Raw genomic sequence first — 57,671 nt, 5'->3', positions numbered from 1 at the left:
AGTTGCGCGTTTTCACCAAGTACAAAAAAAGCAGCTTTTATTTTATTCTCTTTTAATATATCTAAAATTTCTGGCGTATATTTCGGGTCTGGTCCATCATCAAATGTTAATACTACTTGTTTCCCCTTTGGTTTTCCATATCGTTGCACTTCGTATGCAGATGGTAAGGATTGATATACTTCATCTGTAAGATAACCATCTTTGCCTACTTTAAAATCTCTCAATCCATTTTGCTTTTCATTCTCAATCTGTAAAATTTCACCTTGGCCAGAATAATTCACTTCATCTAAACTAGTGATTTTATGTAATACATCAGGATTTTTTTGTGCCCCAATAGGATTTTTTAAAACTTTCCATATTGTAGGATCTTCTGCTCCTAATCTCCATAGCGCAAACCCCTTTGCATTGTTATCCATTGCGATTTTCACTTGATTATAGAGAGTAACACTGTCTAAGAACCAAGCTGTATGTTCTTTCTCTCCTGTTTTATATCTAAAATAAGGATTTCCACTAATCTTATCCCATTGAATTTTCATATTTGAATTATGAGCCATTGCCATAACTTCTGAAAAAGTTAAAGACTTCGCAGGTTCTTTACTGTTCACTTTCCAATCATATCCATAGTTACCGAAAGCAACTATAAGCTTATTAGACGGAATATTCAGTTCTTTCAATGTATGTTGGAACCATTTATTCGAAGCAATTGGCCCTGGTTCCCCCGCTCCATAGTGCTCATCGTACATCATTACAATCATTCGATCTATTACCTTCGCTAACGCACTATAATCAAAAGCCTTATCGTTAGCTGGAACATCTTGTGTAACGAGCAAATCATGTTTATGAAAGACCGTAGTAAGTTCTTTCATAAAATTTGTTAAGTTTTCTCTATCACTTTCAGGTATCGCCTCAAAGTCAATATTAATACCCGCAAATCGATTCTTTTCAACTTGCTTTACTAAATCATTTATAAACTTTGTCTTTACATCATTTGGCGAATTCAGTAACTTATGAATCAGCCCACTATCAGGACCAGAAGCTTCCTCTGTATAGTTAGTAAGTAACGGCATAATTTTCACTTGATTTTTTTCTGCTAACTTTACTATCTCAGGTTTTATCTCACTTCTAATCGTTAAATCTGCTTTTAAATGATACCACTCTGGTACTAGCGTGGTTAATGAATCGATATTTTCTTTTAAAGAAGCGGTACTATTTTCATCCCAGTTTACATAAAAACCATACACTTCTTTAGGTTGTTTACTATCGTTCGTCGAATTCACCAAATTTTTGTTATCCTTCATTTCGGTATTTGGTTTAAATCCTTCCTTCTTTAACTGCTGATCACTAAGTTTTTGATTAATTGGTACAAGTTTATTATCTTGTTGTACAGCGGTATTCATATTTGGAATTTCTGGTGTTGAAAAAATACTTTGAAAGAAAAAATAAAATACAATACTTACGCTAACTATTGAGATACATAGAAACCAAATAAAAGCTATGTTTCTCCTTCCTTTCGGATCATAAAAAATAGGTTTTGCTTTATCTTTCCCTTGTTGAATGTTTTTCTCCATTATATTTTTCACATACTCCTTCTTAATAGAACTATAGAATAATAAAGTGCAACTTTAAGCAGCCCAACTCCCACCTAACTTCTTTGCCCCAGCCAAATTTTGAGATGGGAGTTTTACTGCCCGCAATAGCGAGATAAATCCTTTTAGCTTTGAAATGAATCTCTCAATATTCTATTGATTATTCTTTTCATTCCCTTGCTGGTGACCTCTATTTTCTTGTTGAGACCCCCTACCATTGTTCCCTTGTTGATTTCCAACATTTTCTTTCTGGGATCCTCTTCCATTGTCCCCTTGCTGATTTCCATTATTCCCTTGTTGAGATCCTCTACCGTTGTTCCCTTGCTGATTCCCGTTATTTCCTTGTTGAGGATTTCTACCGTTGTTCCCTTGCTGATTCCCATTATTTCCTTGTTGAGGATCTCTACCATTGTTCCCTTGTTGATTTCCAACATTTTCTTTCTGGGATCCTCTTCCATTGTCCCCTTGCTGATTTCCATTATTCCCTTGTTGGGATCCCCTACCGTTGTTTTCTTGCTGATTTCCATTATTTCCTTGTTGAGATTCTCTACCGTTGTTCCCTTGCTGATTTCCATTACTCCCTTGTTGAGATTCTCTACCGTTATTCTCCTGCTGATTCCCTCTATTTTCTTGCTGAGATCCTCTACCATTATTTTCTTTTATTTGCCTAGATGGCTGTTCCTCTGGTTTCTTTTGTTCTTTATGCTCTGGTTTCTCATATTTTTTTTCTTTTACAGGAGACAAATCTGATGATGCATCAGAAGCTGACTCCTGCTGCGATTGCACCTCTTCTTCGTTTTCCACTGGATTAGACGGCGTGGCAGGTGGAGTAAGCGATTTGTTCTTCTCATTCTCTTGCTTTATATAGACTCCTGTGCCAATTCCAGCTTTTCTAGCATCCTCTCGTACTTGCATCGTGCTACTTTGATATTCGACTGTAATATGTTTTAGCTCATATTCTTTCTTTAATTCTTTCATTTCCTTTACCAACTGTGGTTCTAGCAACTTGTCCTTTGCAACAGCCGTTAGCATAACTTGCTTATCATTCGTTAAATACTTATCCTCTTGACTTTGTTTTATAATCGTACGTATTACGTCTTGCAATTGTTTATTTTCCCATTGCTTCAATTCTTTTAAAATACGCCTTCCATCATCATTACAAGCTTGCAAATCTATAACGCGAAGATCCTTCGTTACGCTCACCTCTAAACTTGGATTTATATCAACTGAGACGTAAGCAAATACTTTTTCTTCCGGTTGGTTGTAGAAAAATAACAGCGCACATAGAAAACAAGCAACAAGTAATGATGCCGGCTTTAAGAAATAAGGGATTGAAAAACGTGATGCTTTTTGTTCTTGTTCTTCAAACGAGATTTCCTCTCCAATCATGCAAGAATCCCCTTTTCTTTTACACGTAATAAATTCTCCATTTGGTGTTAAAACAACTACGCTATGTTTTTTTATATCCATCACAATTCCTTTATTCATCATGCTTCCCTCCCCTTATATAATCAAGAATGTATGTATAGTTGTTTGCGAAGATAATACACATTGCAATGATATATTTTCTATGCCGCTCCAACGTTTTACGACTTACCCTAACACGCGGTTCAATATGTTTAAGCGGTAACTTTTTCTTTCGGAACAGCTCCTCCATCATTTCCTCTTCTTTTATAATTATCTTTACAATTTCTATTAAGTGCTCACGCGTGTCACGATGCTTAGGAGATTCTTTAGCAAGCTCTGAAAATGTGATTTTAAACTCAGCTAACACACTTTGAAAATGAAGAATTTCTTCCTTACGATTACTATTGTCCATCTCTTTCATATACTCTGTAAGCGATACTTGCATTTCTAACATTTCCTCTTGCTCATCTTCTTTTAAAAAGACACGGTTATGCTTTGACTCCTTGCGTATATAGTCAATTACATCTCTTTTTATAAGAAGATCAGCAAACGCTAGAAAAGATTTTCCTTTTTTATACGAATACTGTTCAATTGCTTCGTTAAACGCAAACAATCCAATACTATATTCATCATCCTGTTCTGTAATATATCGGCGGCAGACAGACGATATTGATTTTCTAATAAAAGGCTGATACTGAACGATAAAGGCTTCCTTATCTTCTCCATTGTTTTGTATGTTACATACGATATCTTCTATTTTCGGTTTTCTTAAGATCTTCATTACTAAACTCAACACTGGTAATCTCTCAGCCTCCTTCTGCTTTAAATAGAAAAATGGTCACTAAACAAGTGACCATTTAACCACATTTTGTTAGTACTTTTCTTTGGTCTTGTCTTCTTGCTGTTACTTATATTTTTTCGAGACTAACTTTTTTCACTGTTTTCCTAATGATCTTGCTTTTCTCTCGGCACTATAGTTCAGCTTATATTTTAATGTACTTTCTTATTTTCTTCCCCTTGTTTTGCTTGCTCTGTTTCTATTTTATCTGCAATCCTTGAATAACTCTTCTCTATATCATTGGTAATTTCATCCTTTTATTTCGGATGCCCCACTTAATCTAGTAATTTTATTAACACTTCAATATTCTTTCAGAGTCAGTTTTCTTCTATTTATTTTCTTCACTATACATATTCGGAGCAATACAAAGTTTTATGGGGGTCAAAAAATATTTTTATAAAAAAATAGATTTTTATTTCAAAAATAAAAACCATTGATTTGAAAAAGGACTAATCAAATTGATGGTTTTCTTATCATATCTATTAAATTAAGTTGGGCTCTCATTATGTATAAGAAAATCTGCTGTTCTCACTATTTCCTGCCGATTTTCTCTATCGTTATCTTTCTTGATTATCATAATATGTCTTATCTGCATATTTTTGATCATTTCCTTTTATATAAGCTAATATTACTTTTGGATTTTTAAGTAAGTCCCAGTCTCCATATGTATCAAATCTTCTGCATGAAGTTATCATTCCATTTTTAATGGTACCGAATTTCTTATTATTTCGCTTTCCCCATTCTTTTAACCGTTTAGCAAAATCTGCATCTTCTGCCATAAGCATGTTTTCATTAAATCCGTTAATTGCCATAAAATCTTTTTTATAGCACCAAAAAATCCCTACAGATATAGCTCCATACTTAAAAAGTAAGGGGATTATTATTAACATTGCAGAAAAGAATATTCCTAAAGATATTCTTTCAAACTTCCCATTCACCCCACCACCAATGTATTTACCTGAAGATAAATATTTATCTACATTAGACAACACGGAATCTGTCATTATAGTATCAGCGTCTATAGTAACGATTATTTCTCCACTAGCTATTTCTGCCCCTGCATTTCGGATTTTAGATAAGTTTTTATCGTTATTTTTCAATGTAATACAATTATAAGATTTTGCTATTTCCTCTGTTTTATCTGTGCAACGATTTAAAACAACTATAACTTCCGTTTGCTCTTTATATGCCTCTGATGCCTTTGCAATTGAATCTAAACATTTTCTAATGTACTTTTCTTCATTATGTGCAGGGATTATAATAGAAAACTTCACATCTTTTTGTAAATCTCTTCCTGAAGATTCCTTTGTTTCAGTCATGATATTCCCCCCTTATTTTAGATAAATATCTGTTATACATAACATATATTTAAATTTATTAAGTTATATTATTAAAAAAGTAATTAAAACAATATGGACATATTATGTTAAGTGTAATAGGGCTACTATTAAGCTAACAAAATCAAAATTGACGTTGTAGGGGCTTAGCTTAATAGCGAGGTGTGGGGCCTCTATATAAAAAACCACAGTTTACACCCAAACTGTGGTTTTTTGAAGTACAAGGAATTACATGAATCATAAGTCACTGTCTAAATTGTACTCCTCATTTATCAATATCTGTATCTAGTTTTCAACTTCGTAACAGAGCTAAGTTTAATTTCTTACAGAATGAAACCAAGGCAATTGTTTAATATATGTATCGCCATGACATATGCAAGGGATCTTTTAGAAATAAGATAAGCCGCAGTAAGTATCACTGCACCAGGTAAATAAATAGCAATATCCGAAAGCTGGTTCGTATGAAGAAGTGTAAAAATTATAATCGAAATGATAGATGCAATAGCAGTACCAATATAATGTGAAAAACGATTTAATATTATATAACGAAATATAATTTCTTCAAGTATCGGACCGAGAATACCAAATACAAGCAATGTAAATATAAGAGGTATCTCCGCGCCCGTTTCAAGGAGCTGTTCTTGGTTCTCTGGCTGACCAGTTGCTAGAAAACGCATAACAGCCTGTTCTACAATTACCGTAAATAAAACCACCATAGGAATACTTACTATTTTCAAAATTGTCTTCTCTTTAAAATAAGTAAAACCTTCAATAATTTCTTTCCTAAAGAAAATTATTCCTACAATAGCAGGTACAGTCAAACCGATGGCACTAAGAGCAAATTCTGATTCAACTAAATTGCTGTTAGTTAAAAGTGATATGCCAAATAATATGAACAAGCCAATTTGAAGTAATGCAAACATTGTATAAACTATTAGCATAATAAGTTCTTTTGTATTCATTTTAATAAAGTTCACTTTATTACCTCCATAATGAAATTACCTAGAATCTTTGAATTTTCTTTCTGCATAACGTACTCCTTCTAAATATATTTATATAAGATTTCAAACCGGACGGTTCGGTCCGGAATCTAATGATACTATAAGTTTCTAGTTTTTTAAACACCCTTTTACAAATTATTAACACAATCAAAACGGGAAAAAACAAATAAATTTATACCTCAGTTTCTTATTTACAATCAAATTCCCGTACTCATTCATTATTAACGATTAATTTTTTATAGTATGAAATGATACGGCTTTTAACCACAAGATATCCTAATTAAACAAAGTGAAAGTGGGAGTAGTTCCAACATTTTAGCTAAACATATTAATTAAAATTATATATACTACTCATATGTCTATACGTTAAAATTAACTATATATTTTTACACATTATACGATTTCAAGTAACATTATTTGTATAAAGTGACTCAATTAAACAATTGGTCACGTTGATTTTGACAGAAAATTCACTCGAATAATACAGATAATACAATTTGATTAACCTCTTTTCAAACTGTATCGTTTGAGGTTTCCATAAGATAGGGATTGATAAGATATTTTTGCTCCAAACTTATTTATACTTACAAAAAAATCAAGAAAATAGAGGGTAAATATTACCTGAAATATTAAGCTCGTTTTTATTAGGAGGATTACAAAGCATGACTAAAGTTGATAAGGTAAAAGAAAAGATTATTGAAATATCTTTATATTTATTTAATACCAATGGAATAACACGCACATCCATCCAGGATATAATGACAGCTACCGAACTACCTAAAGGATCTATTTATCGTAGATTCAAAAATAAAGAAGAAATTGTCCTTGCTGCCTACGACAAAAGTGGTGAGATTATGTGGAGTCATTTTCATAAAGCAATGGAAAATAAAAAGACAGCAATTGATAAAATCCTTGCAATTTTCCTTGTATATCAAGATGCAGCTAATAATCCCCCTATTGCTGGAGGCTGTCCATTGCTTAATAGCGCAATTGAAAGTACTGGAGTATTTCCAGAATTACAAACAGCAGCAGCAAAAGGCTATGATGATACAGTAATGTTAATGGCTTCTCTCATAAAAGAAGGAATAGAGAAACAAGAACTTAAAGAAGATATAGACATTATATCGCTCGCTTCTTTTCTTGCATCTTCAATGGAGGGCGCTATTATGGCAAGTCGAGTATCTAACGATAATATACATCATCAATATTTTATTGAACAAATAAAACATCATCTTTCCTCTTATTCTAAATAAGTGAGAACTTATATTGCTTTCATTCAATTTTTATAGACTTAAATTGAATAAACCCCTCTCATAAAAAGTGGCTTCTGTTTATGAGAGGGGTGAATAGTTTTTAGCAAAGGTAGCTTTTTAGACGTTGTATATTATGCATACAACCAATCTGTTTTTTTACATACCTCTTCTCTTACTGTCGACGTTCAAAAGCAAGACGTACAGCAAGCCCCGTTAAAACACTTGCCATAAGCCAACGCTGCACTCGTAGCCACGTTGGGCGTGTGCCAAACCATTTCGCAATCCGACTTGCTGTCAACACAATTAGGAGGTTGACTATAAAACTAACAGTGATTTGCGTAAGACCCAAAACTGCACCTTGTAGAAGCAACGATCCCTTCTCAGGATCTTCAAATTGAGGTAGAAGTGATACATACAAAATAGCAATCTTTGGATTCAGAAGATTGGTCATGAGTCCCATCAAAAATAATTTCCGTGGCGGCTCATTAGAAATCGTACTAGGCTCCATGATAGATGTAGCACCAGGTTTAATCAAATTCCAAGCTAGCCAGAGCAAGTAAGCGGCACCTGCCCATTTGACTGCTTCATAGACAGCGGGAACGGCAAGGAAAAGAACTGTAAGTCCGAACATTGTTGCGATTATATAGATTACGAAACCAAGCATGATGCCCAATAAAGAAATAAATCCTGCCATACGTCCCTGCGTAATGGAACGGGAAATGAGATACATCATATTAGGCCCCGGTGAACAAACCATGCTAAGCGAAACAATTGCAAAAGCTATCAAAGTACTCATGCTGACCATAAACCTTCCCCCTTTATCTTACATAAAATTTCCTATTGTACATTTTATCATGATTGAGGAGAGAAAAGATTAATATAAGCCGATGTAGCTAAGGAATATTATCGGGTTAAATGTATTGTAATCACATACTTCTCATTCTCTTAAGTAAGGATTAAAAGTAATCGATCCATAGTGATACTCCAATAACAACTAACTAAGCAAAACAAATTATAATATTTCGAACCCACTTCTGTATATCATCAAAATACCGGTCTATAAATTTAGCATGGATATAAACCATAAGAAATAGCACAATGAAAGTAAAGGAACCCAATTTATCATTAAATTTTTCATTAGTAAATGTGCTTACATGAAGGAATAGAAAAACAAACGTTACTATGAATAACTCAAATAGTCTTTTTTTTATTCACTCCGCCACCACCTTACAACAATTCCCTTTTATTCCATTTTATCAGAACATAATATGTCGTAGTATATGAATATTATACTCATGTCAAAAAGGCCAACAATTCAAGATTGTTAGCCTTTACATTCCATAATGCGGCCTTTTAAAATTTAACAAGCGAATAGATTCTTACTCCCAGACCATATACTCCTTTTCAAATAACAAAAAGACCAATAAATAAGTGACCATTCCTAAATTGATTTTCATGTCTGGATACCTAACCATTTTCGTCATTAATTTTCCTCTTCAATTTAAGATGATTTTTTCCACTCTATTAAAAATTTCCCACCATGTTCTTCTGTTTTAATTTTCACTTTATATCTATCGTCCTTAGGCACTTTAAGGCTTTTATCATCTTTACCATTATTAAATTCTAATATTGTATTATCATTTGAATCCACAACATAAGCAACTACAGTTCCTTTCTTTGTTGTTTCATCAAAAGAAAACACCCAATTCTCTCCTTTTTTGACTTCCATATCACGACTTGCGGAACCAGTAAACTCTCTATAATCTCCTAATATTCTATTTGAAGAACTTTTTACTTTTCCACCAACAACTTTTCCTTCTCTAGAAGAACATCCACTGACAATTAATAAACAACAAGCTAATAACATTATACCTTTTAATATTTTCAATATTAACTCTTCCTTTACTAAAAAAATAAATCATACTAAAATGGCTATACTTGACTGGAAATATATCGAAATCAATAAACAATTATAGTTATAATTTATCTTTTTAAATCTTCACTCAGTTTGATTTCCTCATCATTAATATATCCAGTAAAAACAATCTCCGATACATGTTCATGATTAAAAAATAAATTATATTCAGTTGAAATATTACCAATTGGATAATAACAAGCTACATAATCCCACTCTTCTTTAGTTTTAGAATCTATTTGCTTTCTACCATATATCATTACAAGTTGTTCCCAACTTTTAAATCTTACAACTGAGCCAACAAGACTTGCTCCTGGCCCCCAAGGAAGACTAATCTTAAATCCACTTGATCCAGCTTTCACTGAACCACCAACTTCTGATAATTCCCTTTTATTCCATTTTATCAGAACATAATGTGTAGTAGTATATGAATATTATACTCACGTCAAAAAGGCCAACAATTCAAGATTGTTAGCCTCTACATTCCATAATCATATCTTTTATCACTTTACTTCCTAACAACCGGAATCCACATTTCACCAAATACTAAACCGTTTCTTTCCCCCATCTCAACCGTTGTATTTGGCCCACCAACATAAGCAAAATCTGTTGCTTCTCGTAAGGCCTGACCGAAGGCGATGCCAGTAAGCTTATTACTTAGCTCTTCAGCTGTTTTGTCTTCCCCTTTTACTACTAAGTATTCTCCCTTAGGAAACTGGATCCCTCTAGATTCTTCTTCTATTTGTGCTTCTGTCATAACACCCGCATAATACATCATCTTGTTATTCACCGCTTCGCTCACAGAAAAAATGTAATCATTTGTAGCTAGAGCTTTTAAAGTATCCAGCCTCCCATCTTCTTTAACAGCCGACCAAAAGTCTTCCTTTTCTTTATTGATTCCAACAAAATCTGTATATTCACTTTTAATTTCAGTTCCAATACCTAACACAATAAAGCTATCTTTTTCTTCAATCGTATAATTTTTCATATTCAAAACCTCCCTTTTTTTAAAATGAATCAAATGATTTCTCTTTTCATCTGATGAGTTTATAATATCTTTAAATCATGTCAAAAAATGATACTGTTTAGGAGACTAAAATGAAAAAAGTTGAACGGATTAATACAATTATGCGGTATATCAACAACCGCTCCCACTTTACAATTTCAGAAATCATACGAGAATTTAACATATCACGATCGACAGCTATTAGAGACATTAGAGAAATTGAAGCTATGGGCATGCCACTTGTCGCTGAAGTTGGGAGGACTGGTGGATATTTTGTCATGCATAACACTATCCTGCCCGTTGTTCGCTTTACTGATAACGAAGTGAAAGCTCTTTTTATTGCTTTTATGGCTACAAGAAATCAACAACTTCCCTATCTAAAAAGTCGTCAATCTTTAGCTGAAAAACTGTTAGGACTTATCTCTGAAACCCAGCAAGATGATATTGTTCTTTTAAATCAACTCTTGCTGTTTGAAGGGACTAACCCTCATAATCCTGATTTACTTGAGCTTTCTGATCTCCCCCACCCTATGTTAGAAAAACTCATTCAAATGCTTCTTTTGGATAGCCATTTATTGATTACCATCAAAGAAGAGAAAGAAATCAAGTCTTATTCCATTTATCTATTACACCTGTATCAAGAAAAAAGCCAATGGATCATTGAAGGGTTTGACTTAAAAGAAGAAAAGAAGAGGATGTTTCCTGTGGATCATCTCATCAATATCGAACCATACACGACGAAAAAAAAGCTAAATAAGAAAAAGATTTTAGAAAAACTAAGTAAGAAGGATGAAGCAATTAATCTTGTACTTGAACTTGGTCCAAAAGCAATTGCCCAGTTCAAAAAATACCACCCTTTCAAAATTTCAATATCTTATACAAATCCTTACCAATCCACAGCCATTTTAAAAACATTTATCAATGTTAACAATTCCGATGAAGTGACGGAAATAATAAATTGGGTGCTTTTCCTAGGGAAGGATATTACAATCAGGGAAATGCCTGAAGAAATATTAGCAGCTTTACAAGAGAGATTATGTTTATACTCCCCATAAGCATTGATTGGTGTAACCCCAAAATATTGAGTTTAATTCATTACCAGTTGTCTATATTTTTCTAATACCTAGGGAAAACATTATATTTGCTATCATCGCTGAACGAAGCTTCTAGGAATAATACAATAAAAAAGGTGTGAACTAGCTCTTAGTTCACACCTTTTTATATTAGAGTTTACTATAAACACATTAAATTGCTTGTTTAAGATTTGAATGTGGATTTGGTCCATACTTATTCTCACCTTCATCACTTTCAATGATACAAAACACAAGTAGAACCGCTCCTCCAAATGGCACCAAATTTAATAGCTGCCACCATCCCGTTTTTCCACTATCATGTAATCGACGAGCTCCCACTGCCAGAGTAGGAACAATAAAAATTGCAATAAATAGCAAAGTAATATTGGCTCTTAAGTAAAAGGCAGACGAAGAATAATAGGCCAAATATATTAATGACCAAAACGTAACCTTATTAACTAAAGTAAAAATCCAGTACTCTTTTCTCGTAGCTCTCCCACTAAATTTCGCATAGTTTTTGAGAGTATATAAATACCATTTCATTTGAACCTCTCCCTTTTCCATCCCCTAAACGATTGTTTTATACATTTTATACCTTATAAGTATAAATATAGCACATAACATCTTTAATCTCTATTTTCATATAGAATATTCTGTTTATTTCAGTTGAATGTTAACATACTATACTTCAAGGCATGTGTATTTGATTTATTATTCTCCTATTTACTTTAAAACTACTACAATTAAGCGAAGTATGAATGTAGTATTAAAGCACGGAAAACCTTCCCGTGCTTTTTCAAAGATATATATTATTTCGGAAGATTTAATTTACTTACCCTAACTGACGTTTAAATGCCTTACTAGCGAAAAAGTAAGAGATGATCATTATGCCTACACACCAAGCGAGTGCAATCCAAATATCGTTGCCAACAGTTCCTTCATATAAAAGAGCACGAATCGCATTCACGATTGAAGTTACAGGCTGATTCTCAGCAAACGCACGGACAATTTTGGGCATCGTTTCGGTAGGTACGAAGGCCGAACTAATAAATGGGAGGAAAATTAGTGGGTACGAGTAGGCTGTTGCCCCTTCCATAGACTTCGCTTTCAGCCCTGGAATGATAGCCAACCATGTTAGCGCTAACGTAAACATCCCTAGTATTCCAGCTACTGCAAGCCAATCTAAAATATTAGCACTGGAACGAAAGCCCATTAAGAGTGCAACAAGAATAACCACCACGATAGTAAGTACATTAGCAACGAGTGAGGTTAATACGTGAGCCCACAATATCGATGAGCGTTTGATAGGCATCGTAATGAAACGTGCCATAAGCCCGCTCTTTACATCTGAAAACAACCGTACGGATGTATAAGCGACACCAGATGCAATCGCCATTAGCAAAATTCCCGGCAATAAATAATTGACGTAGTTATCTGTTCCTGTCTGTATAGCACCACCAAATACATAAACAAACAATAGCATCATCATAATCGGTGTAATCGCTACCGTAATAATTGTATCCGGACTACGCATAATATTGCGCATTAAGCGCCCAAGTAATACACCTGTTTTGCTTTTCATTTACATCTCCTCCTTTTTGCCAATGATCGCAAGGAATATTTCTTCCAATGTCGGCTGCTTCTCGATATACTCTACTTTTGCTGGCGGGAACATCTCTTTCAATTCAGTAAGAGTGCCTGTCGTAATGATTTTTCCACCATGCAAAATCGCGATACGATCAGCTAGTTGTTCTGCTTCCTCCAAGTACTGGGTTGTTAGTAAAATGGTTGTTCCTCCACCAGCAAGTTCCTTGACTGTATCCCACACTTCGATTCGCGCTTCCGGATCAAGTCCAGTAGTTGGTTCGTCAAGAAAAATAACTGCTGGCGCCCCAATCAAACTCATCGCGATATCAAGCCGGCGCTTCATCCCGCCTGAATACTGATCTGCCCTTTGGTTTGCCGCATCAGTCAGACTAAATCTTGCAAGTAGATTGTCAGCGACTTGAGCGGGATTAGAAACACCACGTAACTTGGCGATCATTATCAAGTTTTCTCGGCCAGTAAGCATACCGTCTAAAGCTGCGAACTGTCCTGTCAAACTGATGCTTTGGCGAACATAATCTGGTTGACTCTGGACATCAAACCCGCAAATACTTACTTCACCGCCATCTTGCTTCATTAGCGTCGAGAGGATGTTGACCGTCGTCGTCTTGCCAGCACCATTTGAACCTAGTAGCGCGAAAATTTCGCCACGCTGCACCTCAAAATCCACTCCCTTTAAAACTTCTTTATCTTTAAAAGATTTTTTTAGCCCTTTTACAGAAACCGCTGCATTGCTCATACTTTTTCCCCCTTATAAAAATAAATTACCTTCACCCTCTATTTAGTATCACTGATAATCCGTATTACTTAGTAGTGGTTTAAAAATATAACTGAATAGCGATGGCGGTAGTTCACATTTGTAACCAGCTAATCAGTCGGTATTACTTATTGCATTTATTTTTTTCTCAATTTTTTCATGATACTTTCATTCAAATCTTCACGATATTTAGAGACATACGTTTTAGCATTTGCCACTAGTTCGTCAGCAAAGGATGCCACATCTTCCCCAGTAATATCAAGCACTTCTCTGCCTTCAGCTGCACCGGCTTCAAACAAATCAATTAATTCATACTGAATGTGCAGCATATCCATCCCGTTTCCGGTCGAAAAATTCCACATGTAGTTTTGAATTTTCTTAAACACAAACTGATAGTCCTCTGGCAGTGCTGCAACACGTGCCATCATCATTTTGTACTCTTTTTTATCACCAATTAATTTTTTGAACATTTCCAACATCTTATTTTCCTCCTTTTTTATAAAGCCGAACAAGAAACTCTCCAAATACGAGCCGGAACATTTAATATTATGAGGCTAGTTTGACTTCAAGACGTTAATTTTTGACGATACAAAATCCCATTTTTCCCAAAACAATTCAAGTTCCTGACGTCCATCCTCATTTAATGAATAAAACTTACGAGGCGGCCCCATATCTGATGGTTTCTTTTCAATATTTACAAGCTTTTTCTTCTCTAATCGTACGAGGATGGTATAGACCGTTCCTTCCACGACTTCGGTAAACCCTAGATCATTTAAGTGGCGGGTAATCTCATAACCATACGTTTCACGGCGGCTAATGATTTCCAGCACACACCCTTCCAGTGAACCTTTCAGCATTTCAGTTAAATTTTCCATGTTCTGATCCTCCTTTACCCCCTATTCTGTCTGACTTATATTCAGTATCACAGAGTACTAAGGCGAATTTTTACTGAATAGCTTTTGAGTAAAACCACACTATTCAGTATTACTTATTACAACTACATTGTATGACTGAGTAGAGAGAATGTCAACTTTATTTTCAAAAAAATTTAAAATCCGCTATATCCCAATCGGATACAGGCTACTATTTTTATGTTGAACTATCCATATAACTAGTAAGTTAAAGAATGCTCTACAACAAAAACATATACATTTTTTGTTGTAAGGGCCATCAAACTAGCAAAACAGAGCTGATTCAAAGGGTAATTTAAATCTGCTCTGTTTTATTGTTTTTATACCGATATATCTTGTTTTTTCACGATACAAATTGTTTCTCACTACGATTCCCCTTGTATATAAAGCATAAAGGCAAGTGTGATCAGAGAAAATTTCCAGAGATTAGCCGTACATGATACGAGCCCCTAAAATACAACTCTGCTAGAAATTTTTTCTCTATATTCTCTTTTATTTTATTTCTGATAGTTGATTCACAACACTATCTAAAAATTCTTCTACCTTTTCTTTTGATGTATCCGGCGCATGATAACCAATCGTAAATGTAAGTCTTCCATTATAAGAGCTTGCTCCCATTGAAAAGAATGGTGCATACATAATAGGCGATGTCATATACCCGTCCTCAGCTTGAATTTGACCAAACTGAATAGCTTCATCAGCGATTACTCCCAAATTTGTCAGTAATGGCAACGCCATCCCCATCTGTACAGCCTGTTCGTATTGCTGATTATACATTTCTTTCACAGTAGATAGCTTCATTTCTGCCAGTAGCTCCATTCCTGCAGCTGAAGAAAGACCTGGATTTTGAGACTTTATTTTATCCATTGATTGTTTAACTCGAACAAGAGTCTGATTAAATGTTTCATCTTCTTCCAATTTAATCACTGGCATTTCCATACCAGATAAGTTGCAAATAGCACCAGTTGTATTATTAGGCAGATATCGACGTAAATCAATTGTCAAACCAATCATTTTTTCTGCGGTGCGAGGTTCTGCATACACAGTGAAATGTGATAAAGCTCGGAAGTATGCAGCCATGATTACATCATTCAAGGTAGCCTGTTGTCCTTTTGCCCATTGGGTTAGACGTAGAGTTTGCTCATGGCTCAACCGTCGTACGGACATTTGGGGGAATTTATTTTTATTAGGTTTAGATGGAAAAGACCATAACGATGCCTGTTGTTCTTGGTTAGGACGATACGCACTTTTTATGTCCGATATTCCAGCATATTTGAATACATGTGATTGATCTCGAAAACTCTCATTTTCCTTACCAAATTCCTTTATAATTTGATTCTTAGATCGTCCCAAGGAAAGTTGAGTATAAATTGTTCCAAGTAAATTAATATATTCCTTGACTCCTGTACCATCTGAACATAGATGAGATAATTTCACAACTAACATATCTATTGTAGTGCCTCGTAATAATTTTGTTTGAACCATAGGCCCATCAATACGATCACCAGGTTCCTTAATAAAATCCATTGCCATTATTTCAAGTTCTTGATTATTTCCTTCTGCAAAAAAGAAAATGGGTGATTTAGTGCCAGATGAATGTTCCTCCCAGTAAGGAATATCATTTGCTACAAACCGGCTGTTCAAAACTGGCTGCAATTGTAACGTTATCCTTACTGATTCTTCAAGTTTTTCCTTTGATATACCTACAGGAAAATAAAGAACTGCATTAATTTGTTGATCTGCAGAATAAAGACCTAATACATAATTCATTCGATCTTGAGGTGTTACCAAATACTTTCTTTGTTTCATAATTCCGTCCCCCTTTAGAACTTTTTTATATACACCTATTCTCCATATGCTTGTAACTTTTTTATTCATTTTTCTTCAAGAGCTAACAATGCTTACTTTTTAATTTTTTAACAAACGCATCCTTTCCGTATTAGTTCCACTCTTTTTGCAGGTGATATACCCATTATTTTATTGTCATTAACATTTCCTGTACATCCAATAAAACCAAACGAAAATAAAATAAGTTTGTATATACATAAACATTTTATAATATTGTTTACTAATTATCAACAAGACAAATAAATCATTTTTATGTCTGTCAAGAAAAAACAATAATATAATACGTTCAGAGGTTACTTTATAATAAAAGGTTGATGGGTATGCGTCTGTACCCCAACTTTTTGTTACAGTAAAAAAAGCCCTACATGTTGAAAAGTGTAATCAAAATGAGTTGGGCTTTTTTCAATATTTTCAATTCAAATGAAAAAGAGGTGAAATTATAGATATTCATGTGGAAATTTCATTTTGTGGATACTTACAAATCTTAAGTTGGTGGGCATGTGGTGGGACCCTTTAAAAGCCTTATAAAATCATAAATTTTATAGATATAGCAGCTTCCTTTTATTAATAAGATAAATCATTTGTATGTACGTTTACTCACGCACATACAAATGATTTATACAGCCATAATTAAATAAAAACATTTTTTCGTTACGATAACATCATATCCATATCTTCTGCTGCAGTTGTAATTAGTTTTAAACCGAATGTTTCTTGTAATACATCAAGCACGCCAGGTGAAATAAATTCTGGAGCCTTTGGACCGATGCGAATATCTTGAATTCCAAGACTAAATAGCCCAAGTAAAATGGCAACCGCTTTTTGTTCAAACCATGATAAGACAATACTAACTGGCAATTCATTCACTTCACATTGGAAAGCATCTGCTAAAGCAGCCGCTATTTTCACTGTAGAAATTGAATTATTGCATTGCCCTAAGTCAATGTAACGCGGAATCTCTGTACCAGGTACAACACCATAACTCACATCATTAAAGCGGAATTTCCCGCAAGAAGTTGTTAAAATAACTGTTTCTGGCGGAAGTGACGTTGCTAATTCACGATAATATTCTCCGCCTTTTCCTGGTGCATCACAACCTGCGATGACAAAGAATCGCTTAATCTTTCCTTCTTTTACTGCATTAATAATTTCCGGAGCTAATGATAATACTGTATTATGATGAAACCCTGTTACTAACTGCTCATCCGACTCCATATGTACTTCTGGAAGTTCTAGCGCTTTTTGAATCAATGGTTCAAAATCATCATTTTCAATTTTTTGTACACCCTCTAAACCTGCAATATCATATGAAAAGAATCGATCAGAGTATGATCCTTTAATTGGCATAACACAATTCGTTGTCGCTAATATAGCACCTGTAAATTTTTCGAAAAGACGTCGTTGATCATACCATGCCTTACCAATATTCCCTTTTAAATGTTTATATTTTTTCAGCTGCGGATAACCGTGTGCTGGCAGCATTTCAGAATGCGTATAAATATTAATGTCTTTTCCTTCTGTTTGCTTTAATAGTTCTTCTAATGCAAATAAATTATGACCAGTAACTACAATTGCCTTACCTTCTACATGGTTTTGTGTAATTTGAACAGGCTCTGGAACGCCAAAGTGATTCGTATGTGCCTCATCCAACAACTCCATCACTCGTAAAGCTGATTTCCCTACTTTCATAGCCATATCAATATGTTCTTGTTCATTAAAGTTTGAATTTGTTAATGTCATATATAGTGCTTCTTGCGTTGTAGCATCTACAAATGCATCCGTATACCCTAGCTGAGCAGCATGCGTACGATAAGCTGCAATTCCTTTTAACCCAAACACAATTGTATCTTGTAAACTTGCAATTGTTTCATTCTTTCCGCAAACACCTATTATTTTACATCCGCCTGTTGGGGTTTGCTCACATTGATAACAAAACATATCATCCCACCCTCTCCCAATCATTGCTTACAAACTAAGCATAATACCCGGTGAAATAAAAGGATGTGATATCAATCACAATAATATATAAAAATTTGTGACAATTCATATTGTTGACATAATATTTTTATTGACTCTAAAAACATTACTGAAAAATGTACATCTTTGTTGGTACTTTCAAATAGCTAGTTAATAGATTTAGAGAACTATTACCAACTAGCTATTTTTTGATTACCGATTTTTTGGGAAAGCTCTTTATTTACAATACATTTACATTATCTTAACATTGTTTACATTATTTATATGATATATTTATATAGAAACTACTTAAGAAATTTCATGTACATTGTTATCTTTATGATTTTTATACCAGGGGTGAATTAGGATGACTGAAACTTTAAAGACACTTATCATGCTTGATGCTACTTACGTTGTTATAGCAATTATGACGGTACTGGTATTTGTATACTTGGAATTAAAATCTCAGTAACGTATGCAGGTGTAATCGACAGCTTCAGCATTTAAATATAGTTAAAAGAAAGAGATGGGGAAATTATTTTCTCCATCTCTTTTATATTCCAAAAACTTCTTAAATCTACAATATCCATACTTAATCTTCCTTCATCACATATACTCCGTTTTTCTATTACATTTAAAATCAAAAATGTATTTTGTTAAATTATAATAATCATACTATAATTTATTTATAGCCCTTTAACGGAGGTGTTCTCAATGACTCTCTTCGCTTCCCCATCATTATTTATTCTTGCAATTATTTCATTTGCACTAGCTTATTTCATCGGAGTAAAACAATACACTTGGCTCTTATCAGGATTCAATGAACGCCGTGTACCAGATAAAGTGAAGCTATCAAAAATAGTGGGTCTTTATAATTTAACTGCCGGTGTTATCGCCACAATTGGTAGTGTCTTCATTACACCTAATGCAAAAATAGTATTTCCTATCATTATAATTGGACACGTTATAATCGCTGCTTATGTAAATACACGTATGGTTCAGTAAAAAAAGACCATCCAATCGGATGATCTTTTTTTATAATTTATCAACATATTGCTTCGCTTCTAACAATGAAAACCCAAATGCTTCTCTTACTCTCTTAACTGCTGTAACTGTTTTTCCTTCTTCCATAAGCTGGCGCAACTCTTTATTAATTTCGGGTTCTCTATCTACAATTCCCATTTCTTTCGTAATTAGCTGTAATCTATCTTCCATCCGCTTTAAACGTGCATCCGTTTTCTTTTCAATTTTATTTAATTTTTCAACGATATAAATAAACCCAAAGATCGCTATCGGTATGATCATCCAAAATTCCATGACTATTCCTCCTCATTAGCTTTCATTTGTTTTATTTCACTAACTTATGTAAATTTTACCACAGGACACATTTAATGTATAATAGTAATATACAACACTGTTGATAAAACCTTATATTTTAGGGGGACACTTTATGAAAAGATTTTTTAAGACATTACTACAATTTGTAGTTCTTTCAATTGCACTACATTTATTATTTGATATAGTTGGTTGGCTTATTTTCAATGAGCCAATTAAAAATAAAGAAGTCATTATTTCCTTACTAACAATCTCATGGTTAATGTACATGTACCGAGACAAATTTTTTAAAACATTCACTTCGGATTAACTTAAAAACTTCATCGATAAAAGATGAAGTTTTTTCTTTTTCTCTCATTCTCTCTATTTACTACTGTATAATAGAACTAACATTCTGTCTTTTTTGAAGGAAGGAGTCACTATGAACTTAAAAAGTAACAATATATACGAGAAAATGAGCCAATATTCCGTTGCAGGGTTAAGTCTTGCCGTTATACGTGACGGCAAACTAGACGAAGCGATTGCTTTTGGAACACTTGAAGCTGGAACAAATAGAACTGTCACTATGAATTCTATATTCAATTCTTGTTCAATTAGTAAATTCTTCACTACAATGCTTGTACTGACGTTGTCAGATCAAGAAATCGTGCATTTAGATGAAGACATAAATGATAGACTCACATCTTGGAACACACCTACCAATCTACTTACCTCACAGAAAAAAATCACGTTGCGAAATTTATTAAGTCACCAATCTGGAATTATTGATCCTCCTAATAGTTTTGAGAAGTATACACTTGCACAAGGGCGACCAAACATGTCAGAACTCTTTGCCGGTAAAACATCATATTGCCCAGTACCTATAGATGTGAATTATGAACCAGAAAGTGAATTTCACTACTCTGATGCAAACTTTTGTATTATTGAACTACTACTTGAAGATATAACTGGAAAACCATTCAATCTTTTACTTGAAAAATATATCTTTCAGCCATTGCAACTGAAGAATAGTACCGCATTCTCTACTAAAAATATAAATAAATTAGATACATTCTCTTGTGGACATAATAAAGATGGCACCGTTACAAATGAGAAGTATCCATTTTATCCATTCGCAGCTGCTTCAGGCATTTGGACAACACCAACTGACTTATCAACTTTAGTAATTGAAATCATTCATTCCTTACAAGGAAAGGGAAAACTAAAACTTTCTCAAAAAACAGTACAAGACATGATTTCTCCTCAAGGTTGCTCAAAATGGACTGGATTAGGTGTTTTTCTAGATGATTCGGATGAGGACTTACAAATTTATTCACTTGGATGGGGCGTGGGATTTCAATGTATAATGGTATGCTATCCATACCGAGGTAATGGTGCCGTTATAATGACGAACGCTGACTTAGGTGTTCATCAAATGGAAGGGATTATTGGTGATGTTATAAAAACGTTATCCTTATAATAAAAAAGAAAGAAGCTGTTCTTCCAGCTTCTTTCTCTATATAACATTTTTCGCAACAATTTTTATATGTTCTGGTGCAATAATTTCTTTTATACTTTCTTGGAAATCTTCCCGCAACATTTCTTCAATATGTTCTAGCTGCACTTCAACATGAGTGCATTCTAGAGTATGTATGTTCAATAATGCATAATGATCTTTTTTCTTAATTACTAAATATTGATTTTCCTCTGTTACGAGCATCGAACCTAATCGGATTCCTAGTAGGCGTTGATCATCAAACTTCACAATCATCCACCTCCCTTTATATGTAATAAAATAATATTTTATGTAATCTACTCTTTATAAACTATATCACAATTTATTAAAATATAAATATCATATTTCCTTTTACTAAAAATCCCTATTCTTTTATATATTTCGATACAAAAAACTTTCTCAACATAAAATTAGAATTTTCAGTTTTTATTCTTATGAAAATCAATTATAATAAAGTTAATAAATGTTTGACCTCTCCTAATTCATGTACATATGGATGATCAGTAGTCGCTGCTACTGATCTATTTTTTTGATTTCGGAAAGTAAATAAGCTGCATCCTTTCCTACACCACAAATAAGTGCAGAGCCTCTTTGAGATTGCCACGGCAAACCGATATAATATAATCCTTTTACTGGACTTATACCTCTTACATGATTAGGAAATCCTTTCTCATTCACTGCCTTTTCTATTTCAATCCATTTATAGTTCTGAATAAAACCAGTTGACCATATAATGCTTCCTCCGCTATACGTACCACCATTTTGAAACATAATGCCATTTTCTGATGCACTAACCACTTTTCCCTCTAGTTTAATTGCTCCATTACGAATGAGTTCCTTACCTTCAAAACCAAAAATGGGATCTTTTCTCTTCTGAAACCATTTTCCTCTCTTTGTATTTACTTCAGCGTACAATAAACCCAATTTTTCTAACCAACTAAAAATGCTTTTTCTAAAAATATGTAACGGTAAAAACGTTAAAGGATGACTAATAGACATTGTAACTTCATGAGTTTGTGCAAGTTCTACTGCAATTTGCATTCCTGAATTCCCGCCACCTACTACTAGTACTTTCCCCTTAGGAATTTGTGATGATGATTTATATTGTGATGAATGTATTTGAAAAACATACGATGAAAGATGTTGTGAAAATGAGGGGATGTACGGTTGCTGAAAACCACCTGTTGCGATAACAACCTTTTTTGATTGTAAAATTTCTGTAGGAGTATGTAATTCGAATATATCTTTTTCTTTCTTTATTTTAAAAACTTCAGTTTGCAATTGGACTGGTAATTGAAAGTGCCTTGCATATTCTTCTAAATAAGTTGCAATTTCATCTTTATATGGAAATTCATTTTTTTCCCCTATTAACGCCATACCTGGCAAGCTACTGTAAGACCTTGGGGTAAAAAGCTGCAAAGAATCATATCGATTTCTCCATGAATCACCAACTCGGTTTCCTGCCTCGAGTAGTAAAAAATTATATCCTTCTTGCTTCAAGTAGTATCCCATTGTTAATCCAGCTTGACCCGCCCCAATAATAATTAGATCTTTCACTCTAATCCCTCCTCCTCTTAAACATATGAATACTTGTTCATGTATTCATACGTTTCCATAATAATAACATTTTATTTTTATATCATTCAATATGTATTCAAAATAAAAAGAGCAGTTTACCATCAAGTAAACTCCCCTTCATTCTACCTTCCCAGTCTTTAGCGCTTGTGCCCAGTCATACCTTTCCTGTTGAACAGCTAATCCAGCAGCTTCTTCCCAATTATACGGAACTGAAATTTGTTCAATTATCCATTCTCCCAAAACCTTTTCTATCACTACATATTTTGCATGCGGAGTTCCTGATTCCATTTTATGCATAACAGGTAACTCATCTTTGTATGCTGGAAGTCCTACACTCCCTGGATTTATAATAACCTTTCCGTTAGATAAATAAACAACTCTAGGAATATGTGTATGACCGCATACTATTATTTTTTGCTCAATATTTTGGAGTTGATCCATTATATTTTTTTCATTCTTTAATATCGCACCATTCTCGTCCATCTCTTCTAGTAAATACACCTCATCTGAAGTTGGCGTACCATGACAACATAAAATATTGTCTACAATAAATTGAGAAGGATGTCGCTTTAACCAATCTATATGATTTTTTGTTAATTGGTTTTGGACAAAAGTTAGTGTAGCAGACTGCTCTTCTATAGGTTCCCAAAGCATGCGATCACAGTTTCCCTTAATATGTATCATTTCGTTCTTTATTAATATTTCCATTGCCCCTAAAGGATCTAACGGCCCATACACACTATCCCCTAAATTTATTATCATTTCGACCTTGCGACGTTCAATATCTTCTAATACCCCTTTTAATGCGTGACTGTTCCCATGAATGTCTGAAATTATAGCTATTTTCATCTAAACCCCCACTTTACTATATTATTTATAAACATCTGCCGCCAATTCCCTCAAAACATCCACATTCACTACTTCAAAGCAACCATTGTTTTTCTTTATAATCTCTTTATCACAAAAAATATTTAATGTACGTAATAAGTGCCGATAACTCGTCCCTAACAATTCCGCTGTTTCCGTTAAATTCCCACTAAATACAATTCTATTTCCGTGCTGTACTGCTCGTTCTCCTGCTGCTAACATGTAACTCGCAAGTCTATTTTCAAGTGGATATAGTAAATTAATTGTACTATTTTTTGAAAGTCGGTTTAATTTATGTGCTAACGATCCGCAAATACATCTTAAAAATTTCGCATCGTGAAATAGCTGGTTTCTCACTTTTCCTAATGGTAAAGCAACACAATATGAATCTGCCATTACTTGTACATTTGAAGTGATCCTTTGTGAATGAATTAACTCCACATCTCCAAGTAACTGCAAACTGTCATAAAAACATAATAATACAGATTTCCCGTTACTTAATGTATTAAACGCTTTCGCTTTTCCTTCAACAAAAAAATATAAATAATCTATCTCTTCATTTTCTCTACAAATAAACTCATTCTTTTTAAAAAATATTAGTTCCATATACGGATTCATATCATTACTAAAAAAGGAGTCAATATTATTTTGTTTCATATACTCTGCTAATTTAATAGAATTACATACTTTCTTCATAATCCCCCACCTTTACAACTCATCCCCATTGTAATCAAAATTTTCTTCTTCCACTATGACATATGTCATAGTAATACACAATTTCAGCATGATACAGTCATTACAAATATGAAATATAAAGGGGATATTACATTGTATAACTTTCTTTCTGTCTTTATTGGTGTGCTCATCGCCGTTATGCTCCCATTGAATGGGATTTTATCTGAGTTAATTGGCAAGTATACAGCAAGCGTTGTCATTCATCTTGTCGGTTTAATTGCAGTTATTTTCGTTTTAATCATAAACAAAAATAAAATCCATTTTGATAAAAGTATTCCACTTTTTTTATATAGCGCTGGAGCGATTGGAGTATTCACTGTTCTGTTTAATAATATAAGTTTCTCCGTCCTTGGTGCCTCTATTACGATTGCATTAAGTTTACTCGGCCAATCCATCACTTCCATCGTTATTGATCATTTCGGCTTATTAGGAATGAAAGTTGCAAAGTTTGAAAAGAAAAAGCTAATTGGATTATGTTTCATCTCTTCTGGAATTATAATCATGACAATTTATTAATGGAGGCAAGAAAATGTTATATATTACGATCGCTATTTTAGCTGGTGTTTCTATCGTTGTTGCTAGAATTATTAACGCGAATTTAGCAAAGAAAATTGGCAATTGGGAAGGAACTTTTTTCAATTATATTACTGGCTTATTTTTCTCTATGTTATTTTTAATTTTTAGTTCAGATTCATTATATATTCCAATGCATACGTTACAATCCATACCTATCGCTGTATATTTAGGCGGATTAGTAGGCGTTATCGTTATTTCATTATCGAACTATATTACTCCTAAAATATCAGCATTTTATTTAACGTTACTCATCTTTATCGGACAATTATTTGCAGGGACTATCATTGATTTCTTCCTGACAAATGAACTCTCAACTGGAAAGATTATCGGCGGTGTTTTCGTATTAGTCGGGCTTACTTACAATTTACTCGTTGATCGTCCCCTTAAAACTGTTAAGAATAGCCACGTTCAACTATAATACTTTACGCTTACCTATCATATATTAATAGAAAAGCTCTTCATACGAAGTAATAGAGAGGAGAATATTCTATTAAGAAAATCATTTTACTGCTTTGTAGCACATTGATTATTTGTGGAATCGTATGGTTTGTAAACTCTGGAAAATCTATTCAAGATCTTTATACTGCAAACAAACCGAAAAAGAAAGTGACTATCATTTCAACGCAAAGAGATCCAAATGAGCCTCCTGTCTTTTTAGGAAAGCAGGAAATCAAAGATATACATGTCGAGTCACTTAAAACAAAAAAGGATGTCTTCCTCACAAAAACAGATGAATTAAAAACGTTTATTAATAGTATGGATACCGCAAAAAAAGGAAAATTAACATTAGATGAAGAAGGATCAGATTTAATAGATTGTGATATGTGGATTACTTTCGAGGATGGGACTTATAAAAAATATTTCATATGGGTAGTTGATCATGACAGTAACGAAGTGATGATTGCTCAGCAAGATACTCCTGATGATATAACCCTTACGTATTATCAATTGAATAAAGATAGTTCAAAAAAAGTTTATAACTTATTTAAAAAAATTATTTAAACGAAAAAGTCATGAGCACGTAAGCTCATGACTTTTTCCACTATATATATTCCGGGAACACTTTACATCCCTTTTCCTGTTCTATATCATGTCCAAAGAAAACAATCGGCTTCTCTTTCATCTCAACTTCTTTTAAACGCTTAATTGAAGATAAAGCTAATTCCGAATCAAATCCCGCAAACGGCACTTCATCTTCAAAATTTTCTTTCGTATAAGATGCATCAATCGTTAATAATACAGGACCGGATTTTTCCGTCTCAATTAATAATGACTGATGCCCTGGAGAATGACCAGGTGTATACAATAACCGAACACCTGGTATAACTTCATAATCCCCTTCAATAATTTTGTAGTTCAAATGCGTTAATATACATTCTTTCATATATTCTTCTCTATGAAGTGCTGCCTCATATTCCGCTCGTTGCACAATGATTGGTGTATTTGTAAAAGCACCGTTTCCTCCTGCATGATCAAAATGCAAGTGAGAATTAATAATATATAGAAGGTCTTCCGGCTTATACCCTACACGTTTTAAAATATTGACGATTCTATCTTCTTCAGTCATTTCCGGTAAAATCTGCCCTTCTGCAAATGTCCCTTCAAACAAGTTTTCATTATTAACTGCACTTTCTGGCATACCTGTATCTACTAAAATAGGTCCCTCTTCTGTCTCTAAAAGATAACACCATACAGGTAAATTCAATAAATTTCCCGGTGTGAGTGTACTATTCACAGAAGAATGATCTAACATACACCGACCAGCTGGAAGGAAATAAAGCTTCTTTACTGTCATTATGTATCCACCTTTACATTTAATTTGGGATAAAGTACACAGTAAAAAATTCCTCCTGTTAGAAAAAAACTCCTTCTCTTCTTTCATTGTTTCAACGATTATTTTTGAGTCATTCACAAATTCTTCTTACATTGTTAATTACTATTCGTTATTTTCCTAAGAATCGAGAGTAATAAAACAACTGTTTGTATTTTGAAATATACAAAGGATACAAAGGATACACACTTAACCGAATGTTACATATAAAAAAACCGACTACCTACATGTTGAGAAAAGGAGTCGGTTCTTTTTTTATTTATTATTGCTCTTTATGTGTGGCGAGCTGAGATTATAAAAGATAATATGCTATTGTTTTTTCACTGTAATATTTCCGTTACGTGTGTTTAATTTAATTACATTTTCTCCCTTTCCAATAATCGTATTTCCGTTATATTTATCCAGGATATTCGCGCTGCCATTGTGGACAGAAACATTAAATTGAACATTTGTTGGTTCTTTTTCAGTTTCAATATTGATTTTTCCATTGTGAGTCGTGAAATTGAGATTTCGATCCAGTTCATTTGTTTTAAGGGTAAGGCTTCCATTCTTAGACTGTCCCTCTATTTCACCTTTAACATGCTCTAGCATAATTCTCCCATTATTCGACTTCACATGAATATTTTGCGCTATTATATCTTTAAATCCCATAATTCCATTATTTGTTTCCGCGATAATTTTTGGCGAATTGATTTCTTTTAATTCAACACGTCCATTGTTTGTATTGGCATTCAAATACGTTGTGTTTAATTTTTTTATAGAAACGAAACCATTACTATTAGAAACTTTTAATGAATCATATTGTTTTTCAGGTAGATACACATTTAATGTTAATGGTGCCAATACTTCAGAAATATTAAAATTGAACCAGCTCTGTTGTTTTTCTTTATAAGAAATGAGAAGCGTTGAATCTTTCTCATCCATAGCTAATGTTTTTTTTACGTTTGGATTAACCTCGCCATCTAATTTTACCTTCACGTTACTATCTGTTGTAGGATTGATGTTAACACGAACGTTATTCGTATCGATAATGACGCTTGACACATTATTATTAATGACCTTTTCTTCTGAAATTGGTACTGCAGCAATTGAACGATAAGTGAATAAACTTCCGATAATGCCAATAATGAAAATAATACCTGCAATGATTGAAAGACTCTTTTTATTTATCATGCTTCAAACCACCTTTTACTAGTACTATATTGAACTTTAAATAACGAACAAATCCATTCGTTGATAGCTTCGTTAAAAATAACATAGCAATAACAATGAAATATCCAAGTCCACAAAGTGCTAAAGAAACGAAAAGATTAAATAACAAGAATGTATTTGGATGTATAATAGTATCAACTAAAACAAGTAATGGTGCACCTAAAAATGAGATACCTAGAACCCAACCTGAAAAAATCAATGCCGCTAATGTAATTGCAGGTCCAAGTACGATTAACAAATTGAAAAAACCTAATCCAATTACTGCCCAAATTGCACGAAAAACATTTCCTGTTGTTGCACTTGTTGTTACTTTCTCAATATGATAATCTGCTAATAACTCTTTGGCGATTTGAGCTGGAGAACCTAATGAAGCTACAATTTCTTCTTCACTTTTTCCTTCCTCTAATCCGAAAGTAAAATGTTCTTCATAATCTTTTAAAATATCTGCACGCTCTTTTTCAGATAATCTTTTTAGAGATGCATTTAATTGTTGTAAAAATTTATTTTTCGTCATTACGTACACCTTCTTTTATTAATTGATTGACACCTTGTGAGAACTCATTCCATTCCTCCAATAGTTGGTACAAATACGTTCTACCTTTATCCGTCAGTGCATAATACTTCCTTGAAGGCCCTTCTGAAGACTCCTGTAAATACGTTGTAAAATATTCTTCTTTAGTTAATCTACGAAGTAGAGGATAAACAGACCCTTCTGATATTTCAATTTGATTGGAAATATTTCTAACTAATTCATATCCATAACGGTCTTGCTTATCCAGTAAGACAAGAACACAAAGTTCTAAAACTCCTTTTTTAAATTGTACATTCAATATTCATTCACCCTATTCTAATTGACATTCACTACTGTTTATTATTCAGTACTGTTTTATAATAAGTAACTACAAGTATAATATAACACTCGGTATTGTTCATTGCAAGGTACACTGGAAAAATAAGTATACCTTTCATTCAATGCTTATAAAATCAAACGATGACTAGTCCTCCCCAGTTACAAAGTTCTATATGAGGCTGAAACAGGCCTTTGACAAAATGGAAAGGACTTAACTTTTTTACATAATGACACTTTACCTACTATAATAAAAGAGAAAAACTCTTACTTTAATGGAGGGAATACAAATGAAAGCAATTGGTTTACATGAATACTTACCTATTGAAGATGAAAACAGTTTAATTGATATGGAAATTGAAAAGCCTGTTGCCAGCGGAAGAGATTTACTCATAAAAGTTAATGCTATTTCCGTTAATCCAGTTGATACAAAAGTTCGCTCTCCGAAAGATAAAAAAGAAGAGGTAGCGAAAATACTTGGCTGGGATGCGAGTGGTGTTGTTGTGCAAACTGGCGAAGGTTGTACATTATTTAAAGAAGGCGACGAAGTGTTTTACGCCGGTAGTATTACGAGACAAGGTACATATAGTGAATACCATTTAGTTGATGAAAGAATTGTTGGTAAAAAACCAAAAACGTTAAATGATGCTGAATCTGCAGCAATTCCTTTAACAGCTATTACGGCTTGGGAAGGTTTATTCGAACGTTTAGGCATTGATTATAATAAGAAAGATACAAATACATTTAAAAACATTTTAATTATAGGCGGAGCTGGTGGTGTCGGTTCAATTGCCATTCAACTTGCGAAATGGGCTGGATTGAATGTAATCGCAACTGCATCCCGCAATGAAACGATACACTGGGTTGAAAAATTCGGTGCCGATTATATCATTAACCATCACCAACCTTTACAAGAACAAATAGTAGAGTTTGGGCTAAAAGATGTAGATTATATTTTCTGCTTAAATAATACAGATCAGCATTGGCGAGCAATATGTGACCTCATTAAACCACAAGGGAAAATTTGCTCTATCGTAGAAAATGAACACCCTCTTGAGATGGGTATTTTAAAAAGTAAAAGTGCTACACTCGTTTGGGAGTTTATGTTCACAAAAGCGATGTATGAAACTGGCGATATGATTACACAGCACGAATTATTAAATAAGGTAAGCGAACTACTAGATGAAGGCATTTTAAAAACTACTTTAAACGAAACAATAACACCAATTAACGCTGAAAACGTAAAGAAAGCACATACACTACTTGAAAGTGGGCGCACCATTGGGAAAATTGTTTTAGAGAAATTTTAATAACAAAAAGTCCGATTTCTAAATAAGAAATCGGACTTTTCACTATCTTTATTTACTTGAAATTTCATTATCTTTTTGTATGTCTAACGGAGCACGCTTCCCTATTCCGAAAGCATAGAAACTAATTGTAACGATAGCTAAGAAAATAATACCTACAACTAATGAAATACGAGTATCATCGTTAAACCACATTCCGATTAATACCATAATTAAAAAGGCAATCGTCAAATAGTTTGTAACAGGAGCAAATGGCATTTTGAACGGATGATCTTTCATCTCTGCTCCCTTTTCTTTTCTAAAATTAATTTGACTAATTAAAATGACAAACCATGGTACCATACCAGGAAGTACACTCGCACTATATACATATACGAATAAGTTTTTTGGTGCAATATAACTTAGAACTACACCGACCGCTAATCCGATAATTACGCCAACTGTACCGAATAAAGGCACACCATTTCCAGAAAGTTTCGTGAAATATTTCGGTGCTTGTCCATTTACACCTAACGTATACAGCATACGTCCAGCACTATAAATACCACTATTACAACCAGACATTGCTGCTGTAATAACAACGAAGTTAATAAGTCCAGCCGCAGCCGTAATACCAACTTTCGCAAAAGTCGCTACGAACGGGCTACCAATTGTACTTAATTGATCCCACGGATACACAGTTACAATAACGAAAATAGCACCAATATAGAAAATTAAAATACGCCAAATTGTACTTTGAATCGCTCTTGTAAGTGTCTTCTTCGGATCCTTCGCTTCACCAGCAGTAATACCGATTAATTCCACACCTTGATACGCTCCAACTACAAGTGATAATGCAAAGAAGAATCCAGAAAAACCACCTGTAAAGAAACCGCCATTTGACCAAAGATTCGATATGCCAATCGCTTCTCCGCCGTTACCAATTCCAAAGAAAATAAGTCCAAATCCCGCAATAATCATTAATAGAATCGTAACGATTTTAATCATCGCAAACCAAAATTCAAATTCACCAAATGACTTAACAGAAATTAAGTTAGCTGCGCCAAGAATAACCATTGCGATTACACCTGGTATCCAAGCTGGTAAATCCGGGAACCAATATTGCATATACGCTCCAACCGCGATAATCTCTGACATCCCAACGATGACCCACTGGAACCAGTTACTCCACGCTGTCATATAACCAGCTAGCGGATGCATATACTTATGACCGAATGTCGCAAATGAACCTGTACTTGGCTCCATATACAACATTTCTCCCATGGCACGCATGATGAAGAAGATAAAAATACCTGCAATTGCATACGCAAGCATAACTGACGGACCTGTCCATTTAATCGTGCTGGCTGACCCCATAAACAAACCAACACCAATTGTTCCGCCTAAAGCAATCATTTGAATATGACGTGCTTCTAAACCTCTTTTCAATTCTTTGTTTGCCACTTCACTTCCCCCTCTTAGATGATTCATAGCCGCATTTTAAAACAAGATGCTTTCCCCTAATTCCTTTCGGCCCTGAAAATGATGAAGCAAACGTCATTTTACACTAGCTTTAAAGCTATCCTAAAATCGTTTTTCTGCTTCTTATAAAATTCTCAAAACCTTTCATCTTCCAACATTCTATAAATCTTAAAATTACTTACCTTATATTAATTCATTAATCTGAAAAATTCAATTATTTTTTCGATAAATTATTATACATAAGTCTGATCAATTTTTAACTAAATTAACAATAAAATACATCTATTCAATATGATTCCGTCATGAATATTATTACAATATAAATAATCGACGAGAGCATTTCTTCCTCGGTTTCAGACCGCATGTACTTCAATCTTTATAGTTGATAACGTAAATTCCCACTCGTCCCATTCATATACCAATCAGAAATTTAATATATTAATAAACTACTAACTTCTTTACTCCAGCCCCATTTTGAAGCAGGAATCTTACTACCTCAAAACAGCGGGATAAAATATAAAAGAGTCTCATTTTTTAATGAGACTCTTTTACCATTTCATATTTAAATCGTTTTTGAAGTTCGTTTACCTAAAATAAACACTTTAGTAAACACCATCATGATAACTACTATAGCTAGAAAATAAAGTGGCATCACCAGTAACGATCCTGTATGCAGCTGACTCATTCCCCATATTGTCATCGTTACAATTACATAGTACCCCAAGCTAAACAATGCTCCCGCAGTACCAATAACATCTTGAAAATCTACTAACGCTAAACTTAAACAATTAGGTAACGCTACTCCAATTCCTAATAGCAATATAAACATCGCTATTAAAAATACTATCATATATATTACATTTGGATTTGATCCAACAAACGTAATAACAGATAAAAGAATAGCTCCCCCTGTCATTACAAGACAACCAATATATATAATTTTCTCTAGTTTATAAGTAGCAAGTAAACGTTTTGAAACTTTCGCCCCAATAATAGAAGCAGACGCAACAACAATCCCTAAAAATCCATACATACTAGGCGATAACTGAAAGTATTCAATAAAGATAAACGGCGCTTCTGCATAATAGCTAAATAAAACACCATTTGCTCCCCCAATTAATAGCCCATATGTTACTACTTTCGGATTTGTAATTAACCTTTTCCATACTGAATAGACATTTATTTTATTCGTCACTGAGTCCGTTTTTGTTTCGGGAAGAGAAACAAACGTATACAGAAAAATCCCGATACTCATAACTACTAAACTTAAAAATACTATTTTAAATCCAAACATTTGATCAAGAAAGCCACCAATTAACGGTCCTATCGCTGGTGTAAAAGCAATGACTGCCGAGATTTGAGCAAACATAACATGCCTCTTATGCCCTTCTACACTTTCACGAAGAATCGTTTGCGTTACAACTGATCCTGCACTTGCTCCAAACGCTTGAATAAAACGACTTACCAATAAAACTTCAATGGAATTTGCAATAAAGCATAAGAAACTACCTACACCATATACGACAATTCCAAATAACATCGCCGGGCGACGACCAATTATGTCTGATAACCATCCAATAAAAAATACACCTAAAGCAAATCCAGCGAAATACACACTTAGCGTGAACTGCACCTCATTATTACTTACATGTAACGCCTTTGAAATGTCAGGTAAAGACGGTGTATATATCGTTTCACTAATTTGCGGAAACGCGACAAGAATAATCATTAACAAAAGTGATGGTACTGAGACTTTTTTCATTTTTCATACCCTCCTATAACTTTGAAAATCTCAGAAATAAAAAGACTTTCCTTAGCTACGGAACAGGAGGGGCCATTATAGAAATTCGATCATAAAACAACAAAAAAAACACCTCGATTACGTATGTTAATACTTATAGGAGGGTAATATTAACATTGATTTTAAAATATACTTTTTCAATTATATTACATATTGTGTTTCTTTTTCTAGTGCTAGACCTTAGAGGAATTCTTAAAAGGATAACTTGATACCACTTCCTTTTTATGGAATAATTAGAAATAGTTCGAATTAACAGATCTAATTATCAAACGATAGACTACCATATTTTAATATCGTAAAGCTTACAAACAGGAGGAATTTCGTAATGATTGAAATTTTAAGGACAGTAATAAACTTCCTAATCTCTCTATTCTCAGGAGAATTACCAATTGTATATTATGTATGGATTATCGCTTTATTTGTCATTCAAATGATCCAGGCTACTCTAAGCTACAAGCTCTTTAAAAAGAAAGATAGTTTCAGCACTTATATATCAACAGAATTACTCGCTTTTATCATTCTATTGTTTGGTGGTATATTATTATCTAAATTACTTGCCTACATAATAGACGATCCTACTATTAGTATGACAAATGTAACACATTATTTTATTTCTCTTATCATACTAACTATATTTGTCGCTACAGGCTTTATTAAAGATTTTCTACAAACATCTATAAAAAATAAAAATATATCCCTTTTTAGTATTTTAGTAATTTCCTTAATAGCTAGTATACTTTCATTCAAGTTTTTACCACTTTTAATTGAAGGTCCTTTCTCTCTTTCTAAATCTTTTATAATTACATTAATTATCGTAGTAATTGGGTTAATTACTCTATTAATTTCTTTAGAGGAAAAGTATGCAGATGAAAAAGAAACGGAAAATTTATAGCTTCTCATTTATATAAAAGTAAGAGGGAGCTCCCCTCTTTCTTTTATATCGTCCTATTTCGCAAGATTAAATCATCCCTTTTTGACATTACTATCGCACTAATAATAATCCGCAAAATCCAAGTTGTGTTTGCACTTATTTTTTCTAATTGCTTATTGATTGTTGCTATGTCTTTCTCATTAACCGTGGTACGCATTTCTAAATTTCGAATGTCTCTCATAATTTCTTTTTGCTCAGCCTTGAGACTGTCAATTTCAGCGTTAAGATAATATGCGATTAAGATAAATTAAAATTTGAAAAGGAACCCCTTGTTTATTTAACAACAAACAAGGTGCAATCCAACATCCGGGAGCACCTACGATAATTTCTATTGTTTTAATCAACATTTTCATATTTACAACTCAATATAGTCAGTATAATTTTATGAAGAGTCCACTTTTTTAGCTGCTTAATGTATACTAATATTAATACGAAACAGCTGTATTGATAAACTCTCTAAAACAATAAATATACTAGCTGAAACGAACCTATACCCCATATTTTCCCCAGTAACATTAATGGTTATTTCTGATAAATTCATTTGTATGTCATTGTTTTCAAAAATTTCATCCTCAACCTTTACAATATCTGCTTCACAATCTACTTCTTTAAAAGTTTTCAATAATTTTGTTTCCAATAAACTACAATCAAAGTTCTCATCTTTTATTACGGCAAATTTAACCTTCATATTGATTTCCCCATTTTTAACAAACTATAATCATTAAATCAATATAAATATATATTATTCTATTAAATAATTCAAAATATATGTTTCTTGCAAATCATTACTAAATATCAGTTCTAGGGATTGTAATGTCTTTTATAGATTTTTCATCAAAAATAGAACTTAATCCACGAATAATCACGTGTTTCAAATACAATATCTTTATCTGTTGAACGACCTTATCTCTCCTTAAAAAGTCTTGTTCTTATCCTATTTCTTAACAAGGACTTTACCTCAAGTTGCCTTTTCTTTATAAAAAATAGCCTACCTATTTCCGTAGGCAGACTATATCTTTATTACACCATACAAAAGTATACTCTCTATGCCACTCGAACTTTATGTAATGATACAGATTACAAATAAATTATTATCTTTTCTATATTCTTATCATTGATTTTTTGTTCATAAATTCGTAACACATATACATGAGTTATCATGCTAAAATTAGTTTATTCAAAAGAAGTTATTCTTAATGAATCGATAATTTTTAATACCCTGTTTAAAGCCTCGCCCCCCTGTGAGGCTTTTTCCTATTTAACTAGAAAGTAGTTATTAACCGTTACTATGCTGCTACACATCCCACCTTTAGCTATTCAGCATCAACACACGTAAAATTCTTGCCTCCATCATTTGATTTACAAATATTATTTATCAATTTTTCTGTTATTCTTTCATTTTCATTAGAAACTCGATCTAAATCCATTCGAAATACTTGTTCCGGATTCTCTTTTGAATTCCCTTCAATATGAATTGAACGATCGAACATCTCAGCCGTGAAGCTGCTAGATGTATTTATCAGTTTAACTCCATTATTTTCACCTATATAACGTTCAACTACTTTTTCGGCTTCTTTAAGTTGTTGAGATGTAGGATATGGTATAGATTCCGCTAATATGGCTACACCTACTAAATATGTAATATACAAACCACCTGCAATCAAGATAACTTTCTTTACTGTTTTATTAATCATGCTCTAACTCCCTTTTCTTTTTTTGCTATTAAAATATATAACTTTCCTAATTTCTATCAATTTCTTTTTAGTACATAACATTCGTTTTACATTTTATAAAAAACACCTCTCTTACTAATTTCCAATTTGATATTAACATGTTGTTTATCGTTTTTCAATAAATAATTATTATTCAACAATTTATTTTTGCTGTTTTTAGTTCTGATTCAATCTGAAAACAACCGACTCATTTAATTCCACTACATCATCAGCAAGTTTGAAAATTTGTTAATTAATAAAATACAAAGAGCAACTATATGTAAATCTCCCTCGTTATATCTATGTAGATCAGTAGTTTAGCTTCAGCACTCACCCTATTCGAGAACACTTTACAGAATATTCAATCTAATGATAAAATTGACTTAATTAATATTTTCGTCCATCACTGTATAAAAAATTACAATAAAAAAAATAGCACTCTCACAATTAAGTAAACGCAAGCTTTTTCTTCTATCTACTTACTATTTAAGGTTAATGGTAATATAACCAAATTAAAAAAATTCGACTTAAATTCATTGATGAATGGAGAGGTTTATATGAAATTAAAAGACAAAGTAGCGATCATAACTGGTGGTGCAAGTGGAATTGGCGAATCTACTGTTCGTCTTTTTATCAAAGAAGGTGCAAAAGTAGTTATTGCTGACTTTTCTGAACGTGGAAAAGATCTATCAGATGAATTGAATGCACATGGATATAATACGTTATTTATTAAAACCGATGTAACAAAAGAGGCAGATATTAAACAGCTAATCCATGAGACAGTAAGTACATACGGTAAATTAGATATTATGTATGCTAATGCCGGCGTTGCTGATGATGCACCGGCAAACGAATTATCCTACGAAAAATGGAAAAGAACCATTGATATTAACTTGTCTGGGGTATTCCTTTCTGATAAATATTCGATTGAACAATTTCTTAAACAAGGTACAGGCGGTGTCATCGTTAATGCTGGTTCGATTCATAGTTTTGTTTCATTACCTACCCCAACAGCATACTCATCTGCAAAAGGTGGTGTGAAACTATTAACTCAAAATTTATGTACTGCCTACGCTAAATATGGAATACGTATTAACGCGGTCTGCCCTGGCTATATTGATACCCCTTTACTTAGTAGTGTTAATCCTCAACAGAAAGAATATTTAGCTTCACTTCATCCACAAGGCAGACTTGGAACACCAGAAGAAGTAGCAAAAGCTGTCTTATTTTTAGCAAGTGATGATGCTAGTTTTGTTAATGGTACAACACTTCTTGTTGATGGAGGCTATACTGCACATTAATTTTAAAACCTTGAAGCATATCTCTAAGAAATATATAGTCTTCAACAAAAAAAGCACCGTCACAAATGACGGTGCTTTTTCTATGTAAGAGCTACTAGAAGATTCCCTTCTAGCCTACTCCCATTTATAAGTCCAAAATTGTTCAAGTTGCAACCATTTTAATGTTGCTGCATCTTTGTTTTTGATTTTCGCGTGTGTTTCTTCAAGCATCGCTTCTGTTTGCGAACGGTGCGCACCTAGTGCAGCTAATTTATGCTCGAATACTTCACTAATATTATTTACAACATCCGGCTCACCCAGTACAGCTTCGCGATTTTTCGTAATCGCAACCGCATGAATGACTGGACGTTCTTCTTTTGGCATACGCGATACAGCGCGAACAACAGCGCGGCCAAATGCATCATGATCTGGATGTACGCCGTGCTCTGGATAAAATGTAATAATTCGAGATGGATTTACTTCTTGAATGATCGCTTCAATTTTATCAGCAACGAAATCAACATCTTCAAATTCTAACGTTTTATCATGGAAACCAAGCATTCTTAAATCTTTGATCCCCATCGCTTCACATGCATCTTTCAATTCTTTTTTACGGATATTTGGAATCGTTTCACGGTTAGCGAACACGTTTTTCCCCATGTTACGTCCCATTTGTCCTAAAGTACCACATGCATATGTTACAGGTACTCCTTGATCTGTTAATAAGCGAATTGTTCCTCCCGCAGCAAATGCTTCATCATCTGGATGCGGAAATACAACAAGTACATGTCTCTCCATAAGTTTCCCTCCTTCTTACTTAAATGGCGTTAAGCTTAACTCAAGCGCAACTGCTAAACGACCTTGATTATCATGCCCTGCAAGTAATAAACGTTCTTTATCGTCTACTTCCCAGTGCGTAATACCTTCAGCATATACCCAGCCATGATCCATTTTTAAACCAACTCGATATGGATTCGTTCCAGTAATCTTTCCGCGTTCAAAGCGAATAATTGCATTTCGAATGAATGCTCCAACTGTCATCATCTTTTCATTAAAGTGTGACGCGTACGCTCCGTTCGTCGTTTCTAAATGAATATATACATCTTTATTTACAAAACGTTCAATTTCATTTTGAATAAGAGAACTATCTTTTACTATTTCCATCGGAATTCACCTCTTTAAACCATTTTACGCAAAAATAATGTAAATTGCTATCTCTATATTAGAGGACAACGCCCACTTTTCCTAATAATTTGCACTGTGTTTCTTTATTTTTTTATATCATATGTAAAATCATCATTTTTTCCTTCACTTTGTTAAATAGTTTTCTTTCTTTTTTGAATTTGCTACAATATATTTTATCCCGTATTCATATAACGGGATACATTTTGACAATTTAATACATACTTTGAAGAAGGTGACATGATTGGAACAATCAGCACATGAAGTAGCAAATTGGCAATATTATTTTGCAATTGCCGTATTTTTAGTCACGTACGGATTTATTATTTCTGAGAAATTGAATCGTGCTGTAATCGCACTATTCGGCGCTGCTATTATGATTATTTTTGGAATTGTAGACTTACATACTGCTTTCACATCACATATTCAATGGGAAACGATCACCCTTTTAATTGGGATGATGATTCTCGTACATATTACGAGCCAATCGGGCGTATTTGAATTTGTGGCCATTAAAGCAGCGAAGGCAGCTGGCGGAAAACCAATCCGCATTTTATTATTACTATCCTTATTAACTGCTGTCGGATCAGCATTTTTGGACAATGTAACAACCGTTTTACTAATCGTACCTGTTACACTATCCATTACACGTATTTTAAAAGTAAACCCTGTTCCTTATTTGATTTCAGAAGTGCTTTTTTCAAATATAGGCGGAACAGCAACATTAATCGGTGATCCACCTAACATAATGATCGGATCGGCAAATAAGCATTTAGATTTTAATGCCTTTTTACTAAACTTAGCTCCAATCGTAATTATTATTTCTATCGTTACACTTGGCATTATTTACTTCCTGTATCGCAACAAACTAAAAACAACAACTGAACAAATTAAAATATTAATGGAATTAAACGAAAAAGATTATATTAAAGATCAAAGCCTCCTTTTAAAATCCATTTCGATTTTAGGACTAACTATTTTAGGCTTTGTACTTCATTCCATTATTCATGTAGACGCTGCGGTAATTGCAATGACAGGCGCTACACTTCTTATGCTAATCGGAGTAAAAGAACATGATATTGAAGATGTATTTGCTCACGTTGAATGGGTAACCATTTTCTTCTTCGCCGGACTATTCGTTCTCGTTGGCGGGTTAATTGATATTGGGCTTATTTCTTCACTCGCAAAAGAAGTACTCGACGTAACAAATGGCGATATCGGTTTCGCTGCGGTACTTATTTTATGGGTATCTGGCATCGCATCTGCAACAATTGACAACATCCCATTTGTCGCAACGATGATCCCGCTTATTCAAGATTTAGCTACAGGGCTCGGACTATCTGTCGATTCCCCGCAAATCGAAGTACTATGGTGGGCGTTATCACTTGGAGCTTGCTTAGGAGGAAACGGAACATTAATCGGAGCATCAGCAAACGTAGTCGTTGCTGGTATTGCGAAACGTGAAGGACATGCTTTCTCTTATATGGACTTCTTAAAAATTGGTTTTCCGTTAACAATTATTGCATTATTGTTATCACACGCTTATATATATTTACGTTATTTAATGTAGATGTTATGGTGTGTGAAATTATATCGACGGTTTTTAAAATATATCGATCGTTTCTTCGAATATATCAACGATTTTCTAAATATATCGACGGTTCGACAGAGAATATCGATTTACCAACAAATAACGACACTAAAAAAGGTATGCAGCGTTAAACTGCATACCTTTTTTATCACCAAAATATACCTATAATTGCTAATCCACCTAAAATCATACCACCAATTTGTCCGACGATTGCTGGCGATAATTGAACACCTTTCCTCACCTCAACAACCGGTCTTTCGTGCCTTAGTTGCTGCACTTCGCTTTGCAGTTGATGTACACTTCCGTGCAATTCTTTAATTAGCTCTTTTAATTCAGCGACCTCTTCATTTACTGGTTTTGCTTTTTCTAAATTCATTTTGCATAGCTCCTTATAAAGTGAAACTTTAATCAGTGGGGGTTTTGTTCATCTCCCACTGATTATTAGTTGAACCAATCGGACGTTTACGGACAGTTGATCTCCCACCTAACTTCTTTGCTCCAACTGAATTTTGAGGTGGGAGTTTTACTGCCCGTTAACGCGGGATAAATTCAATCAGTACACTGTAAATTTTCGCCAATTATCATTATATCTCCTGCATACTACATATATAATTTAGAATGTATTTTCTAACCTTGTAGCTCTATCCATTCATCCCGCAATATCCCCATAATGATACGATCAAAACACTTCCCATCTCTTTGCACTGCTTCTCTCATACAGCCTTCTATCTGAAAACCCATCTTTTTATACAACTCAATAGCAGCTTTATTATAAGAAATAACATCCAGACCAACGCGGTGTAAATTCAATTCATAGAAAGCATATTTTAAGATAAGATGGATTGCTTCTCTTCCATATCCCTTCCCTCTATCATTTGCATCTCCTATACCAATGGCTAATAAACCCGTTCTGTTATTCCACTCTATGCCATGAATTGCCACAAAACCAATTAAGCGATCATCTTGAACTGTCCTCAACATGAAAGATACACTATTCGATCTCCGTCCCTTTAATAGCCCATCACTTGCTATTTCTTGTAACGATTGTGGAAACGCTACATCTGTATCGACATTTCTTAAATACTCACTATCTTCTTGCCACATAGCCATTACTTTAGCATCTGATTCTCTAATAGCGGATAATTTAACAGTTTTATTTTGAAAAAGATTCATCGTCATTTCAAATTCCCCCTTTTTTAATAACGGGGACACTTATTTTAGTCTATTTATCCCCTTGTTCCATAAACTGTTTTATAAACGGGATACTTACAATAAGCGCTGACATTGGCACATCTCCTCTACATTAAATTAAATTCATTGTATAATTTTTTATTTATTCTAACAATAACAAAAAGGCCCTCCAAATTCAGAGGGCCTTTCCTAATAGCAAAACTCTATTATTTCGTAAACATTTTCTCCGCTTCATCCATTGCCATTTTGTTACCTAAAGCAGAATAGTCAAGCCATGGTTGGTCATTGATAATGTATACGTGCTTGCCTTTAACAGCTTTTAAGTCTTTCCAAATTGGTGTTTCTTGTAATTGTTTAAATGCCGCTTTTGCTTTATCGTCTCTGTTTACAACAACGAAAATCGCATCTGCATCAAAGTCAGGTAATACTTCTTGTGAAATGACTTCAAAAGGACGATTTCCATCGATTTTCTCTACACCATTTGCAGGTTGTAATCCTAAGTCTTGGAATAAAATTGGTCCCATCGGTCTTTTCGTGCTAAATACTCGTAATTCTTTTGCAGTAACGCGAATTGCCATTACTTTTTCGTTATTACCTAACTCTTTATCTATTAAACTTTTTACTCGTTTTGATTGCTCTTCGTAATCTTGAATATATTTATCCGCTTCTTTCTCACGGTTTACAAGTTTACCAACTTGTTTTAACTGATCTCTCCACGTACCTTCATCTAAGTTGAAAGAATGTGTTTTTGCAATTTTTTCGTATTTCGCTAAATCTTTGCCCGCGTATTTTTCATCTACATAAATTTCAGATGGTTTTAACTGAAGTAACGCTTCCATATTCGGATCTGTTACAACACCAAGTTTCTTCGTATCTTTCAGCTGTTCTTTTGCGTGTGGTAGGAAATCTTTTAAATCTCCACCAATTACAGAACCTACCGGTGTAATTCCTAATGCAAGTAAATTATTCGTTAAATGAATAGACATAGAAGCAATTTTTGGATCATTACTTTTTTCTGTTTTTTTCGTTGCCTCTTCATTAGATCTCGTTTGACCACATGCTGCTAATACTAAAATACACATAATGCTAAATAAAATAGTAAGTTTCTTTTTCATATGTTCTCCTCTTTGAAGTATTTATTTTGTTTTTGTAAGTAAATAAAGAAAATAAGGTGCTCCTAAAGCGGCCACTACTACACCAGCTGGAATAGAATTTGGCTCAAATATAGAACGACCTATCGTATCTGCTAGTACTAAAATAATCATGCCGATAATGCCAGCTAGCGGAAGGAAATGTTGATAGGTAGTGCCTACTAACTTTCTTGCGATATGCGGGGCAACTAAACCGATAAAACCAATCCCTCCTGCCATCGATACACTTGCGCACGATAATCCAACCGCTGTAGCTAAAAGTAGCAACCGTTCTTTTTGAACAGAAACACCAAGTCCTGCTGCTACACTATCACCTAATGACAGTGCATTTAACGTTTTAGATTTTAGCCACGCATACGGGGTTAGTATGAAAATCCAAGGTAATAATGCTAGAACATGAATCCAATCCCTTCCCCACACGTTACCAACGAGCCATCTAGAAGCGAATATATACGTCTCATCATTTAACTTGAGAGAGAAAAATAACGAAATCGCACTAAATCCAGCTGAAACAGCAATACCAACGAGAATAAGTCTAATGGGAAGTAAACCTTTTGATCGATCACTCGCAAGTAAAATAATTAAAAATGCAGCTAACACTCCCCCGCCAAATGTAAATAACGGTATTAAAATCGATGCATTCTCATTAATAGAATGAAAGAAAGTAACGAATAGAATTAGCCCAAAAGATGCACCTGCATGCAGTCCAAGAATACCAGGATCTGCAAGTGCATTACGTGATAACCCTTGCAAAATCGCACCGGAAACTCCAAGGCCAATACCAGCTAACATTGTGATTATAATTCTTGGCATACGATAATCGTATAGCACGGTTGCACTTTCAAAATCACCATAACCGAAAAGCGTTTGAATTACTTTGAGCGGTGCAATGCTAAGTGTCCCCGTATTTAAGCCAAGCAAAATGACAGCGATACCAACACACCCAAATATTGTAGTTACAGTAACGGCTCTCTTTTTATCCGTGTTTAAAATCTTCTTCACTTACAACTCCCTCCCAACTTTACGTGCTATATAGAGGAAGAACGGGACTCCAACAAGAGCTACCATAATTCCTATCGCAAGTTCTTTAGGAGGATTTACTGTTCTTGCCCCTAGGTCAGCTAAAACTAATAACATAGCTCCTAATAACGCCGACATAGGAATAATGAGTCGATAATTAACACCAACTAATTTTCTAGCAATATGCGGAATGACTAGTCCTACAAATCCAATAGAACCAACAGCTGAAACAGATACACCTGCAAGGATGACTACTATAATCATCCCTAGTATTCTCGTTCGGCTCGTTTTCACTCCTAAATTTGTAGCGACGTCATCCCCCATTGATATGAGTGAAATAGACCGCCCTATCGATGCAGCAAAAACAATTGTTATGAAAATAATAGGAACTAAAAATTTCAGGTGTTCCCACTTAACCCCCGCAACACCACCAGCATACCAAAACGCTAAATCTTGGCTTAAATCATAATAAATTGCAATACCTGAACTTAACGAATGTAAAAGTGCTGCCATAACCGCTCCAGCAATCGTTAACCTCATCGGTGTTAATCCGCCTGATGTTGCTGATCCGATAATAAAAATGAGTACTGTACTTAAAACCGCTCCAATAAAGGAGACAATCATCAAATAGGAATACGGCATATGCGGAAAAAAGGCAAAACTAAGTGCTACTACAAACATCGCACCTGCATTTATGCCAAGTACACCTGCATCAGCTAAAGGATTTCGTGTTACTCCTTGCATAACAGCCCCAGCGACTGCAAAAGCCGCTCCTACAACTGCTGCGCCAATTACCCTTGGGAGCCTTAATTCGTAAATGATTTGATGCTGCGTTAATTTCGGATTGTAATCAAAAACCGCTGTCCACACCGTTTGCAAATGAATATCCTTTGCACCAAATGCGACGGCCAAAAATATAGATCCAATTAAACATATAATTGTTAAGCTCATAAAACATATAAACTTAATATGTATCCAGCGGTTATTGCCAGCACGTATAGTAGACTTATGTAACATGTTTCATTTCATCCTTTATATTCAGTTGTTTTTTATAATTATTTTTTATTTATAATTAATATTGATAATAATTATCATTTTCATTTAGATATTATATCGCCACTTTTTTTAAATAGCAAACTATTTTTTCACTTCGCTAAATATTAAAATACTTATTACAATTCCCTTCCAAAACTTACAAATACACGCAAAATAGACTACTAGCTTATTTTTAAAATTGTAGTATACTTAGTCATTATTTTGAGTTTTCTAACAAAAAATATCGAAGGAGACACAATGTTCTATATAAAACAACTACTACATTTCACTTACGAGCAAGCATTATCTTGCTTATTTCCAGTCGTTATTTTTTTAACACTAGCCCTTTCAAAAATCGTTTCTATCCCAGGGTTATATCGCTATGATTTCATACTCATCGTATGTCTTCTTATGCAGTTGTTTATGTATAAGACTGGACTTGAGACGAAAGACGAATTAAAAGTAATTACTGTCTTCCACCTCATCGGCCTTTTACTAGAAATATATAAAGTACATTTCGGTTCATGGAGTTATCCTGAAGAGGCATATTCAAAAGTGTTTGGAGTTCCACTTTACAGCGGGTTTATGTATGCAAGTGTCGCGAGTTACATATGCCAAGCGTGGAGAAGAATGCATTTACAAATGTACCATTGGCCGAAAGCTATTTTTGCAATACCTCTAGGAGCAATGATTTACTTCAATTTTTTCACACATCATTTTCTATATGACTTTAGATGGGTATTAACTTTACTTCTATTCATCGTTTTCTTTCGGACATTTGTGGAGTTTTCATTACGAGGCGTTACATATAAAATGCCGCTCGTTCTCTCCTTTTTCCTTATCGGATTCTTTATTTGGATTGCAGAAAACATCGCAACATTTTTCGGAGCATGGCAATATCCAAATCAACGGGAAGCATGGAATCTCGTTCACTTAAGCAAAATTAGTTCATGGTTTTTACTCGTTGTTATTAGCATTATGATTGTTACACAACTTAAACATTTGAAAGAGTCGAAAAGATAATGCTGATTATGTAAAAAAGTTAGCACATCACTCATTAGAGAGTGATGTGCCTTTTTTAATAATATTTTTTAAACCGCCCTCATCAAAGGAGTTATAAATTCATCATAATTTACAAGTGCATAAGCAGTTGCACATTATGAACTACTACTAGCGGAGGAGGTTGCTACAGATGAAGCGGCAATCGTTGCCATCATAGCTGCCTGTTGTGCCTGTATGAGGACTTCTATCATTGTTTGTAAGCCTGTGTTGGTAGCTTTACTTTCCCCACTTTTCTGACTTACGAACAGTTGAATAGCAATAAGAATATTGGTATCTGTATGCCAACGGAACAATTTCTCCCCCTGCAATTTTTCAATCAATGCTTTAATAGAATGAATCTCTTTTTCTCCATCCTCAAGTAACGCTAGTAGCCCGATAGCGGGATAATGCATCTGTTTCACTTTTACCTTTTCTCGCTTTAATAACTTCCATATGTTTGTGCATGTTGCAACTAACATTTCTTCACGGACATCCTTCTTTAGTGAAAGAATATGACTTAGAAATTGAAGATCATTCCCTTTACGCAAACCAGCTGCCGCTAGTTTCTGATAAAGACGTTCCACTCGGTCCATAAGTGCTTCTACATTCTCTGATTGCCCTGCTAGTAAAACCGCGAGCGGATAATCATTTGTACCTGTAAGAAAAAGATGATCCTCTTTCATTCGTTTATATACTTGCATCGAACGCTGAATGTGCGTGCCATACTGTTCATTATCTTCTGTTAAAAGCACAGCTGCTGCAAGATAAGTAAATATACTCCGGCTAAAACCACCAGCGACCAATTTTTCATATAAATCTAAAAAGTTTCGAAAAGCTTTCTTGTAATCTGTAAAGTGTATATCTAATGTTGCGGCTACCACAAAGCGATGATAAGACTTTAAGTATGAAAACATTCCTACCTGATTCTTAATATAACTACTAAGTTCTAAAAAACGTCCGAGATCAAATAATTTATCACTGCTTGCATACATAGCAGCAATCATCATTCCTGTTCGAGAATCACTCGTTTTCCATTTTAGTTCTTCCTTTAACTGTGCATATGTATGTGTGTATTGCTCCAACTTTTGTTCCAATGTAATCATAGTATTCACCCCTATTTCTAGTTCTTCTCTTTTATTATACGTATATTCCATATTTAGGAATACTATATTTCATACAGTTTTTGCAATCTATACTTTCTTCGGTATTTTCTATTAAATAAAACAAAAAATAATTACATCAGAAACATCAAGATAATAAGCGCTCATAATCCCTAATCCTTCAAGAATTTCAACAACCCAAAAAGGATAGATAATAAATTATCTATCCTTTTTTTGTCTATATATTATTGTGAAAAAGAAAGTTGTAACTATCTACACCTCAATTTTGATAAAACATCTGGAGTTCGTTTTTATACGCAAATAAATTTCATCCAAAACTAAAGAACCTTAATAATACGTTCCATGGCCTTCATTTGCCCAATATGATCTGCTTCATGATAAAGCATCATACCGTAAAGCTCACCAACTGTTTCCAATCCTAGGAATGGCTCTGGAAGTTTGTTTTCAAATGCTTCTGCTGGAATTTCGTTAATACGTTTTGCTTGTTCTTTTAATTGGGCCGTTAACACTTCTAATGATGGTCCTTCTGTTGTCCATTTAGATGGTCTTGATCCATATCCAAACATACCTGGATATTCCGTTGGTAATTGTTTAAACTCTCTTCCAAACATAAAAGTTTCTGCTGCTGTTAACACGTGACCAATATGCCAACGAATTGTATTGTTAAAGCCTTCTGGCTGCGTATCCACAGTTTTATCGTCTAGCGTCTCCATAAATTTAAGCAATTCCCCACGCGTTATTTCAAATTGTTTTAAACCAACTAGTCTATTCATTTTATCGCTCCCCTTTTTTATGTACAATTTATTATGAGCTAAGAGTGTTCAACTTATTAAAGTTTCACCTTGTATAATCTATCAGAAACAATTAAGAAATACATCTAATATGCTTAGTAAAAATAATAACAAAGGTTCACTCCTCATAAATATAGAATTACTTACTACACAAATGGTTTAGTAAATAAAAGAGGAGTGTAATTGCATGTTAGATATTTTAAAACAACAATATAATCTTATTAGCTCTACAAGAGAAACTCTATTTTCATTTTTGGAAAAAATCCCACTAGAAAAATTACATAGCACTATTCCGAATTTCGGAAGCGGTAGCATAATAAAGACGCACCTTCATGTAGCCGATTGCTACCGATACTGGCTTGGATCATTCGCATTTAAGCAAAAACGAGCAGATTTTTCATTCGCTAGTGATTATGAAATTGAGCATGCAGATATCGAGAAAGTTCGTGCTAGGTTTAAGTTAGTCGATGAGGTTGTACAACGTTTTTTAGATGAATACAATGACCGTTTGCTTGAAAATATAGCAAATGAAGTGAAATGGCAAAAAGAACATTGGAGCACAACCCCGCTATGGCTTTTAACTCATACGGAGACTCATGAGTTTCATCATAAAGGACAAATTGTATCTATGGCTCGTCACCTTGGATACAATCCTCCTGATACAGATCTTATTTAATTCGATTTTTCTAAACTACCAAAAAGATCGAGCATGTTTTGTTTATTTTCCAAAACATGCTCTTAAAATCTCCTATCCTACTATTTTCATATCCTCATCAATACCAAATAGTCTCAGCATAATTATATGCATCACTATTTGGAATGGCATGTTTCCCCTGCGCTTGCGCCTTTCTTGGATCAAAATCATATACCATTGGCGTATAGCATGATGTTTGCCCTTTATTCACAACACCATTTCCTCCAGCACTCCCACAAGTATATGCCTTTCCATCAGTTTTTCTGACGATCCTTGCATCAGCTTCGTTATTATAAACTGCTGCACGGGTTACAGTAACTTTTGCCCACGCTGTTTTACACGTCGTGCTAAATTTTAATTCCACATAAGAATTGGAATCAATCCACTTCTTTTCTTTCGTTACTGCTGATTGATCACAACTATTATAATACGGACTTTTCCCATCATACGAATGGTCTTCCGCATATGCTTTATCATTATTGGTTGTACTCAACACACTAGTTACAATGAGCAAAGCCAGACAAAGACATGCGCTTACTTTTTTTAAAAGTTTCATAGAATTCCACTCCTTTATTAATAACGTCCAGTTTTCCCGTAACCATTATTAAACGTAACCGCTTCAGCATCTGCTGTGTATCCGAAATCAGCAGTTAAGTCAAATACCATTCCTGTATACGTGCTCGTTTGACCTGTTTTTATTGTGCCATTCCCCTGATTTGAAGTGACTGATTTTTGGAATACACCATTTTTATATTTATTTACAACAGCGTACGCGTACACTCCTCCCGAAACAGCAGGTGCTGGTTGATCTAAAACAAACTTTGCCCATGCTGCATGACATTTATTACTGTAACGTAAATACACTGTTCCTACTTTTTTGCTACCTTCATACACCGCTGTAGACTTTGCATTAAATCCATCTGCATCACATGTTGCACTACCCCCATACACTTTCGTTGTAGCCGGATTTTTCCCGTCATAATAACTACTAAGATCGGTAGCTGCAAATGTACTCCCTTGAAAACTAAATAATACCCCTACACTCGCTACACTTAACACACATACTTTCATGAACCTTTTAAACATTTCCAATCTCCTCCCTCAAAATAAATACGTATGATAAAGACAATCTATCCCCTATGTACGCCCCTCCTTTCATGCTTCCTAGAGGCATCTTACAGAAACGAATAAACGTTGTAAATTTCCTTATGGTTATTGGAATATACGAAGAAATTTACTTATCCTTGTAAGAAAAAAAGTTGAGAAATACACATTTTATTGCATCCTTTATTTAAAACACAAAAGAACCGATACTTGTTACACGCAAGCATCGGTTCTCTCTATACAAAAGTGCCATTTTTTCTTTTATATAAAATAAATATTTCTCCACTTAATCCGTTGTAAAAAACTCCCTCGTTACATCAATAAATTGTTGCAGTGGCGCTGTCATCCATTTATCTTTATGCCAAGCAATTTGTGTAAAAATTGGATTGATAGTATTTTCTAGATGTAACTCTTTTATCGTTCCCTCTCGTATATCTTTTTCTACTACTATTGCTGGCAAAACTGCTATACCTAAATCCGCAATAACACATTGTTTGATTGCCTCTACGCTAACAAACTCAATCTTATTTGTCGGATATACGTCTTTTGTACGAAATAGCTCTTCAAATAAAGTCCGATATGAGCACCCTAGTTCTGTTAACAAAAGTGTTTCCTTCTCTAAATCTTTTATAGAAACGGAAGGTCGTTCGAGTAAACAATGCCCTGGAGCAACTACTACTTTTAATTCTTCTTTCATAAGTGGCTCCACATGCAAAGCATCTTCTGCTTTACATTCGTCCAAAATAAATGCAAGATCGACTTTCCCCTCCATCAATTGTTCCTTCGCATCTTTATTGGAATGCGCTGGTTTAAATATAAGCTTTATTTGTGGAAATTGCGCTTTAAACCTCTTTAATATAGAAGGAAGCCTATATGTACATTGACTTTCTTGTGCACCAATTGTTAATGTACCAGCTATTTCTTCATCATCTTTCACAGCCATTTTCGCTTCGTTACTAAGTGCAATCATCTTATCAGCATATAATTGAAACTTCCTGCCCGCTTCAGTTAAGAAAAGACGTTTTCCTAATCTTTCAAATAACGGCGTACCGAGCTCAGCTTCTAACGTTTTAATTTGCGCTGTCACGCTCGATTGAGCAAAGTTCAATTTCTTCGCAGTTTGTGTAAAATTCAAAGTGTCTGCTGCTACTTTAAATGTAATTAATTGTTTTATCTCCATTTATCATCCCTCTTTTCAATCGGTATTTCCGATTGATTTCATCGAAATAATCATCTTTGTCTATTGATATTTATATTGTATGATAAAGAGCATCGACAAACAATATAAATGGAGGTATTCCATATGAAAGCACTTTGTTTCGAAACATTCGGAAATACTGATGTACTTCAATATAAAGAAATCCCTGATCCAATCATTAATCCAAATGAAATTCTTGTCCGTACGAAAGCAATTGGATTAAACTTCGCTGATATTTATAGACGCCGCGGTGATTATCATCTCGCTGGTAACCCGCCTTATATATTAGGTTATGAAGGGGCTGGTATTGTTGAAGAAGTAGGAACTAACGTTACTACCATCAAGCCTGGAGACCGTATTGCATTTGCTGATGTTCCATTTGCAAATGCAGAATTAGTTGCCATTCCATCAGAAAAAGCAATCCCGCTTCCAGATTCAATTTCTTTTGAAACAGCCGCTTCAGTATTATTACAAGGCTTAACAGCACATTATTTAACAAAAGATAGCTACCAAATAAAACAAGGTGATACAGCTTTAGTCCATGCTGCAGCTGGCGGCGTTGGTCAACTTCTTATTCAAATGATTAAACTACAGGGCGGAACAGTAATCGGTCTTACGTCATCAAACAAAAAAAACAAAGTAGCCACGTTAGCTGGTGCTGATCACGTATTTTTATATACGGAAGCATGGCAAAACAAAGTACTTGAAATAACACATGGTACTGGAGTAAATGTTGTATATGAATCAGTAGGTTCTACATTAGAGGACAGTTTTAATGCTACTAAAATTGGTGGTACCGTTGTATTTTACGGAATGGCTGGCGGTAATCCTGCGCCCGTTGATCCGCGTATGCTTATGGATACTTCAAAAACTTTAACTGGCGGAGACCTTTGGAATGTTCTTACTACGTATGAAGAACGTAAAAAACGCTCTACTCAATTATTTGAATGGATCACGAGCGGAAAATTAAACATTGCGAGTCCTACTACATTCTCTTTACAATACGGCGCCCATGCTCATGAATTATTAGAGAGCAGAAAAAGTACAGGGAAGATTTTATTAATCCCTTAGTCGTTCCAATTTAAAAAGGAAGCTAGATTTTATTTCTTTGCTTCCTTTTTAAATTTTATTAATGTTCACTTTCGCTTCTTCCCAATAACCCTGTTATTTATATTCTTTCTATACTTCTTTTTCTAGACCGCTCATTTTTAAGTTCATAAAATAAACGAATCTAAATATTAAAGGAAAAAACAAACCTCCAAATATGAGCGACTCAATAAATACAGTATCAATAAAAGAAAGAATCCCAAAGAGTATCATTCCAAAAAAATAAAATACAACTGCATTCCAATAAATAAAACGTGGAAATTTAGTTTGGAACGAATCACCTTTTTTACACGGTTTTCCAAATAAAAAATGAACTAATTTAATCAACATAATCACTTCTCCATATAATTGTTAATATTCTTTTCCTCTTAGAACTGAACATAAATAACATAATATGTATCATTTCATTTGAATTTTCCGACACAAAAGTTATTAACCATGCCGAACACAGTTTGACTTTTACTCATGTTTAAAACCTCATAAACAGTAGCCCCCTCCTATATGTCGTTAGACTTTCTCGTCCATGACCTAAAAAAAGAGTTTTATATTATCACTTGCTCTTCGACTCAAAAATTAATTAAATAAATTGAAAACATTATACAGTTGTTTCACAAAGTCAACGATATATTTTTATTTAAATACAAATCGTCTATTGCCATTATCATGGTGCAATTCAAACATTACTGGATTACTAACAAATCGTTTTAACAAAACGTATGCCTCATAATCAGTTATTTCATTAGGAATATTAATCCCACTAAATGACGTTGAGGAAATTAATGTATGAAAATCATATTTGAACTCATAGTCTCCAATATACGCAAGCGCCAATTTCCCTTTCCATTCAATTTGATACGTCTTCCCTTCTAATCTAGTGAACTTAATATCATGAAAGGCTGATGCGTCATGTCCAAGTAAATAAACATCAAATGCCGTTAACTCTAAATCTAAGTTCTTCTGTTCATCTTCGGATAAAAAATCAATTGCAAATCCCTTCCCAGTTAGCATATCCAAGTCAAATGGTACCTCATCACTTCCTACACGAAATCCTTTAAAATCCCATTCTTCTGATGACAAGGTGCAACTATGGAAGTTGTTCCATACAATCTTCGCATGCCAATCATCTTCATCTTCATCTTCATCTTCATCTTCGTCTTCTTCATCCAAATCTTCCTCATCATAATCCGCAGTCTCTAAATGTAAATCAAAATACAAACCAGCTATACCCTTTAACTCTTCTTCCTCTGCATATTTAAAATGTGCACTCCACTTAAAATTAACAATTCGATGACCATTAGGCCACGGATTGTCCACAAAATATATTCGATCCATATTCACACGTTCCTTACTTTGTTTTAGTTCTTGTAAACTTACTTAAATTTCGAGATGTAAGACTATACCACCATCCAATATACTACAAGACGATTCTTTGTTCCTAAGATGCTACTAAATACCTACCTCTTACTATATCATCACAATAATTCTCACGGTATATTTTTATCAGAACATTCAAACTCAAATCTATAAATAGTATACTAAAAAGTGAAAAGGAAGCTAGATTTTTCTAACTTCCTTTTCATATTTCTATTTGAGGTATAATTATATTTCCACACTTTCTTTCCCTTTTGCAACATAACTCATATCTCCAACAGACTCGACTGTGTATGTTCCATCTTGATATACAATCTTCGTCACACTAGCATTTTCTACTCCAAGTTTTGTTTTGCTACTGTCTAACATTTCGATTAAGGTAGTAATCAAAAGCCCATGAACGACAACTAAAACATTACCGCCACCATTTGCAGCAGATTCTTCACTAATTTTATCAATCTCTTCTTTTATACGAGTAGAAAATAATTCCCAATCTTCCGCCTGTTTCGTAGGGTCTGCTGCTCTAATAAGATTAATCACTTCTTGAATAGAAAACTTCATAAGTTCTTCTGGTGATGCAACGCCCGCAGCTTTTCCAACCGCATCCCACATATTTTCAAGTTTTTCACCTTCAAAAATACCAAAATTTAATTCTCGTAAATTTTTTCTTTTCTCAAGTTTTAACTTTTTTTGCTCACTATATTTTAATACTAAATTAGCAGTTTCAATCGCTCGGCCGCTATCACTACTATATGCATTCGCAAAATGAACATCTTTTAATCCCGTTCCTAAATTAGAGGCAACTTCCACACCTTTTTCTACTAACGGAGAGTCTGCCCAACCTTGCGCGCGATGATTCGTATTTAATATTGTTTTACCGTGTCTTGTAACATATAACGTAACTACATTCTCATTGCTATCTGTTTCTCGCTTCTTCATTCAATTCTCTCCCTTTACATTTCTATATCAATTTTACCATCTTAATTATTCATTGAGCAAAATATACGTAAGTGAATTTGCTTAATAAAAAAAGCTATCTTTCTGTATATCTCTACAAAAAGATAGCATCTTTTATGATTACATTTCTTAACTGATATTCCTATTCAGCAAATGCACTCGAATACTGAACAACTCCTTCTACACCTTCAAGAGCATTCTCCCTTAATTCCACCACCATAAACACCTCTTCAGGCACTTCAAATGGTGCTTTTATATTCCACTCACTTGCTTTCTTAAAACCAAATTTCGGATAGTACTCTGGATGGCCTAATACTACAACTGACCCGTATCCAAGGCCTTTCGCTTTTTCTAACGCAGCTACAATAAGTTTACCGCCAATGCCTTTTTTCTGATGGCCCCTAGCAACTGATACTGGCGCAAGCGCTAATGAATCTACAGAAGCTCCATCTTTTTCTATCGTAATTTTCGATAACATAATGTGACCGACTATTTCCTCATCTACCGCAACAATAGATAACTCAGGAACAAACGCATCACATTCTCTAATACGCTTTACAAGTTCATGTTCCTTTTTATCACTATACTCTTCATTTAAAAATGCTTCTTTTACAACTTCTTCTGTTTTTCTATAATCGCTTTTTTGTTCTTGCCTAATCGTTACCACTCTATATTACCCCCTATTCTTTCTTATTTCCTTTTGGATTTTACGAAGCGCTTTTTTCGATCCGCGCTCAATATCATGTTGCATTTTTCTTTCTTTATAATCGACAAATAGTGTATTTAAATCGTATCCCTCTGGATATAATTCTTTTGCTGCTACCTCTAAAGTAATACGTTTTACATTTACTTCAACAAATTCACCGTTATAATATACAACGACGTTATAAAAATTATCTATTTCCTTATAGATGATACCAAAATCATCATAATCTAATAAATTTACACGATCGCCCATTTTATACTCGTAATGATTTTCTCTTTTTTCTTGCACGACTTTCGGTTTTCTAACTTTGCTTTCATTCAGTTTTTCTAGGGCATATTCTTTATTTTCCATGTACTCTTTCGCTCTTTTCAGTACATGTTCTCTTACGTTCATTTTATTTGCAATCCAAAGTGCATTACTTTCACCTGATTTACCGATCACTAATTTATAAAGCGGTTCTAATGTCTCACTATTAAATTGCATTGCTGCATTCATAAAATCATCGTGTATTTCTGAGAAGCGTTTAATTTCACCGTAATGCGTACTCGCAACTGTAATACATCCTGCAAGATAAAACTCCTCTAAAATAGAAATTGCAAGTGCTGCTCCCTCATTTGGTTCAGTCCCGCTTCCTATTTCATCAAATAATAGCAACGTATTATTATTTGACATCCTCATAATCTCAGATAGATTTTTCATATGTGATGAAAATGTACTGAGTGCATTTTCGATACTTTGATTATCACCAATATCTACAAACACATTTTCAAAAATAGCAATTTCTGTTTCTTTATCTCCTGCAATATGCAAGCCTGACATTGCTGCTAATGTTAGTAGCCCAATTGTTTTTAATACGATTGTCTTCCCGCCCGCATTTGGTCCTGTAATAATTAAACTACGATAATTTTGACCGATTTCAAAGTTTAACGGTACTACTTTTCCACTTAAAAGCGGATGCTTACAATTTACTAAATGAATGTAGCCATGATCATTTAACTTCGGCTCTATTCCATCGATTGATTTACTAAACTTCGCTTTCGCAAATACCATATCATATTGACTAATTAATTCCATATTAATTTTTATATGATAAATGTTTTCTACTACCATTCCTGATAAAGTTGCCAAAATTTGATACTCTTCCATCGCTTCTTCTGCTTTCAAACTTGCAAGTTCCCCATTTAACTTTGTAACTGTATGCGGTTCTATAAATACAGTAGAACCTTTAGCAGAAGCTTCAACAATACTTCCGGCAACTTGATTTTTATAGGAAGATTTAATTGGAATCGTATAACGGTCATCTTTTTTACTAATAAAGAACTCCTGAATATACTTCTTATTTGCACTACTATTTAAAAACTTCGTTAAACGTTCTTTTATTTTTCCATCTACCGAATCAATGTTATTTCGAATTCGTTTTAACTCTTTACTCGCAGCTCCATCAATACTATTGCCTTTTATTGAAAAATTAATTTCCTCTTCAATACTTTTATATTCAGTCATTGAATTTGCATAAGAAGCTAATACTGGCGCAAAAAATTCTTTATCTAACATAAACTTTTTAATTTTTCTACATCCACGTAAAAAGTCTGAAACACTTACTAATTCTTCTGGATCTAAAATCATCCCTTTTTCTAATTTTTGAATTGTACTAGCAATATTTGAAATCCCAAAGAAAGGAACATGCCCTTCTGCATCTAATATAGCTCGCGCTTCAGTTGTTTCATTCAAACGATTTCTCACTACTTTTATACTCGTACTTGGCTCTAATTTATTTAATAATTCCTTACCCAATCCACTTACACAATAAGATTTCACTATATCCTTTAATTCGTTATATTGTAACTTTTCAAAAGTCATCGTATTCATTTTGTTTCTCCTCACTATGATTGATTTTTATCATAAATGAAGATACCTACTCATTAGATTCCAATGATCTCTACATTATTCAATTACCATTTTTATACATTAAAAACATATACAAAAAAGCTGCGGGGATACCGCAGCTTTTACATTTACAAGGCTTGAGTAATAACATATGAGGAAATAAACCATAAAAACGGATGGAAATCCCCTTATTACACGCTTTATAAAGTATTGTAGGTATCTTCATAGGTATCGAAATAAATCCATGACAAAAATTAGGGGTATGGTATACATAAAAATCCCCTGGTCTTATCCGATTTATTTCATTAAATTTTTCCTATTTAGTACCTACCGCACTCACAAAAAGCACCTCTCATTAATTTATATTATAGTCATTGAAATCTAATTTACTGAAATCATCATACTATATGTTTTGTAAGAAGTAAAGGTGTCAAACTATTTCCTTGCAGATTGTAAAGCTTTCATATAATCAGCCTTTTTCTCAAGGGTCTTTTTCGCATCTTCAGCCGTTACTATATAATCTACCGCAATATATTGTAATACGCCCTTATTAGCATTTGGCAGCTGAATCGTTATATCATCCACACTACTCTTACTATTTTCAATCGTTTTATTAAATTCCTGAATACTTCTTGCAACTTCCGCTAATATTTCCATATGTGCCCGGTTGTCTAAATCCAAAAAGATATTACTTCTGAAAACCGCCGTAACATAATGCTTCGGATGTTTCTTCGCTATTTTTTTCTCTTCATTCTTACCGAAAACAATATCCCCTGTTTGCATTTGCTCGAAAGTAAGTATAGTATTATTTCCTTTTTCTTCATAGTATGTATTGAATCTTTCTCGTAAATCATTCGCTTCTTTTTTTATTTTATAGTTATCATTTTTTACCTTTGGAGAGGTTCGTCCATCGAACCATATTTGAAATTGCACATATGGTTCATCTACTTGCTGTACATAAGCTGTTCGTGTGTCTGGTCCTATAAAATCCTTACCTTGGCCGGGTATTTCAATTCGATTTAGTTTCACAGAAATACCATGCTCCGATTTTGTATAACTTTGT

At 34.0% G+C, this 57,671-nt stretch carries 64 protein-coding genes (2 of these 64 only partly in view); 15 read left to right on the top strand and 49 right to left on the bottom strand.

Translation table 11 applies throughout. The features are described from left to right. From ACYVEC_RS06660 to ACYVEC_RS06640, 5 genes are all read right to left on the bottom strand, one after another. Nucleotides 1-1,568, bottom strand: the start of a protein-coding gene (locus ACYVEC_RS06660; protein ID WP_063221915.1) for a glycosyltransferase. 1,780 nt of this gene lie to the left of the window's left edge; 1,568 of the gene's 3,348 nt are visible here — the first part of the coding sequence; it begins with the start codon at nucleotides 1,566-1,568; its stop codon lies off the left edge, out of view. Nucleotides 1,569-1,739: 171 nt separating this feature from the next. Continuing rightward, nucleotides 1,740-3,077 carry an anti-sigma factor domain-containing protein gene (locus ACYVEC_RS06655; RefSeq protein WP_063221916.1) on the bottom strand — a complete coding sequence of 446 codons (1,338 nt, stop codon included), beginning with the start codon at nucleotides 3,075-3,077 and terminating at the stop codon, nucleotides 1,740-1,742. Further along, entirely contained in the window at nucleotides 3,067-3,789 is a 723-nt protein-coding gene (gene sigI / locus ACYVEC_RS06650; RefSeq protein WP_063221917.1) for an RNA polymerase sigma factor SigI, read from the bottom strand. The genes ACYVEC_RS06655 and sigI overlap by 11 nt, the downstream gene beginning before the upstream one ends. 599 nt (nucleotides 3,790-4,388) lie before the next feature. Further along, nucleotides 4,389-5,150, bottom strand: coding sequence for a glycosyltransferase family 2 protein (locus ACYVEC_RS06645; protein WP_063221918.1), 762 nt, complete (start codon nucleotides 5,148-5,150; stop codon nucleotides 4,389-4,391). A 341-nt stretch (nucleotides 5,151-5,491) separates the two neighbouring features. Then, on the bottom strand, nucleotides 5,492-6,145 hold the full coding sequence (locus ACYVEC_RS06640; RefSeq protein ID WP_063221919.1) for a CPBP family intramembrane glutamic endopeptidase: 654 nt from the start codon (nucleotides 6,143-6,145) through the stop codon (nucleotides 5,492-5,494). Nucleotides 6,146-6,831: 686 nt separating this feature from the next. Here ACYVEC_RS06640 and ACYVEC_RS06635 point away from each other — a divergent pair. After that, nucleotides 6,832-7,422 carry a TetR/AcrR family transcriptional regulator gene (locus ACYVEC_RS06635; RefSeq protein ID WP_063221920.1) on the top strand — a complete coding sequence of 197 codons (591 nt, stop codon included), beginning with the start codon at nucleotides 6,832-6,834 and terminating at the stop codon, nucleotides 7,420-7,422. Nucleotides 7,423-7,594: 172 nt separating this feature from the next. On the opposite strand, the gene ACYVEC_RS06630 is transcribed toward ACYVEC_RS06635, so the two are convergent. From ACYVEC_RS06630 to ACYVEC_RS06610, 5 genes are all read right to left on the bottom strand, one after another. Then, nucleotides 7,595-8,227: a LysE family translocator gene (locus tag ACYVEC_RS06630; protein ID WP_063221921.1), complete on the bottom strand. Its 633-nt coding sequence runs from the start codon at nucleotides 8,225-8,227 to the stop codon at nucleotides 7,595-7,597. Nucleotides 8,228-8,420: 193 nt separating this feature from the next. Then, entirely contained in the window at nucleotides 8,421-8,633 is a 213-nt protein-coding gene (locus ACYVEC_RS06625; RefSeq protein WP_080468357.1) for a DUF3963 domain-containing protein, read from the bottom strand. A gap of 290 nt (nucleotides 8,634-8,923) precedes the next feature. After that, on the bottom strand, nucleotides 8,924-9,313 hold the full coding sequence (locus ACYVEC_RS06620) for a hypothetical protein (protein WP_180230829.1): 390 nt from the start codon (nucleotides 9,311-9,313) through the stop codon (nucleotides 8,924-8,926). Between the two features lie 92 nt (nucleotides 9,314-9,405). Then, nucleotides 9,406-9,672 carry a DUF4176 domain-containing protein gene (locus ACYVEC_RS06615; protein ID WP_460505996.1) on the bottom strand — a complete coding sequence of 89 codons (267 nt, stop codon included), beginning with the start codon at nucleotides 9,670-9,672 and terminating at the stop codon, nucleotides 9,406-9,408. 173 nt (nucleotides 9,673-9,845) lie between these two features. Beyond that, nucleotides 9,846-10,325 carry a GyrI-like domain-containing protein gene (locus ACYVEC_RS06610; protein ID WP_460505962.1) on the bottom strand — a complete coding sequence of 160 codons (480 nt, stop codon included), beginning with the start codon at nucleotides 10,323-10,325 and terminating at the stop codon, nucleotides 9,846-9,848. 110 nt (nucleotides 10,326-10,435) lie between these two features. On the opposite strand from ACYVEC_RS06610, the gene ACYVEC_RS06605 reads away from it, so the two are divergent. Then, nucleotides 10,436-11,398 (top strand): helix-turn-helix transcriptional regulator, encoded by a 963-nt coding sequence (locus ACYVEC_RS06605; protein ID WP_460505960.1) that lies wholly within the window; start codon nucleotides 10,436-10,438, stop codon nucleotides 11,396-11,398. 189 nt (nucleotides 11,399-11,587) lie between these two features. Here the strand turns inward: ACYVEC_RS06605 and ACYVEC_RS06600 are convergent, their stop codons facing one another. The 7 genes from ACYVEC_RS06600 to hcp form a co-directional block, all read right to left on the bottom strand. After that, nucleotides 11,588-11,959, bottom strand: a complete 372-nt coding sequence (locus ACYVEC_RS06600; protein ID WP_460505958.1) for a DUF805 domain-containing protein — start codon at nucleotides 11,957-11,959, stop codon at nucleotides 11,588-11,590. A 289-nt stretch (nucleotides 11,960-12,248) separates the two neighbouring features. Beyond that, a complete protein-coding gene (locus tag ACYVEC_RS06595) occupies nucleotides 12,249-12,998 on the bottom strand; it encodes an ABC transporter permease (protein ID WP_063221926.1) in 750 nt (249 codons plus the stop codon). Continuing rightward, complete coding sequence (locus ACYVEC_RS06590; protein ID WP_063221927.1) at nucleotides 12,999-13,760, bottom strand: ABC transporter ATP-binding protein; 762 nt, start codon at nucleotides 13,758-13,760, stop codon at nucleotides 12,999-13,001. Nucleotides 13,761-13,915: 155 nt separating this feature from the next. Continuing rightward, a complete protein-coding gene (locus ACYVEC_RS06585; protein ID WP_063221928.1) occupies nucleotides 13,916-14,257 on the bottom strand; it encodes a DUF1048 domain-containing protein in 342 nt (113 codons plus the stop codon). Nucleotides 14,258-14,332: 75 nt separating this feature from the next. Next, nucleotides 14,333-14,653 carry a PadR family transcriptional regulator gene (locus ACYVEC_RS06580; protein ID WP_000429485.1) on the bottom strand — a complete coding sequence of 107 codons (321 nt, stop codon included), beginning with the start codon at nucleotides 14,651-14,653 and terminating at the stop codon, nucleotides 14,333-14,335. Nucleotides 14,654-15,181: 528 nt separating this feature from the next. Next, nucleotides 15,182-16,498: a condensation domain-containing protein gene (locus tag ACYVEC_RS06575; protein ID WP_063221929.1), complete on the bottom strand. Its 1,317-nt coding sequence runs from the start codon at nucleotides 16,496-16,498 to the stop codon at nucleotides 15,182-15,184. A 690-nt stretch (nucleotides 16,499-17,188) separates the two neighbouring features. Continuing rightward, nucleotides 17,189-18,475: a hydroxylamine reductase gene (gene hcp, locus ACYVEC_RS06570; protein ID WP_063221930.1), complete on the bottom strand. Its 1,287-nt coding sequence runs from the start codon at nucleotides 18,473-18,475 to the stop codon at nucleotides 17,189-17,191. Between the two features lie 732 nt (nucleotides 18,476-19,207). Between hcp and ACYVEC_RS06565 the strand changes: the two genes are divergently transcribed. Then, nucleotides 19,208-19,498, top strand: a complete 291-nt coding sequence (locus ACYVEC_RS06565; protein ID WP_063221931.1) for a DUF3784 domain-containing protein — start codon at nucleotides 19,208-19,210, stop codon at nucleotides 19,496-19,498. A gap of 30 nt (nucleotides 19,499-19,528) precedes the next feature. Here the strand turns inward: ACYVEC_RS06565 and ACYVEC_RS06560 are convergent, their stop codons facing one another. Continuing rightward, nucleotides 19,529-19,810 (bottom strand): hypothetical protein, encoded by a 282-nt coding sequence (locus tag ACYVEC_RS06560; RefSeq protein WP_000397700.1) that lies wholly within the window; start codon nucleotides 19,808-19,810, stop codon nucleotides 19,529-19,531. A 133-nt stretch (nucleotides 19,811-19,943) separates the two neighbouring features. On the opposite strand from ACYVEC_RS06560, the gene ACYVEC_RS06555 reads away from it, so the two are divergent. Both ACYVEC_RS06555 and ACYVEC_RS06550 read left to right on the top strand, forming a co-directional pair. Beyond that, a complete protein-coding gene (locus ACYVEC_RS06555; protein WP_063221932.1) occupies nucleotides 19,944-20,138 on the top strand; it encodes a hypothetical protein in 195 nt (64 codons plus the stop codon). 111 nt (nucleotides 20,139-20,249) lie between these two features. Further along, nucleotides 20,250-21,287, top strand: a complete 1,038-nt coding sequence (locus tag ACYVEC_RS06550; RefSeq protein WP_063221933.1) for a serine hydrolase domain-containing protein — start codon at nucleotides 20,250-20,252, stop codon at nucleotides 21,285-21,287. Nucleotides 21,288-21,323: 36 nt separating this feature from the next. On the opposite strand, the gene ACYVEC_RS06545 is transcribed toward ACYVEC_RS06550, so the two are convergent. The 4 genes from ACYVEC_RS06545 to yeiL all read right to left on the bottom strand — a co-directional run bounded on the left by ACYVEC_RS06545 (nucleotide 21,324) and on the right by yeiL (nucleotide 24,464). Continuing rightward, nucleotides 21,324-21,572 (bottom strand): hypothetical protein, encoded by a 249-nt coding sequence (locus tag ACYVEC_RS06545; protein ID WP_063221984.1) that lies wholly within the window; start codon nucleotides 21,570-21,572, stop codon nucleotides 21,324-21,326. A 264-nt stretch (nucleotides 21,573-21,836) separates the two neighbouring features. Then, on the bottom strand, nucleotides 21,837-22,880 hold the full coding sequence (locus tag ACYVEC_RS06540) for a flavin-containing monooxygenase (RefSeq protein ID WP_063221934.1): 1,044 nt from the start codon (nucleotides 22,878-22,880) through the stop codon (nucleotides 21,837-21,839). A 138-nt stretch (nucleotides 22,881-23,018) separates the two neighbouring features. Next, the gene (locus tag ACYVEC_RS06535) at nucleotides 23,019-23,750 is read right to left on the bottom strand and encodes a metallophosphoesterase family protein (RefSeq protein ID WP_063221935.1); all 732 of its coding nucleotides are present in this window, start codon (nucleotides 23,748-23,750) and stop codon (nucleotides 23,019-23,021) included. 21 nt (nucleotides 23,751-23,771) lie between these two features. Then, nucleotides 23,772-24,464 (bottom strand): transcriptional regulator YeiL, encoded by a 693-nt coding sequence (gene yeiL, locus ACYVEC_RS06530; RefSeq protein ID WP_063221936.1) that lies wholly within the window; start codon nucleotides 24,462-24,464, stop codon nucleotides 23,772-23,774. Between the two features lie 108 nt (nucleotides 24,465-24,572). Here yeiL and ACYVEC_RS06525 point away from each other — a divergent pair, with 108 nt between their 5' ends. The 3 genes from ACYVEC_RS06525 to ACYVEC_RS06515 all read left to right on the top strand — a co-directional run bounded on the left by ACYVEC_RS06525 (nucleotide 24,573) and on the right by ACYVEC_RS06515 (nucleotide 26,081). Further along, nucleotides 24,573-25,019, top strand: a complete 447-nt coding sequence (locus ACYVEC_RS06525; RefSeq protein WP_063221937.1) for a DMT family transporter — start codon at nucleotides 24,573-24,575, stop codon at nucleotides 25,017-25,019. A 13-nt stretch (nucleotides 25,020-25,032) separates the two neighbouring features. Next, entirely contained in the window at nucleotides 25,033-25,497 is a 465-nt protein-coding gene (locus ACYVEC_RS06520) for a DMT family transporter (protein WP_063221938.1), read from the top strand. 89 nt (nucleotides 25,498-25,586) lie between these two features. Beyond that, nucleotides 25,587-26,081 (top strand): hypothetical protein, encoded by a 495-nt coding sequence (locus ACYVEC_RS06515; RefSeq protein ID WP_142332879.1) that lies wholly within the window; start codon nucleotides 25,587-25,589, stop codon nucleotides 26,079-26,081. A 40-nt stretch (nucleotides 26,082-26,121) separates the two neighbouring features. Here the strand turns inward: ACYVEC_RS06515 and aiiA are convergent, their stop codons facing one another. From aiiA to ACYVEC_RS06495, 4 genes are all read right to left on the bottom strand, one after another. Then, entirely contained in the window at nucleotides 26,122-26,874 is a 753-nt protein-coding gene (gene aiiA, locus ACYVEC_RS06510; RefSeq protein WP_063221940.1) for a quorum-quenching N-acyl homoserine lactonase AiiA, read from the bottom strand. A 345-nt stretch (nucleotides 26,875-27,219) separates the two neighbouring features. Further along, complete coding sequence (locus ACYVEC_RS06505; RefSeq protein WP_275719518.1) at nucleotides 27,220-28,083, bottom strand: DUF4097 family beta strand repeat-containing protein; 864 nt, start codon at nucleotides 28,081-28,083, stop codon at nucleotides 27,220-27,222. Further along, on the bottom strand, nucleotides 28,073-28,636 hold the full coding sequence (locus ACYVEC_RS06500; protein ID WP_460505950.1) for an HAAS signaling domain-containing protein: 564 nt from the start codon (nucleotides 28,634-28,636) through the stop codon (nucleotides 28,073-28,075). The genes ACYVEC_RS06505 and ACYVEC_RS06500 overlap by 11 nt, the downstream gene beginning before the upstream one ends. After that, nucleotides 28,623-28,952: a PadR family transcriptional regulator gene (locus ACYVEC_RS06495; RefSeq protein ID WP_063221943.1), complete on the bottom strand. Its 330-nt coding sequence runs from the start codon at nucleotides 28,950-28,952 to the stop codon at nucleotides 28,623-28,625. The genes ACYVEC_RS06500 and ACYVEC_RS06495 overlap by 14 nt, the downstream gene beginning before the upstream one ends. A gap of 307 nt (nucleotides 28,953-29,259) precedes the next feature. Here ACYVEC_RS06495 and ACYVEC_RS06490 point away from each other — a divergent pair, with 307 nt between their 5' ends. Beyond that, nucleotides 29,260-30,279, top strand: a complete 1,020-nt coding sequence (locus ACYVEC_RS06490) for a zinc-binding alcohol dehydrogenase family protein (RefSeq protein ID WP_063221944.1) — start codon at nucleotides 29,260-29,262, stop codon at nucleotides 30,277-30,279. A 48-nt stretch (nucleotides 30,280-30,327) separates the two neighbouring features. Here the strand turns inward: ACYVEC_RS06490 and ACYVEC_RS06485 are convergent, their stop codons facing one another. Together ACYVEC_RS06485 and ACYVEC_RS06480 are read right to left on the bottom strand one after the other, a co-directional pair. Further along, nucleotides 30,328-31,719, bottom strand: coding sequence for an amino acid permease (locus tag ACYVEC_RS06485; RefSeq protein WP_063221945.1), 1,392 nt, complete (start codon nucleotides 31,717-31,719; stop codon nucleotides 30,328-30,330). 580 nt (nucleotides 31,720-32,299) lie between these two features. Further along, nucleotides 32,300-33,499, bottom strand: a complete 1,200-nt coding sequence (locus ACYVEC_RS06480; protein WP_063221946.1) for a multidrug effflux MFS transporter — start codon at nucleotides 33,497-33,499, stop codon at nucleotides 32,300-32,302. A 364-nt stretch (nucleotides 33,500-33,863) separates the two neighbouring features. Here ACYVEC_RS06480 and ACYVEC_RS06475 point away from each other — a divergent pair, with 364 nt between their 5' ends. Further along, nucleotides 33,864-34,430, top strand: a complete 567-nt coding sequence (locus ACYVEC_RS06475) for a DUF5823 family protein (protein ID WP_063221947.1) — start codon at nucleotides 33,864-33,866, stop codon at nucleotides 34,428-34,430. Between the two features lie 43 nt (nucleotides 34,431-34,473). Here the strand turns inward: ACYVEC_RS06475 and ACYVEC_RS06470 are convergent, their stop codons facing one another. From ACYVEC_RS06470 to ACYVEC_RS06460, 3 genes are all read right to left on the bottom strand, one after another. Further along, entirely contained in the window at nucleotides 34,474-34,707 is a 234-nt protein-coding gene (locus ACYVEC_RS06470; RefSeq protein WP_257148972.1) for a hemolysin XhlA family protein, read from the bottom strand. Nucleotides 34,708-34,878: 171 nt separating this feature from the next. Further along, nucleotides 34,879-35,157, bottom strand: coding sequence for a hypothetical protein (locus tag ACYVEC_RS06465; protein WP_063221948.1), 279 nt, complete (start codon nucleotides 35,155-35,157; stop codon nucleotides 34,879-34,881). Nucleotides 35,158-35,782: 625 nt separating this feature from the next. Beyond that, the gene (locus ACYVEC_RS06460; protein WP_063221949.1) at nucleotides 35,783-36,163 is read right to left on the bottom strand and encodes a hypothetical protein; all 381 of its coding nucleotides are present in this window, start codon (nucleotides 36,161-36,163) and stop codon (nucleotides 35,783-35,785) included. A gap of 575 nt (nucleotides 36,164-36,738) precedes the next feature. On the opposite strand from ACYVEC_RS06460, the gene ACYVEC_RS06455 reads away from it, so the two are divergent. After that, nucleotides 36,739-37,482, top strand: a complete 744-nt coding sequence (locus ACYVEC_RS06455; RefSeq protein WP_060631708.1) for an SDR family NAD(P)-dependent oxidoreductase — start codon at nucleotides 36,739-36,741, stop codon at nucleotides 37,480-37,482. A 114-nt stretch (nucleotides 37,483-37,596) separates the two neighbouring features. Here the strand turns inward: ACYVEC_RS06455 and bshB2 are convergent, their stop codons facing one another. Then, nucleotides 37,597-38,259 (bottom strand): bacillithiol biosynthesis deacetylase BshB2, encoded by a 663-nt coding sequence (bshB2, locus tag ACYVEC_RS06450; RefSeq protein WP_063221950.1) that lies wholly within the window; start codon nucleotides 38,257-38,259, stop codon nucleotides 37,597-37,599. Nucleotides 38,260-38,274: 15 nt separating this feature from the next. After that, nucleotides 38,275-38,625, bottom strand: a complete 351-nt coding sequence (locus ACYVEC_RS06445; RefSeq protein WP_000407039.1) for a YojF family protein — start codon at nucleotides 38,623-38,625, stop codon at nucleotides 38,275-38,277. A 262-nt stretch (nucleotides 38,626-38,887) separates the two neighbouring features. Here ACYVEC_RS06445 and ACYVEC_RS06440 point away from each other — a divergent pair, with 262 nt between their 5' ends. Beyond that, complete coding sequence (locus ACYVEC_RS06440) at nucleotides 38,888-40,213, top strand: ArsB/NhaD family transporter (RefSeq protein WP_063221951.1); 1,326 nt, start codon at nucleotides 38,888-38,890, stop codon at nucleotides 40,211-40,213. 169 nt (nucleotides 40,214-40,382) lie between these two features. On the opposite strand, the gene ACYVEC_RS06435 is transcribed toward ACYVEC_RS06440, so the two are convergent. From ACYVEC_RS06435 to ACYVEC_RS06415, 5 genes are all read right to left on the bottom strand, one after another. Next, nucleotides 40,383-40,610, bottom strand: coding sequence for a coiled-coil domain-containing protein (locus ACYVEC_RS06435; protein WP_001047302.1), 228 nt, complete (start codon nucleotides 40,608-40,610; stop codon nucleotides 40,383-40,385). A 251-nt stretch (nucleotides 40,611-40,861) separates the two neighbouring features. Next, nucleotides 40,862-41,413, bottom strand: a complete 552-nt coding sequence (locus ACYVEC_RS06430) for a GNAT family N-acetyltransferase (protein ID WP_063221952.1) — start codon at nucleotides 41,411-41,413, stop codon at nucleotides 40,862-40,864. Between the two features lie 218 nt (nucleotides 41,414-41,631). Then, nucleotides 41,632-42,540, bottom strand: a complete 909-nt coding sequence (locus ACYVEC_RS06425) for an iron-hydroxamate ABC transporter substrate-binding protein (RefSeq protein WP_063221953.1) — start codon at nucleotides 42,538-42,540, stop codon at nucleotides 41,632-41,634. A gap of 21 nt (nucleotides 42,541-42,561) precedes the next feature. Further along, nucleotides 42,562-43,578, bottom strand: coding sequence for a FecCD family ABC transporter permease (locus tag ACYVEC_RS06420; protein WP_063221954.1), 1,017 nt, complete (start codon nucleotides 43,576-43,578; stop codon nucleotides 42,562-42,564). Next, entirely contained in the window at nucleotides 43,579-44,613 is a 1,035-nt protein-coding gene (locus tag ACYVEC_RS06415) for a FecCD family ABC transporter permease (protein WP_063221955.1), read from the bottom strand. 276 nt (nucleotides 44,614-44,889) lie between these two features. Here ACYVEC_RS06415 and ACYVEC_RS06410 point away from each other — a divergent pair, with 276 nt between their 5' ends. After that, nucleotides 44,890-45,654 (top strand): DUF817 domain-containing protein, encoded by a 765-nt coding sequence (locus tag ACYVEC_RS06410; RefSeq protein ID WP_063221956.1) that lies wholly within the window; start codon nucleotides 44,890-44,892, stop codon nucleotides 45,652-45,654. Between the two features lie 134 nt (nucleotides 45,655-45,788). Here ACYVEC_RS06410 and ACYVEC_RS06405 read toward each other — a convergent pair whose 3' ends face one another. Together ACYVEC_RS06405 and ACYVEC_RS06400 are read right to left on the bottom strand one after the other, a co-directional pair. Continuing rightward, nucleotides 45,789-46,826, bottom strand: coding sequence for a DUF4003 domain-containing protein (locus ACYVEC_RS06405; RefSeq protein ID WP_142332759.1), 1,038 nt, complete (start codon nucleotides 46,824-46,826; stop codon nucleotides 45,789-45,791). A gap of 284 nt (nucleotides 46,827-47,110) precedes the next feature. Then, nucleotides 47,111-47,566, bottom strand: a complete 456-nt coding sequence (locus tag ACYVEC_RS06400) for a DinB family protein (RefSeq protein WP_063221958.1) — start codon at nucleotides 47,564-47,566, stop codon at nucleotides 47,111-47,113. 205 nt (nucleotides 47,567-47,771) lie between these two features. On the opposite strand from ACYVEC_RS06400, the gene ACYVEC_RS06395 reads away from it, so the two are divergent. After that, nucleotides 47,772-48,260 carry a DinB family protein gene (locus ACYVEC_RS06395; RefSeq protein ID WP_063221959.1) on the top strand — a complete coding sequence of 163 codons (489 nt, stop codon included), beginning with the start codon at nucleotides 47,772-47,774 and terminating at the stop codon, nucleotides 48,258-48,260. A 97-nt stretch (nucleotides 48,261-48,357) separates the two neighbouring features. On the opposite strand, the gene ACYVEC_RS06390 is transcribed toward ACYVEC_RS06395, so the two are convergent. The 3 genes from ACYVEC_RS06390 to ACYVEC_RS06380 all read right to left on the bottom strand — a co-directional run bounded on the left by ACYVEC_RS06390 (nucleotide 48,358) and on the right by ACYVEC_RS06380 (nucleotide 50,562). Next, nucleotides 48,358-48,834: a DUF2690 domain-containing protein gene (locus tag ACYVEC_RS06390; protein WP_063221960.1), complete on the bottom strand. Its 477-nt coding sequence runs from the start codon at nucleotides 48,832-48,834 to the stop codon at nucleotides 48,358-48,360. Nucleotides 48,835-48,851: 17 nt separating this feature from the next. After that, a complete protein-coding gene (locus ACYVEC_RS06385) occupies nucleotides 48,852-49,364 on the bottom strand; it encodes a YjfA family protein (protein WP_063221961.1) in 513 nt (170 codons plus the stop codon). A gap of 304 nt (nucleotides 49,365-49,668) precedes the next feature. Next, a complete protein-coding gene (locus ACYVEC_RS06380; protein WP_063221962.1) occupies nucleotides 49,669-50,562 on the bottom strand; it encodes a LysR family transcriptional regulator in 894 nt (297 codons plus the stop codon). A 123-nt stretch (nucleotides 50,563-50,685) separates the two neighbouring features. Between ACYVEC_RS06380 and ACYVEC_RS06375 the strand changes: the two genes are divergently transcribed. After that, nucleotides 50,686-51,651 (top strand): quinone oxidoreductase family protein, encoded by a 966-nt coding sequence (locus ACYVEC_RS06375; protein WP_063221963.1) that lies wholly within the window; start codon nucleotides 50,686-50,688, stop codon nucleotides 51,649-51,651. Nucleotides 51,652-51,759: 108 nt separating this feature from the next. Here the strand turns inward: ACYVEC_RS06375 and ACYVEC_RS06370 are convergent, their stop codons facing one another. From ACYVEC_RS06370 to ACYVEC_RS06345, 6 genes are all read right to left on the bottom strand, one after another. After that, entirely contained in the window at nucleotides 51,760-52,017 is a 258-nt protein-coding gene (locus ACYVEC_RS06370; RefSeq protein ID WP_063221964.1) for a hypothetical protein, read from the bottom strand. Between the two features lie 300 nt (nucleotides 52,018-52,317). Beyond that, nucleotides 52,318-53,019, bottom strand: a complete 702-nt coding sequence (locus ACYVEC_RS06365) for a hypothetical protein (protein ID WP_063221965.1) — start codon at nucleotides 53,017-53,019, stop codon at nucleotides 52,318-52,320. A gap of 267 nt (nucleotides 53,020-53,286) precedes the next feature. Next, the gene (locus ACYVEC_RS06360) at nucleotides 53,287-53,997 is read right to left on the bottom strand and encodes a histidine phosphatase family protein (protein WP_098555982.1); all 711 of its coding nucleotides are present in this window, start codon (nucleotides 53,995-53,997) and stop codon (nucleotides 53,287-53,289) included. 160 nt (nucleotides 53,998-54,157) lie between these two features. Then, nucleotides 54,158-54,682 carry a GNAT family N-acetyltransferase gene (locus ACYVEC_RS06355; protein ID WP_063221967.1) on the bottom strand — a complete coding sequence of 175 codons (525 nt, stop codon included), beginning with the start codon at nucleotides 54,680-54,682 and terminating at the stop codon, nucleotides 54,158-54,160. 6 nt (nucleotides 54,683-54,688) lie between these two features. Further along, entirely contained in the window at nucleotides 54,689-56,590 is a 1,902-nt protein-coding gene (locus tag ACYVEC_RS06350) for an endonuclease MutS2 (protein WP_063221968.1), read from the bottom strand. Nucleotides 56,591-57,043: 453 nt separating this feature from the next. Continuing rightward, a protein-coding gene (locus ACYVEC_RS06345; protein WP_063221969.1) for a hypothetical protein crosses the window boundary here: on the bottom strand, nucleotides 57,044-57,671 show its 3' portion. It continues 92 nt past the right edge of the window; 628 of the gene's 720 nt are visible here — the last part of the coding sequence; its start codon lies beyond the right edge, outside the window; the stop codon is at nucleotides 57,044-57,046.

This window comes from Bacillus sp. MN7755 (assembly GCF_054771475.1).
The sequence above is the reverse complement of the archived record's forward strand: the minus strand, read 5'-3'. Positions and strand labels throughout refer to the sequence as shown.

Coding starts and splice junctions, on each gene's coding strand:
- ACYVEC_RS06655 (WP_063221916.1), bottom strand. CDS start 3,077: ATGATGAATAAAGGAATTGTGATGGATATAAAAAAACATAGCGTAGTT.
- ACYVEC_RS06645 (WP_063221918.1), bottom strand. CDS start 5,150: ATGACTGAAACAAAGGAATCTTCAGGAAGAGATTTACAAAAAGATGTG.
- ACYVEC_RS06635 (WP_063221920.1), top strand. CDS start 6,832: ATGACTAAAGTTGATAAGGTAAAAGAAAAGATTATTGAAATATCTTTA.
- ACYVEC_RS06630 (WP_063221921.1), bottom strand. CDS start 8,227: ATGGTCAGCATGAGTACTTTGATAGCTTTTGCAATTGTTTCGCTTAGC.
- ACYVEC_RS06610 (WP_460505962.1), bottom strand. CDS start 10,325: ATGAAAAATTATACGATTGAAGAAAAAGATAGCTTTATTGTGTTAGGT.
- ACYVEC_RS06605 (WP_460505960.1), top strand. CDS start 10,436: ATGAAAAAAGTTGAACGGATTAATACAATTATGCGGTATATCAACAAC.
- ACYVEC_RS06600 (WP_460505958.1), bottom strand. CDS start 11,959: ATGAAATGGTATTTATATACTCTCAAAAACTATGCGAAATTTAGTGGG.
- ACYVEC_RS06595 (WP_063221926.1), bottom strand. CDS start 12,998: ATGAAAAGCAAAACAGGTGTATTACTTGGGCGCTTAATGCGCAATATT.
- ACYVEC_RS06590 (WP_063221927.1), bottom strand. CDS start 13,760: ATGAGCAATGCAGCGGTTTCTGTAAAAGGGCTAAAAAAATCTTTTAAA.
- ACYVEC_RS06585 (WP_063221928.1), bottom strand. CDS start 14,257: ATGTTGGAAATGTTCAAAAAATTAATTGGTGATAAAAAAGAGTACAAA.
- ACYVEC_RS06580 (WP_000429485.1), bottom strand. CDS start 14,653: ATGGAAAATTTAACTGAAATGCTGAAAGGTTCACTGGAAGGGTGTGTG.
- ACYVEC_RS06575 (WP_063221929.1), bottom strand. CDS start 16,498: ATGAAACAAAGAAAGTATTTGGTAACACCTCAAGATCGAATGAATTAT.
- hcp (WP_063221930.1), bottom strand. CDS start 18,475: ATGTTTTGTTATCAATGTGAGCAAACCCCAACAGGCGGATGTAAAATA.
- ACYVEC_RS06565 (WP_063221931.1), top strand. CDS start 19,208: ATGACTCTCTTCGCTTCCCCATCATTATTTATTCTTGCAATTATTTCA.
- ACYVEC_RS06560 (WP_000397700.1), bottom strand. CDS start 19,810: ATGGAATTTTGGATGATCATACCGATAGCGATCTTTGGGTTTATTTAT.
- ACYVEC_RS06555 (WP_063221932.1), top strand. CDS start 19,944: ATGAAAAGATTTTTTAAGACATTACTACAATTTGTAGTTCTTTCAATT.
- ACYVEC_RS06550 (WP_063221933.1), top strand. CDS start 20,250: ATGAACTTAAAAAGTAACAATATATACGAGAAAATGAGCCAATATTCC.
- ACYVEC_RS06535 (WP_063221935.1), bottom strand. CDS start 23,750: ATGAAAATAGCTATAATTTCAGACATTCATGGGAACAGTCACGCATTA.
- yeiL (WP_063221936.1), bottom strand. CDS start 24,464: ATGAAGAAAGTATGTAATTCTATTAAATTAGCAGAGTATATGAAACAA.
- ACYVEC_RS06525 (WP_063221937.1), top strand. CDS start 24,573: ATGAAATATAAAGGGGATATTACATTGTATAACTTTCTTTCTGTCTTT.
- ACYVEC_RS06520 (WP_063221938.1), top strand. CDS start 25,033: ATGTTATATATTACGATCGCTATTTTAGCTGGTGTTTCTATCGTTGTT.
- aiiA (WP_063221940.1), bottom strand. CDS start 26,874: ATGACAGTAAAGAAGCTTTATTTCCTTCCAGCTGGTCGGTGTATGTTA.
- ACYVEC_RS06505 (WP_275719518.1), bottom strand. CDS start 28,083: ATGATAAATAAAAAGAGTCTTTCAATCATTGCAGGTATTATTTTCATT.
- ACYVEC_RS06500 (WP_460505950.1), bottom strand. CDS start 28,636: ATGACGAAAAATAAATTTTTACAACAATTAAATGCATCTCTAAAAAGA.
- ACYVEC_RS06490 (WP_063221944.1), top strand. CDS start 29,260: ATGAAAGCAATTGGTTTACATGAATACTTACCTATTGAAGATGAAAAC.
- ACYVEC_RS06480 (WP_063221946.1), bottom strand. CDS start 33,499: ATGAAAAAAGTCTCAGTACCATCACTTTTGTTAATGATTATTCTTGTC.
- ACYVEC_RS06475 (WP_063221947.1), top strand. CDS start 33,864: ATGATTGAAATTTTAAGGACAGTAATAAACTTCCTAATCTCTCTATTC.
- ACYVEC_RS06465 (WP_063221948.1), bottom strand. CDS start 35,157: ATGAAGGTTAAATTTGCCGTAATAAAAGATGAGAACTTTGATTGTAGT.
- ACYVEC_RS06460 (WP_063221949.1), bottom strand. CDS start 36,163: ATGATTAATAAAACAGTAAAGAAAGTTATCTTGATTGCAGGTGGTTTG.
- ACYVEC_RS06455 (WP_060631708.1), top strand. CDS start 36,739: ATGAAATTAAAAGACAAAGTAGCGATCATAACTGGTGGTGCAAGTGGA.
- bshB2 (WP_063221950.1), bottom strand. CDS start 38,259: ATGGAGAGACATGTACTTGTTGTATTTCCGCATCCAGATGATGAAGCA.
- ACYVEC_RS06445 (WP_000407039.1), bottom strand. CDS start 38,625: ATGGAAATAGTAAAAGATAGTTCTCTTATTCAAAATGAAATTGAACGT.
- ACYVEC_RS06435 (WP_001047302.1), bottom strand. CDS start 40,610: ATGAATTTAGAAAAAGCAAAACCAGTAAATGAAGAGGTCGCTGAATTA.
- ACYVEC_RS06430 (WP_063221952.1), bottom strand. CDS start 41,413: ATGACGATGAATCTTTTTCAAAATAAAACTGTTAAATTATCCGCTATT.
- ACYVEC_RS06425 (WP_063221953.1), bottom strand. CDS start 42,540: ATGAAAAAGAAACTTACTATTTTATTTAGCATTATGTGTATTTTAGTA.
- ACYVEC_RS06415 (WP_063221955.1), bottom strand. CDS start 44,613: ATGTTACATAAGTCTACTATACGTGCTGGCAATAACCGCTGGATACAT.
- ACYVEC_RS06410 (WP_063221956.1), top strand. CDS start 44,890: ATGTTCTATATAAAACAACTACTACATTTCACTTACGAGCAAGCATTA.
- ACYVEC_RS06405 (WP_142332759.1), bottom strand. CDS start 46,826: ATGGAATATACGTATAATAAAAGAGAAGAACTAGAAATAGGGGTGAAT.
- ACYVEC_RS06400 (WP_063221958.1), bottom strand. CDS start 47,566: ATGAATAGACTAGTTGGTTTAAAACAATTTGAAATAACGCGTGGGGAA.
- ACYVEC_RS06395 (WP_063221959.1), top strand. CDS start 47,772: ATGTTAGATATTTTAAAACAACAATATAATCTTATTAGCTCTACAAGA.
- ACYVEC_RS06390 (WP_063221960.1), bottom strand. CDS start 48,834: ATGAAACTTTTAAAAAAAGTAAGCGCATGTCTTTGTCTGGCTTTGCTC.
- ACYVEC_RS06385 (WP_063221961.1), bottom strand. CDS start 49,364: ATGTTTAAAAGGTTCATGAAAGTATGTGTGTTAAGTGTAGCGAGTGTA.
- ACYVEC_RS06380 (WP_063221962.1), bottom strand. CDS start 50,562: ATGGAGATAAAACAATTAATTACATTTAAAGTAGCAGCAGACACTTTG.
- ACYVEC_RS06375 (WP_063221963.1), top strand. CDS start 50,686: ATGAAAGCACTTTGTTTCGAAACATTCGGAAATACTGATGTACTTCAA.
- ACYVEC_RS06370 (WP_063221964.1), bottom strand. CDS start 52,017: ATGTTGATTAAATTAGTTCATTTTTTATTTGGAAAACCGTGTAAAAAA.
- ACYVEC_RS06365 (WP_063221965.1), bottom strand. CDS start 53,019: ATGGATCGAATATATTTTGTGGACAATCCGTGGCCTAATGGTCATCGA.
- ACYVEC_RS06360 (WP_098555982.1), bottom strand. CDS start 53,997: ATGAAGAAGCGAGAAACAGATAGCAATGAGAATGTAGTTACGTTATAT.
- ACYVEC_RS06350 (WP_063221968.1), bottom strand. CDS start 56,590: ATGAATACGATGACTTTTGAAAAGTTACAATATAACGAATTAAAGGAT.